Below are 55,867 nucleotides of genomic sequence, written 5' to 3' on the forward strand. Positions count from 1 at the left end.
ACTGATTAAAGTTTCACTTTATTTTACCACGCAATGTCATATATTTCTTTGCATATTCTAGTGATTTATGCCAAAATAGTTATAAGATTCTGATTTTTATTATTGGAGGGAATTTTCATGGGAGTATACGTTCTAACAGTCTTTGAAAAAGATGGTTCAAAAGCATTAGACGAATCATTCGAGGCGGCAACTGAAAAAGAAGCGAAAGCAAGAGGTGAATCTATTTTACAAGAAAAAGGTTTGTATGAAAAAACACATCGCTGCACATCTTCTGCAGGTAAGCTCGTTTTATTCCAGCGCTAAAAAAAAGAAGCGTCATCCGCTTCTTTTTCACTCTACTATATCTTCGTCACACCACGTAAACGCCACATCTAGAATGCGATTACCGATACGTACGCGTTTATTCCATTTACCTGTTTGGATCTGATGTTGCAATTCTGCTTTCATCTTTTCCGTCCAGTCGTGAATCGTTTCACTACCGTCGTACGGATATACGCTTGGAAACTCTTTCTGCAGTAGATGCAAGCTCTCTGCATCAAAATGAAAATGGAAGAAGTAGTTTGCTGTAAGCGATGGTTCTTGTAATCGTAAAAAATGATCATCAACTTGCTTTCTATTTCTATAGAAAGTAAAGATATTCACTTTACCGCTCGTAATTTGGTCAATTTGAATTTCGTGCTTCTCTATAATCACGTCTTGCCCACCTCGTTATATACTATCCTTAGTATATATGTCTTTTGCAACAAAGTTAACCATTTTCGCGCGAAATTCATTTCCTTCATTATATTACCTGTACCTCCAAGTACAATCAGAACAAATAAAAACAAAGTTGAAGGGGAGCGATCACATGTATTTCGGAAGCAAAGGTTGGTATGTAAAAGAACTTAAAAAATTAGGTATCCGTACTTATGAAGGTAAAAAACTAGAATCTTATCGTACACATATTTTATCTAGTTTACTTGAGAGAATGAAGAAAGCTTCGGCTTAATAGATGTAGGAAGCAACTACGGTTGCTTCCTTTTTATTTACTAAATAAAAAGAAAATCATCATACCTTAACTTTACCGTTATACTTCCTTGATAGAAACCACCCATTATCAACTGAATCTCTAGTACCAAATACTCTTCCAGATAATCATTTGTATATATTTTAAATTCTCCATACTTATTAACCCGTCCGCTTCCAACATACATATCACTACTTGTTATGACAATTGTTGAATGAGGTTCTGCACGGCCCAATATACGATTATTACTATAGTCCAAAGAATCCACATTTATTTTTTGATGAATATTATTAACTGAATCTCTACATTTATTTTCACACAAATTAACATTGCTTTCTTCTGCCCTCGAAAGCGCTCGATTCCTGCTAGTCTTTTCTGAAGAGAAAACAACATTCCCCAGACAACTAAACCTATCAAATGTAGTAATAGGTAGAAACATCTACGTTAACTCCCCCATTCCTCCACTACTTCCTTCTCATTTTTTATCAACTACAGTCTTTTAATGAATTTACAGCAATACGTTTTATGTTAGGATAAAAGAAAACAGCTTTGATTTTCCATTCAATTTCGCACTGTTAATTTGTACAGAACACATAGAATGCTGGTTTTCACCCCAGATGTAATGACAACACTACACAAAAGAAACCACGGTCCATTAAATGTAAATCCATCTTCAAATATATTAATAATAATTATGTTGCCAATTATTAAGAGAATCCATGAAATGGAATACTGTTTTCCATTTGTAATATATAAAGTTTCATCCTCATAACAGACTGTAATTCCCCCACCTTGCCAAACACCAATAGCGAAAGAAATAAGCGTAACTGCCAGTAACTCTGCTTGTAAATCCCTAGTCATTGGTTGCGGTGCTGTATAAGTAATAATCCCTATCATCATGAGAAAAGTTATAATATCTATCCAGTTTATTTTTCTTTGTTTGCTTTGCAGCCAAATAAAGAAAATTAATACAGGAATTAAAAGCAAAGTTTCCATTTAATTATTCTTCTTCCTTCCCTACATTAGAAACGTCTGTAATTGTAATGCAATTAGATTGTTCTTAAATCTCTCATACTTTCTGAAGCATAACATGAGAAAGAAATAAAAAAATCGTACAAAAGGGCAAGCCTATAATGTACGATTGGGCATATATAATGTTTTAAAAATGAATTAACTTCCTTTCAATAGATACAGCTACTGCTTCTGACCGTGAATTAACACCTAATTTATTGTATATATTTGTTAAATATGCTTTTACCGTTCGCTCAGCTATTCCCATATCAAATGCAATTTCTTTATTCTTATATCCGCGCGCAATAGCTTTCAGCACAAACAATTCTTTAACCGTTAAGTTATTTTCTGCAACCTTATCAGCATGTACTTCTTTCCTTTTATACTTCACTATCTTTTCCATAATATTTGGTTGTAGTAAAATCTCACCTCGAATAGCCGCTTCCAATGTTCGAAACAAATTCTCACGATCCGTATCTTTTAGCAAATATCCTTTTGCCCCTAACTCAATTCCTTTTAACATTAATTCATCTTCGTTATAAGTAGTTAATATAATAATCGGCGTATGGTTTTGTTTTTCATTCAAAGCCTCAATTGTTTCTAAACCACTCATTTTAGGCATATTCAAATCCATTAAAATGACATCAGGTTTCTTCTTTTCTATGAAAGAAAGGGCTTCTTCTCCGTTTGCAGCCTCACCTATAATTTGAAATGAATCACTCGTTTCTATTATTAATTTCAGACCTTCTCTTACAACGAAATGATCATCTACAATTAATACGTTATGCTTCATGGCTATCTCCTTCTTTATTTATAGGCACTTGAATATACACTTTCGTACCTTTCATTTTTTCACTCAATATATGTATTTCTCCCTTAATCAATCGAACACGCTCATTTAGACCAATTAAACCATAATGTCCAGGATTCTTACCAATATATCTAGTGTCAAAACCAATTCCATTATCTTCAACTTCAATAGTAAGTTTTTCAAGTTCATCGATATATTCAACATTTAAATTTACATCTGCTGCCTGTGAATGTTTTGCGATATTCGTTAAACATTCACTAATTACATATAAGCAGTGCTCTTTTACTACGCTTGAAATATACGGTGGACTTTGGATAGTAAATCTCACATGTATAGACGTAGCTTCAGAAAAACGTTGAACCTCTTCTTTTACTGCTCCATTAAATGAATTAGTAGTATGACGCAAATCATCAATAACCAACCTTGCATCCTGTAAAGTTTGTCTCGCTCTTATCATAGTTTGTTTCATAATCTCTTGAGATCGTCCTGTATTCCCTTTTTGCATATGGGCATCTATCGCTTCCAATTGCATAATTAAGCTTGCTAAACCTTGCGCTAACGTATCATGTAAATCTCTTGCCATACGCTGCCTTTCATTAGCTAATGTCAATTCTTCCACTCTCATATATGCAGACTCTAACTCTTGAATATAGCTCTGTATACGATTACGTGCATCAAATTGCTGCTTATTAATATAAGAAAAAGGAATAATAATTGCTAACACTAAAAGAAACATAGAGATAAGAATAGCTAATTTATTCATACCATAATTGATACTAATTGCAGCACAAAATATTGCATACATAAGAGTGAAAACTGCCATTACTTTAAATATATTGTTATAAACATATAAACTTTGAGCGATTAAAATAGGAGTTAATCCAACAAAAATCGCTATCGAAGCATTTGTTGCAATAAATGCAGCCAAAAACACAATGAAAAGTTGTACAAAAAAGAAGTACAACAATTGCCTATTCTTTAATGAACTCGCATACCAATGAAAAATAGTATGAATAACAATGACTATTGTAAAGAAAAAACTATCCACAGAGAAAATATTATTACGAAATTCTAAAAGCATTGAAGCTATATATACGAGTGTAATCCATAAAATAATAAACCTTCTTGGAATAAATACCACTTCCAATACATTTGTATCCAAATCTATATTTAAACTTATTTTTTTCATATCTGACCTCCACCATTATATTATACAAGATGCAACTTACATTTTGATAAAGTGAAGGCTTTTACATCCAGCCCGACTCCCACAAATAGCGGGGTAAGTTACTGATTCCTCTACATCCTCATTACCAAATACAAATATGAAATATTGTACATCGAAATGCATTAATGTTTATGTAAGATTATTATTCAGCAATCCATACAATGCTACATAACTAATGTATATTTTTAACATTTTCACAATCAAAATCTCCTCAAAGTATAAACGACGACTTTCTGTTCCCTTTTATTTAGTGCTAATGAAATAATCATTTAAACTGAAAATGCTATAATTAACCCAATCAAACTAAGGGGGAGCGTTTATCTTGCACGGAAAACACATTCAATTTCATGAGTTTGGTAACCCAAAAGATGTATTACAAGTTGAATATAAAAATATAGAACCATTAAAAGATAATGAAGTTTTAGTTCGTATGCTAGTTAGACCGATTAATCCATCTGACTTAATTCCAGTAACCGGAGCGTATGCACATAGAATCCCATTACCTAACATACCTGGTTATGAAGGTGTTGGGATTGTAGAAGATGTTGGCTCTTTCGTTTCTAGAGACCTTATCGGCAAACGTGTTTTGCCATTACGCGGAGAAGGTACTTGGCAAGAGTTTGTGAAGACATCAGCTGATTTTGTAGTCCCTATTCCTGATTCCATCGATGATTTTACAGCGGCACAAATGTATATAAATCCCCTTACAGCTTGGGTTACATGTACAGAAACGCTAAACTTAAAACAGAATGACGTTTTATTAATAAATGCTTGTGGATCCGCTATTGGTCATCTTTTTGCTCAGTTATCACAAATTTTAAACTTCCGATTAATTGCAGTGACAAGAAATGGTAAACATACAGAAGAGTTACTTCAGCTTGGTGCTGAATATGTAATTGATACTTCCACTGCCCCGCTTTATGAAACCGTTATGGAATTAACAAACGGGATTGGTGCAGATGCTGCGATTGATTCTATTGGCGGATCAGATGGAAATGAATTAGCATTTTGCTTACGTCCAAATGGACATTTTTTAACTATCGGTCTTCTATCAGGAATACAAGTAAACTGGGCAGAGATTGTCACGAAAGCAAAGGTGCACGCTAACATATTTCATTTACGACATTGGAATAACGAAGTATCACCATATAAATGGCAAGAAACGTTTCGTCACTTAATTTGCCTAGTGGAAAATAAGCAATTACGTTTCATGACAGTCCATTCTATGTATGACTTAGCAGATGTAAAAAGTGCAGTTGGTATCGTTCAATCTGCTGAAAAAACAAAAGGGAAAGTGTTTTTGACGAGTTATTAAATACAATTGAAGAAGTCTTTTTGATCGACCTTTTAAATAGATTAGATAATACGTTTAGGAGTATAGAATTGTAAGTATCTGGTATAATCCTTTTAAAAGGCGAAAGGAGATTCTACATGTGGTTAATTACGGTAATTGCGCCTGTTGTAATAGTCGGAGGAATTGTAGTATATGTGATTGGAAGGCTTAAACATAAATATAACAACGGTAACTTAGGTAAGAAAAAATCAAAAAACGCTCAAGTTTTATTAGATAGTTTAATACCAATGGGAATGCTTTTAGGGTGTTTAATCGGTATAATTGTCGACATATTTTTCCCGGATTATTCACTGTTTACAGTTGGTTTAGGAGCTGGAATAGGCTATTTATTCGGATTTTTTGCCTATGAAATTTATAGCAAGACAGGAAACGATTTTTCATAATCTAAAAACAAACACAATTGTAGAATAAGCGAGGCCAGTACATATTAGTCATATAAAATATGTACTGGCCTTTCATTTATTCATCAACGTTATCCCCTTCCGCTTCAACTACCTAAAAAATAACATTGTCAACAGAACTTAAATTGGTTATCATAAAAATGAATATAACAGGAGATGAGCAGATGAATATAAACGAAAAGAAATCTTTTTCAAAAGTTTCTCGACGGAAATTAGTCGATGAAGTGTTGGAACGTCTACAAGAGAAAATCTTTTCTGGCGAGTATGAAGTTGGTGATCGCCTCCCTACAGAGCCGCAATTAATGGAAGAGTTAGGTGTAGGGCGTTCGACGCTGCGAGAAAGCATAAAGATATTAGTACATGCCGGCATCTTAGAAGTTCGACAAGGACAAGGTACTCGTATTGTCTCACTAAATACAACACAAGATTCATTTGAAAAACGATTGCAAGCAGCTAATATTAATCATGTGTATGAAGCAAGAAATATGTTAGATAAAGAAGTAGCGATGTTAGCGGCACAGCGCCGAAGCGAAGAGGATCTTTTATATTTAAAAGGACATTTGAATAAAAGAAAAAATGCCCTTCAAGAAGGAAATTATGTAGCATACATAGATGCAGATATTCAGTTTCATCTAGCAATTGCAAAGGCGAGCAAAAACGAAGTTCTACTTGATTTGTATCAATCTTTCGTACCTGCCCTTCGCCACATTTTAAGCCAATTAATATTAAATACAGCGAACTATGAAGATAACTCTGACATTCATGAAAAATTATTCCAAGCTATTTTAAAACAAAATGCCGAAGAGGCACGAACATACGCCGTTCAAAATTTGGAGCTGAAATAAGCTCCTTATATATTACATTTAAACATCAGATGATATACTCAATAACATCTGATGTTTAAGAGAGGAGAAAATCAAATTGAAACATCAAGGACGAACTTATTTGTATATACTAGCACTATTTTTTGTTTCCATTAATTTACGTATCGGAATTACATCTATTTCACCTTTATTAGAAACAATCCGACAAGACTTAAATATAAGCAATTTTTCCGTTAGTTTTTTAACAGCTATTCCTGTTTTTTGTATGGGGACATTCGCCTTACTGACTGGGAAGGTCATTAAAAAATATGGGGCAGAAAAAGCAATTATGGCTTGTCTTATTTTAATTGGCTTTGCAACATGTATGAGGGCTTTTACCTCTTCCATTTCCACATTATTCGCGAGCTCTTTATTTATTGGCATTGGAATTGCACTTGCAGGTCCGTTACTATCAGGTTTTATTAAAGAGAAATTCCCTACGAAAATCGGCTTAATGATTGGAATATATTCAGTAGGCATGGGAACTGGCGCTTCTTTAAGTGCAGGATTAACGATTCCTTTACAACATGTATTAAAAGACGATTGGAATATGGCACTCGCTTTTTGGGGTGTACTTACTATTATCGCTATTATATTTTGGTATCCGGTTATGAAACGAAAACAGAATACGAGTACACAAAATAAAAAGAATAATAGTTTACCTTTAAGAAATAAGAAAGCATGGTTGTTCACAATCTTTTTCGGACTACAATCAGGAATCTTTTACTCCATTACGACTTGGCTTGCGCCCGCAAATCAAAGTATGGGTGTCAGCGGCGAGCAAGCTGGTACTCTTATAACTGTTTTTACAGTTGTTCAAATGATATGCAGCTTTTTAATTCCAACATTAGCCGATATTTATAAAAAACGATCACTTTGGTTATTAGGAAGTATATGCTTCGTACTCGTAGGTTTATCACTTATGATTTACCCACTAACTACACCATGGATCCCTTCTATTTTACTAGGTATCGGGCTCGGCGGCGTATTCCCACTCGCTCTCATGCTACCGCTATATGAAACAAAAACTTCAGAAGATGCAAGTGCATGGACCGCTATGATGCAGTCCGGAGGATACATTATGGGCGGATTTATTCCAGTCTTAGCAGGAATCGCTCGTGACTATTTTGATGGTTATACGCAAGTTTTTATTATAATGGCACTTTTAAGCTTAATTTTGTTCATGTTAACTTTAGTCATGAACAAAAAGAAAGTAGAAGCAAAAGATCTTATAGCTTAAATAAAAAGAATGAGCTTTTTCCTAAAGGATCAAGCTCATTCTTTTTACTTCTACTACTTGAAAACAAAAAAAGCCCCTCAAAGCATACGCTTCAAGGAGTGAGCCTGTTTTTTATTCTATTATATACGTACAGCTGTACCACTTACAGCAACCATTAACATTCCATCACGAACAACTTCATAATCTACGTCAATACCAACGATAGCGTTCGCACCTTTTTGTTTTGCAAGTTCTTTCATTTCATCCATCGCGATATCACGAGCTTCTTTTAGCTTGCTTTCATAAGAACCAGCACGGCCACCGACAACATCACGAACTGAAGCAAATAAATCACGAACAATATTTGCACCCATAATAGCTTCACCATTTACAATATCAATATACTCAATAATTTCTTTACCTTGGATTCCAGACGTTGTTGTTACAATCATGACTGACACTCTCCTAATAAGTTGTAGTTTTTAATGTGCTTTCTTATGTCTTTATTATGACATGGAAAAAGTATCTAATCTATTGAATTACCTTACATGAATGTGACAATTTTGTAAGGATGAAATATTATTATACCTTTTCCTTACAATAACTACCTAAATTAACAGAATATTGTTATAATTAAATTAGAGGAGGAGATACAATGAAAAAAATCACTTACATATGTGCTCTAAGTGTTCTATCTTTCACTTTAATAGGTTGTACAAGCACTTCTACTACAAATAATACTCCAAAAACTAAGCAAGAAAATACGAAAAATGCCATTCAATTAAACTCTGCAGACATTACAAATATTGAGTTATTTAGAACAACAAATAATACTACTTCCAAATCTCAAACAGACAATGAGGAAATGATACAATCCATCGCTTCAGCAGTCCAAAACGGAACACCGAAAACAATCACACTAGATCAAAAACAGAAACAATCTGTGCATTCTACTATAACCGTTACATATAAAGATGACGCAAAAGAAGAGTTTCTTGTGTGGGTTGATAATAAGGAACAAATTACGATTGCTAAAGATGAGAAGAAAGATAAAGTAGAAGCTGTGACGGTGAATATTAAAGGCGCTAAAATGATGAAGGATTTTTTTAAAAATGATAAAACGTAAAAGGATCCCCATCAACTTAAGGATTCAAAATTAGTACAAAATTTTGTTCAGAAACACTATAAAATTTCAGCCTAATAGTTCAGTGACGAGACCGTATATTATTAAACGTAAAATGTTTCAAATCGAAGGAAGACACCTTATAAGGTGTCTTTTCTTTATTTTCAAAAGGACCTGCTCCATTCATTCGTAAAAGTATAAAATAAATTGAATCCGTTAAAACACATGAGTGAACCTTTGTTTTCCCCCTCCTATCTAAAGGAGGAACTGTTATGGGCTTTGGTGGTAGTTGTGGCGGCTGTGGCTTCGCTGGAGGATTTGCTTTATTAGTTGTATTGTTTATTTTATTAATCATCGTTGGAGCTAGCTGCTTCTGCTAAAAAACTATCGGAAAAGACACTCATGTTAGTGTCTTTTCTTCATGAAAAAATCCCCATGCTAAACAAAAAATAAAATAAGCTGCCCATATGGACAGCTTATTTACATAATTATCGTTCTCGGAAGTAAAGTTTTAAAAGTAATTTATCCATAGTGATATTAAAATTACTACTAACAGGGGGAGCACCACATTGCCATCAACCTAAGCTTTTGAGATACCCCCCATAACGAAATTTTCACCTTTTTACAGTTATTTATGAGAATTCAGCTCATTTTTTCGTTTTGGGGAACAATCAATTTCTTAAGTTGATGGGTATGTGATAATGCTTCCATTTGAACAAATTTTCCTTTTCCATACCGATCACACACCTTTTGTAGAGTAATAGTATCAGCATATCCCAGTTTAAGAGGTTACTTACAAAATATTTAGAATTTTTTTGCGAGAATCCTCCGAAATGTAATACGGACTTTAAATATTTTCATTTATAATTCTCTATTTGTCTATACTTTTCATACCGCTGTTGTATAAGCTCTTCCGAGGATAATAGTATCAATTTTTTTAGAGATGATTCGATTACAGATTCAATCACTTTTGCCTGTGATTTTATATCATTTTGTGCTCCACCTTTAATTTCAGGAATGATTTCATCAATAATTCCTAAATGTTTTAAATCTTTTGCTGAAATTTTCATATGTTCAGCAGCTTCTGGAGCATACTTAGCGTCCTTCCATAGGATAGATGCTGCTCCTTCTGGCGAAATTACCGAGTACCATGAATACTCTAACATATGGATATGGTTACCGACACTAATGCCAAGAGCTCCACCACTTGATGCCTCTCCAATTACAATACAAACAATTGGCACTTTAAGTGTAGCCATTTCAAATAGATTTCGAGCTATCGCTTCAGAAATTCCACGTTCTTCAGACCCTTTCCCTGGATAGGCGCCTATTGTATCAATAAATGTAATAATAGGGCGATTAAATTTATCAGCTTGTTTCATAAGTCTTAGCGCTTTTCTATAACCTTCTGGATGTGCCATTCCAAAATTTCTTTCTATATTTTCCTTTGTATTTCTACCTCTTTGATGACCAATAACCGTAACGGGCATCCCTTTAAATTTTGCAATACCACCTATCATTGCTTTATCATCACCATATAATCGATCACCATGAAGTTCGAGAAAGTTTGTAAACAATAAAGGTATATAGTCCAATGTCGTGGGCCGGTTACGTAGCCTTGCAATTTGAACTCGTTGAAAAGGTGTAATATTAGAATAAATTTTATCTTGCATTTTATTTAAACGTTTTTCTAATTCATGAATTTCTGACGATAAATCTACATTATTTTCTTTCATAATTTTCTTTAATTCATCAAATTTCTCTTTTAATTCAATAATAGGACGTTCAAAATGCAAACTCATTTTATCCTCCAAATGTTATGACTTACCTCACTCTAATCAAAAGGCTTAGAAATTGAATCAATAAATAATTCAAAACCATCCACAACTATTTTTTGTTCTGATTCTGATAAATTATTGAGAATACTTTGATAAAATGTAATGGATTGCTCTCTTAAGCAATTAACAGTTATGTGACCTTTTTCTGTGAGGTGCAGAAAAAGTTCTCTTCTATTTTTTTCATTTACTTCACGATAAATAAGCCCCTTTTTTACTAACTTATCTACCAATCTACTTACAGTTGAAGTCTCTAATCTAAGTTTATTGGATAGTTGCCAAACAGTTAATTTTTCCACCTCTAGTTCCTCTAACGCCATCATTTGAGAAGTTGGTAAAGGTTTTTCAAATGGTCCATTGGGCAAATTTTGAGATTCAAAAACCCCAGTTATTATAATCATTTTCTTAATATCTGTTCTTAGTTTTAAGGCATCTTCTCTTTTCAAAAAGGTCACCCTCCTACAACTAATGTATCATACATCAATTGTATTATACATGAATATGTTTTTTTCACAAGCTTAACGTAAGCCAATATTACAACATGGACGAGATATTTCTTCTTGTTAAAATGGTATAAGTGGATTGTTTTCTACAAATGGCAGAACATCAATTATGTATCAGGGGCCTTTATGGGGTACCGCTCATCGCAATCAAGCTAAGAAAATAAAACTACCCAAAAAACGAAAATTTTGTGATAACTTGTAACAAAAAACTCATAATTTTTTGGGGGAGTTCTAAATTCTTAAGTTGATGGGCATGGGGGAGCACCAACAAAACGCGAATTTCGTACGCTAAGAGATCATCGGTTTCTTACTGTTTAGTTGTTTCTAGTGGTTGTAGAGAGTCTACTGGTGCACTTTCTCTTTTGCTAAATCGGTATTCTCCTAGAAAGTTAATGTGTTCCCACCTTACTGGAGAACTATGTTTTAATAATTCTTCATCAAATTGTTCTTTTTTCTTCAAAGCTTTTATTGCTTCACTTAAATAAATAATATTCCACATACTAATTGCATTAATTAAGAGGTTTAGTGCACTACTTCTTTGAAGTTGATCTTGTAGCACTCTTTCTCATAATTCACTATGTTTTTCAAAGAAAATAGCGAAAGGCAAGACGATGAATACATTTACAAAGTGACAAAACTGTAAGAATGCACGAATGTTTGTAAGAAAGTTCGATGTTTTCCTTTTTCATTTTTTATTATAGTGAAAAAGAAGAACGAAATATTCTCTTATGTAGGAAAGGAAGATAATAATGATTGATTTATTAAATAAATGGATGTTAGAAAGTACAGGCAATTTCAATATCGTTGTAGGACTTACAGCACTTCTATTTTTGGGTTCAGTAATTGCACTTCTTATTATTTACAAAAAAATTGGTAAACCAGATGAAAGAACAAATGCTATTTATTTAAAAATTACTTCTCGTATGTTTACTACTCAAATTCTAATGAATGCTATATTTATTTCTTTAGTTGGTAAAGATATTGAGAATTTCCGTCAAATCTTTATATTATTTGAAGCTTTTGTATTCTTTATTGGAGCTATTTATTCGTTTAAATTATATAGACAGGAATATAAATAATTTACTTATAAGAAACAATAAAAAACAGTAGTGATTTTATACACTACTGTTTTTTATTGTTCATTTTCAAATGTAAACTTTTTATTTTTAGTTAACTGTTTCATTTGAAAAATATTTTAGACTGAAAAGGTGCTAATCTTTTTGATTAAATAAAAAATACTTTTGTTTTTCTTTTATTTACTTTAATATCAATAAGGGCACCAAAAAAATAGATAGAGGTGCTAAAATGTACGGAATTATTAATTATGAAGTGTTTTTACTAACAGGGATTTCATTAAATTTAATTCCTGGTGCGGACACCATGTATATTGTGGGAAGAAGTATTTCGCAAGGCAGAAAAGCAGGTGTGTATTCTGTTGTTGGTATTATTACTGGCTCTTTAGTTCATACGTTATTTGTTGCTTTTGGTTTATCTATTATACTTACAAAATCCGTTGTATTATTTAACATCATTAAGATTATTGGTGTTATCTATCTCGTATATCTAGGGATTAAAATGGTACTTGATAAGACGAATGTAGATTTCCAAGCTTCATCCAATAAATTAAACATTAGAAAGATATATATACAAGGGCTTTTAACAAGTCTTACGAATCCAAAAGTCTCTTTATTCTTTATTGCGTTTCTTCCGCAATTTATAGATACAAAGGCTTCAGGTCCTATTCCCTTTATCATTTTAGGACTTACTTTTACAGCCACTGGATTATTGTGGTGTTTATTTGTTGCTTATTTCTCTTCATATGTTACAAAAAAACTAAGAGGAAACCAAAAGGTAGGAATGATTCTAAATAAGGTAACAGGAATGATCTTTATTGGTATGGGGTTAAAGTTGCTTCAAACGAAAGCTCCTCAATAAACCTGAATAACATAACAATGCCCCCTTCTAAGAAATGTTATATCGGGTTTAAACCAATTCCTATATACTAAAAAGTCCCTTCAGAATTTGAAGGGGCTTTTTGCTTATTATTTTGGTTTATCTAAAAAGTTATTTCACTTGTTTCTTTCATAGTTCATAATCTAGTCTAATACTTTATTTTAATCAATTGTCATGTATCTTCGTGACCTCTAGTGGAAAGTCTAAATCTTTTCTTTATTACATTTATAAAATAAGAATAGGAAAGTCTATTTACACCAATCAATTAGAGTCTAAAACATTTTTTAAATGAAACATTAACTGTATATTCTATACATATTCAGTTAACATAACGCATCATTGTTGGTAGCAAGAATAAGGAGGAACCCTAATCTCACAAGTAAATCACCTTTTTTTGTTCTATGAATCTATGCATTTTTTTATACATTCCTATCCTGGCATGGTTTTTAGGTTACTGGATTAGCAGAAAAACTGGATAAAATCTTGCATGCTCTTAGCGGGGTACCGCCAACAAAACGCAATTTCGTACGCTAAGAAAAAAGCTTTGCTACATAGGTAATGTAGCAAAGCTTTTTTAAGTTGTTTAATTCTCGCTCCACGATCGGCTTTGTTAACTAACACTTTAATTATTTTAACAGCCTTTTGTTTAATTCCCACAAAGCCGTTTTGTTACTATCCCATTTTAAAAGCGTTACGGCTTCCTCAAAGCACAGCCATTTATAATTGAAGTGTTCTTTAGATAATTTAATATTTTTTGTAGGAACTTTAACTCCAAAAGAAAATTCTTTTATTACATAAACATCTTCGCCCCAAAGAAATTCACCAACTACATCCTCTACTGGTAGTGAAGACACAGAATCCAGTTTTATATATGGACTTTCTCTTGTAATACCAGCCTCTTCAAACGCTTCTCGTTTTGCTGATTCAATAGGAGTCTCACCATCTTCTCCACCACCAGCTATTCCTTGCCAATAACCATAATCACTTCGATTAAAAATGGCATATTGAATGGAATCATCAGTTTTTATATAAGGAAATATCAATACTTGATACGGTGCTCTCATTGCTTAACCTCCTCTCGAAAAAATATGAACAATTTATTCAATAACTTGCTATTTTAGTAAATAAAGTATTTGCATTTAAACTTTATAAAACTCAAATGTATTTTTTTCTAAACATATTGTTTCATTGGAATTTTTGATAATAATATCGAAACGTTGACTATACGGATGCATAAACACTTCATACTGAATCCGACGTTCTTCATGAGACTTCCTTAAGTAATTAATATCGGCTCCTCTTTCAATAATATCACGGCTAGACCTTCTCATTAATTCTGTTTCTCCATCTGTATAGAAGTAAATTTTCAAATCAAATAAATTTGGATTAATAAATGCGACACTCATTCCTTCTACAATCGTCACCTTATTTTTCGAAGAAATTAACTCACTTTTCATATAATGTGTATCCATTGTATAAAAATCTAAACCAGCTCTTACCATTTGAACATCTCTTTCTAACGCAGACAAATGATGGGCTGATGGATGACAAGCTGTCATTTTATCATAATGATTTTCATTCTGATATGTATAGTGGATATTTGTATACTTTCGTACATTTGAACTAATAATGTATGGATCTGTATTAATATAACTCACTTTATTTTGATTTAATTGGTTTATGAGCTTATTGGCAAACGTTGTTTTTCCGGCAGCACCGTGTCCTGAAATGCCAATAACAATCTGTTCATCGGTCATACTGATCCAATTTATAATTTCTTGTAATAACTTTTTCATTATTCTCCCCCTGTTACTAATATATCCCCTTATTTACATAATCTTAATATGGAGGTATCCTACTGTAAAATCATACACGAAGTGAAAAAATGGTATGATTATCCATCATATCATCTCTATTTTTAAAAAACTATATTAATTTTCGTAGGATTTTATTGTTATTTTGGGTAGTACCACATGTCCATCAAGCTAATATTTTGAAGTGTCCCCAAAACGAAAATTTTATTATTTTACAGTTGTTTATAAGGATTCAGCTTATTTTCTTCGTTTTGGAGAACTACCAATTTCTTAAGTTGATGAATATGTAAGGCTGCCTCACAAAGAACAATGTAAAAGTAACATCCATAATTTTGCACTCACCCTATTTTACGTTTACTCTGATTCTTTCATTTCATCCATATGAATCTGTTTTCCTGTGAATAGTTTGTAAAACAGATGTGTGCGAATATCTAACAATTTATGTAGCACATGCCATTGGCTCCAATGGTGTGCGTTTTGATTATATATATTTTTGGAGTGCCGGTGGTACTTTTTCTTTATATCCTAATCCCAAAAACGTAGGCTCACGCATACCGATATTCATCTCCTACCTAAAATTGGTATTTCAAACCTTCACATTTTTGAGGAATGAGTCTTTTGTCGGAAAACAATAAAATTTTACTAATTTTTATAATTAGTAGAATTTTTATAGAAATAATCTTCTTAATCTATTAAAATTATATCGAATGATGTCAGATTATATCGTATGATGTCAGATTGTAATAAGGGGAGAGAAAATTTTATGTTAAAAAAAATCATTCCAGTTGCTTTAGCATTAAGTACAGTTACTTTTTCAAGTGTATTTGCTGCGCCTCCAGCTCAAGCAACTACAGAACCAAACCGCTACATAGATGTACAAATGCTCGGTATTAACGATTTTCATGGGCAACTAGACACTGTAAAGAAAATTAACAATAAAGATGCAGGGGGAATCGAGTACTTAGCGGCTTATTTACGTGATCATGAAAAACAAAATCCGAATACATTAAAGGTTCATGCTGGCGATGTTGTTGGAGCAAGTCCTCCTGTTTCAGCATTATTACAAGACGAACCCACGATTGAATTTCTAAATGATTTAAAATTTGATGTTGGAACCATAGGAAATCATGAATTTGATGAGGGTATTGAAGAAATGCACCGCCTTATTTATGGTGGATACCATGAAAAAACAGGGAATTTTAAAGGAGCAAAATTCCCATATGTTGCCGCAAATTTCTATAATAAATCCACCGGTCGTCTATTTTTACCACCATTTACTATAAAAAAGGTACAAGGAGTTCCTGTTGGCTTTATCGGAGTCGTAACAACAGATGTTCCTAACCTTGTTATGCCTACTATGCTAAAGAATGTAGAAATTACAGATGAAGTTGCAGCCATTAACAAATCCGTAAAGAAATTGAAAGAACTTGGCGTTAAATCTATCGTTGTTCTTGCACATAACGGAGGTACAACAGATGAGAACGGCGTAACAAATGGTGATCTCGTCCGACTAGCAAATGAGACTGATCCAGAAGTCGATGTTATTTTTGGGGGGCATAGCCACACCTATGTAAATGGAACTGTTAATAATAAACTTGTCGTACAAGCAAATTCTTATGGAATGGCTTTTGCTGATGTTGATGTAAAGATTGATCGTAAGACAAAAGATATTGTTGAGAAAAAAGCAGAAATTATTACAACCTACCATGAAGGCATAGAGCCTGATAAAAAAATAAAGAAAAAGATGGAGAAATATCAAGAAAAAATCGCACCTCTTGTCAATGAGGTTGTTGGTAAATCTACAGCTCCACTAGATCGAAAACAAAATACGGCTGGTGAATCTACTCTCGGCAACTTAATCGCTGATACTCAGCGTGCAACAATGCAATCCCAAATTGCTCTTATGAACCCTGGTGGTATTCGTAATGACTTAGATGCTGGTGATATTACATGGGGAGAGGTATATGGCATTCAGCCATTCGGAAATCAATTAATAAAAGTTAATTTAACGGGTCAAGACATTCGTGACATTTTAAATCAACAATGGCAAAAAGACATAACAAGAATGCTCCAAATTTCAGGGATCCAATACACTTGGGATGCGAACAAGCCAAATGGAGAAAAAGTCACAAGTATTCGCTTAACAAATGGAGAAGAAATTATTCTTTCTAAAACTTACAGCGTCGTTGCGAACGCATTTCTAGCTTCAGGTGGAGATGGATTTGTGTCCTTTAAAAATGGGAAAGATGCTGAAACAGGACCAACTGATTTTGAAGCATTAGTAGATTATATAAAACAAGCAAAAGAACCAATTCAGCCTATTATTGATGGAAGAATTCAAAAAACAAATTAGTTTTTCATTAATCTCAAAATACCTAGATTACCTGTTCGCTATACTTTTTAGTGTGCAGGTAATCTAATTTTTCTTGTTTGGGTTTGAAATAAAGTCCTACCGTGGTCAACGGATTTCCCATCGATATGCAAATTACCGAAAAAAAGTAAAGCCAACAAAAAATAACCCCAAAATCAACTTTTATTGTTTATTTTGGGGTTATTTGACGTTTACATTAATTTGAACTGATTTGAATTATCTAGATATATTTTCCGCATACAATACTATATAACTCTCACATGTTCAGAAAAATGGCTTTTTCTTTTAAAAACTTTGCTTAGCGTACGAAATTCGCGTTTTGTTGGTGGTACCCCATCGCTATCAAGTTAAGGTTTTGAAGTACCCCCTAAACGAAAATTTTGTGTTTTTATAGCACCGAAGTTCATTTTTATCGTTTTTGGGGTGAATCGTTGCCGTACCTCTTAGACGGTTAACTAACCCCGATTTTTTCCATTTTGACGACATGCTCAATGCCGCAGAAAAATAAGTTTATTTTCTGTTCCTGAAAGCAGCCTTTTTATATTTTCCATATGCCTGAAAATAACCATAAACGCCATTAGGAATGCAAATATATAAAAATATAAGGTATTCCCAAAAACAGGAATAAATGAAATGACCGCAACAAGCAATGTAGCACATATTGTACCTAAAGAGACATAACGGGTTAAAGCTACTATTATCACAAAAAAGCCAAGGCATAAAAGGGCCATACCCCAGTCAATCATAAACAGCACAGCCACTGCTGTAAGTGCTCCCTTGCCCCCTTTAAACCCAAAATATATCGGCCAGTTATGCCCTATAACCGCCCCTGCGCCTGCCGCTAAAAGGCTTACGCAATCTTTAGCCTCTCCCGAATAAAAGTAAACGCTAAGGAACAAGCCTATATAACAAGCAATTATCCCTTTTAATATATCTCCCGCAAGAACAAACACCGCAGCAGATTTCCCAAGTACTCTCAGAGTATTGGTAAGCCCGGCGCTTTTGCTTCCATGGCTTCTTATGTCCTTTCCGTATATTCTCCCTACAATCACCGCTGTATTAAGGCTGCCTAAAAGGTAGCCCAAAGCTAAGGCCGCAAAAATCTTTAAAATATCAATCATCACTCTTCTCCCTTTAAATTATTCTAAATTTCTTTTATTTCTCCATTAATGCAGGGTTTTAGCATTGTCCCTCTCCAGAAAACTTTTCAATAAACTCCTACTTTTTTTATTCATGTTAAAAGGGCATCTACAATAAGGATACTAATAACGACTGAATAATCAGAAAAAATACTAGTAAAAAATACTTCATTAGTCACAATATTTTTGAGCCAAACTGCACGCTTTCCTTCTTCTACTTCAATGATCCAATCACTTAATAAAAAGGGGTAACGATGGGGAATAATTTCTTTAATTTGTTGAATATTGAACATGAATTTCTCTCCTTTATACCATAGATAGATATTTTAGTTAGTTTAATTTCCTAAAATTTCATGTTCGAATATTGACAATATTTAGAACCTGGTACTATTATTTGATTGTATAACTAAGTATAAAGATAGTAAAGGGGGATAAATGTATGCAATCAAAAGCACGAATTACAGCTATTGGTACCTATGTACCTGAAAAAAAGCTGACCAATGATGATTTAGAAAAACTAGTAGATACAAATGATGCATGGATTGTACAAAGAACTGGGATGAAGGAAAAAAGAATTGTTGGTGATAACGAATATGCCTCCACGTCAGCTTTTAATGCTATTGAAAACTTAGTGGAACGTTATCATAAAAGTCTTGTCGACGTGGATTGTATTCTCGTTTCAACAACTACGCCTGACTACACTTTTCCAAGTGTAGCCTGCCAAAAGAAGTAAAGAAGTTAATTCAGTTCTCTTTTAACCCTAGATAAACAGCAATATACGTTCTAATTTCCTTAAATGTTGCAAAGAGGTGGTGAAATTATGAATAAAAAAACTTGGTTTATATTTACTTTTTCAGCTATTTTAGTAGCTGGTTATGCTGTTTTCCAATATTTTATTATGGATGGATTTCAAGCAGGGTTTGTTCAAATGAAGCTTATGTTTCTATCTAAAATGAGTGCATTTTGGTATATTATGTTATTTATACATATTGCAACTAGTGTAGTAGCATTAGTAATTGGTCCTTTTACATTATCCACAAAATTTAGAGAAAAGAATATCAGTCGCCATCGAATGATTGGAAAAATCTATATGATTGGTGTATTATTTGGCGGCGTTTCAGGACTTTATTTATCCTTTTACGCTACGGGAGGATTAGTAGGAAAGCTTGGTTTCGGCTTGTTATCCGTATTTTGGCTAACATCGGCATATCAAGCATTAAACAGAGCTAAGAATAAAGAAATTCAAGACCATCGGAATTGGATGATCAGAAATTATTCCTTAACCTTTGCGGCAGTTACATTACGAATTTGGCTACCTTTATTTGTATTGCTATTTGGACTGAAGCATTTCGAACTTAGTTATGCTGTTATTGCTTGGTTAGCGTGGGTGCCAAATTTAATCATTGCAGAATTATTTATAAGACAAAGTCTTAATAAAGGACAACAACAGAAAAATGCTGATTTACATTTTTGATGCAATTTATACGTAACTCGGCTGAATCCCTTGATGGCAACCCGAAAGGAAGGCCGATGTCTTCCCGCCCTACATAAGAAGATCACCTTAGAGTGTCTTTTTTTATTTTCAAAAGGACCTGCTCAATTCATGCGTAAAAACATAAAGTAAATTGAATCCGTTAAAATACATGAGTGACCCCTTGTTTTCCCCTCTTATCTAAAGGAGGAAGAACTATTATGGGCTTTGGTGGTAGTTGTAGTAGTTGTGGCGGCGGCTTTGCTTTATTAGTTGTATTATTTATTTTATTAATCATAGTTGGAGCTAGCTGCTTCTGCTAAACAAACTATTAGAAAAGACACTCATATATGGGTGTCTTTTCTTTATGAGGTAGCGTCAGAAAAATGCTGATTTACAACGTTAAGGAAATTTCAATATTAAAAAGCCTAATTTCTCAATTAAATGTGAAGAAATTAGGCTTTTTTCATTTAGTGATGAAACCCATTATCACATTTCGTATCATGTGGCATAGGCCCGTCCAGGGAATCCAGAAAGGCAACGGTCTGTTTGAGGTTCCTCAAAAATAAATGCGCGAGATCCATGGAAAATCCATTTCGAACCACAACGCGCATAATCGTCACCGCTTCCATATCTGGAGGCAATGGATAGGCGGGTACTTGCCAGCCAAACACACGCAATTGTCGAGATAAATCATAAAGATTCCAGTTTAATGTGTAACCATCTTTCAGTCGCCAAGCGAAAACCGGGATATCCGAACCATCGGACAAAAGTTCGAACGGTTCCATATTCTGAATCGCCTTGCTAAGAAAAAGAGCGACTTTCTGAGAAGCTCTTTGGACATCATAGTACCCACTTTTCCCCAAACGCAGGTAATTGTAATATTGCAGGAGCACTTGTGCGCCAGGACGAGAGAAATTCAGGGCAAAAGTCGGCATGTTCCCGCCCAAATAGGAGACGCGGAAGATTAGATCCTCAGGGAGATCTTCAGCTTCCCGCCAAATTATCCAACCCAACCCAGGGTAGACTAATCCATATTTATGTCCGGATACATTGATGGACTTCACCCTCGGTAATTGAAAATCCCAGACTAAATCTGGTTGAAGAAACGGTGCTATAAATCCCCCCGAAGCCGCATCCACATGCATAGGAATGTCGAGGCCCGTCCTCTCCTGCAAATCGTCCAACGCTTTCGCAATAGCGGCAACCGGTTCGTAAATCCCGGTATAAGTCTCACCGAGAATCGGTACCACACCAATCGTATTTTCATCCACGGCAGCGAGGACCCCTTGAGGATCCAATCGGGGATGCTCTGGGCTAACCTTCACATAGCGTGGTTCAACCTCCCAATAGTTCGCGAATTTTTCCCACACGACTTGAACAGCAGAACTAAACACAATATTGGGCCGATCCACCGGCTTCCCTTCGCTTTTGCGTGCATTTTGCCAGCGTCTCTTTAACGCAAGCCCCCCGAGCATACATGCTTCCGACGATCCAGTTGTTGAAACGCCCATAGTCGTAAGGGGAGTGGGCGAATGCCAGAGGTTTGCTAAAATGCGGACACACCGCTCCTCAATTTCGGCTGTCTGTGGATATTCATCCTTGTCAATCATGTTCTTGTCGAATGATTTGGCATATAAGTGCTCTGCAGCAGGCTCCATCCATGTGCTAACGAATGTTGCAAGATTCAAGCGGGCATTGCCATCAAGAGCAATTTCATCATGGACGATTTGATACGCTGTTTCTGGTAACATACCTTCATCAGGCATGTGAAAGCGTGGAACGACTGATTCTCCTTCGCGGGCAAACAGAGGATTTACAGAAAACTCGCGAGGCAGCTCCATTTGCACGTGACGCGGTAGATATTGTGGATTATCTGGCATGATCTCTTTTCCTTCGTATGCATCGTTTTGAACTTCTGCTTTTCGATCTTGTTGCATACAAGCCCCCCTTAATTAATTGTTTAACAAACATATTATTTACAAAAAAGCATTTGTTACACCAAGGGGACAATTCTAATAAAAGGTGCTGCCACTATTCGAATTAAAGGAGAAGCCATGAATGGACTTGCAAGAGCTATTTTCTTCGGAAAACAAGGTGAGCTTAGGGAACAAACCATACAGCATCAATTGCAAAGGGCCAGTGCCTTAAACATAATTATCAATGCCATCAGTATCTGGAATACTTTACTTCTAACAAAAGCAGTTAAATACCAAAGACGGATAGGTAGTTTTAATGAGGACTTATTGCATCATATGTCATCTTTAGGTTGGGAACATATCAATTTACTAGGAGAATACCATTTCAATTCAGAAAAAGTGGTCTCATTAGATTCTCTAAGACCATTGAAACTTTCTTAGTGTTGTAAATCCACATTTTCCTGACTCTACCCGATGCCCATCAAGCTAACCAAGTACACCATTTACAAATTCAAAAGACCCCCCCTCAAAGCATCGGCTTTAAGGGGATCCTCTTAGTATTTTCTCTCTTCATACAATCGATTTGCTTTATATGAGAAAAAGAAAAACATACCAATCGCAGCTGGGATAAACAACCATGAAATGCCCCTCATTAATGCAAATGGCGTTTCAAATAAGAATGATCCTACAAATGCTGCGCCGTGCATATCCCATAATCCTGGTGTATAGTATAGGTCTTTCGGATTTACAATCGCTCCTAGATCAATTGTATTATTAAACATAAATAGGATTAACAGCGGTAAATAACATATCGCCACTTCTAAAAATGTCTTAGATAGACGCTTGTACTTCCCTGCTCGTGACATTTGATCTGAAAAAATGTCATCTTCACTTTCCTCATCTACCTTTTTAAAATATTGCGTGCCTGACCACCAATTACCGGCCATATGCTTCCAGCCACTATCTTCAAATAATGTACAGTAATTAATAAAATCCTTTCTTCTATTAAATATTCTATGATCTATTTTAATTGTCGCATCTTCCGGTTCTGCGATTCTAAATTTATAACCGAATGTATTACTTTTTAGTTGATAGCCTTTCCAAGCCATCCCTTCTAACCATTTTTCCTCTTTCTCAAAATCTAAAAAGAATTTCAATCTCCACATCATCGTTTCCCCCTAACTATACGTGTAATAAACTTTTTGTAACCTCAATAATGTGCTGCATTCTCATAAAGTCTAAATGCAATACTTCTTTCCCACGTTCAGTAATGACATACACTTTTCTTCGCTTATCTTCACTTTTTACCGATTCTATTAATTGTTGCTTTAATAAATTTTCAACCGCACCATACAATGTACCCGCTGCAATTTTCACTTGATGATTACTCAGTTCTTCCACCTTTTGCATGATTAAATATCCATGAGCTGGCTCTAATAAAGCTAAAAGAACGTAATACGTTGTTTCCGTTAATGGTAAATTTTTATCTCTATTCATAAAGACCTCCAGTGTAAAGATAAATATATAGTCAAACTATATAGTTCAACTGTATAGTTTTATTTTATACAGTCTAACTGTATATGTCAAATTAAGGTATAAAAAAATAACCTAGATCCCTTAAATGGATCTAGGTTATTTTTAATACGTAAACGTAATCGTCACCAAAGAATATCCTTCTTTTGCATTATACGGCTCCGCTTTATAAGAAACACGGTTTGATCCTTTTGGATAACCGATTTCTCCAATTGCTTTTTTCACATCTTGCAGTGAACCGTCCATTGATTGCTTATAAAGAACTTCAATCTTCTCTGGCTTTGCACTATAGCGCTGCTGCATTTTACTTTTTAATTCATTATAGCTATTTGCGATGTATTCATTTCCTAAATAATTTAACTTTGTATCTTTCAAAATTTGTTGGTATGCAGGGATTTTCGTACCACCTGCCGCAATTTTATTTGTTAATGTACTATAATAGTTTGTTGTAGCTTGCGGATAATCACTTCTGTTCCACACGTGATTTCTTGCAATTTGCTCATCTGATAAGTTGAAATATGAATACGTTACGCGGCCTTGTACATCTGGCACTGGATCATCAAATGTTGTATCGAGATGGTACCACTTGTTATCGATTTTCACTAAATTCCAAGCATGAGGCTGACCATCTCCAGTTCCTACTACAAAATGATTCTCAATTCCAGCTTCTTTTAATAATTGATAGGTTAATAGTGTGTAACCTTGGCAAACGGCAGAACGATTCGCGAGTGCCTCATATGCTGTGTAAGCCTTATAAGACGTATCGTAAGAAACATGCTTTACTACATAATCATGAATCGCCTTCACTTTTTCGTGATCATCCATTCCAACTTGAGTAATAGAAGAAACGATTGCCTTTGCTTGCTTCATTACATATTCCGTTTGTTCTTTCGTTTCACGATATGTAATCTTTAACGTAAACGTATAATTTCCAGATGACCCAGAAATTCCATATGAAACATTCGATCTATTATAATTTGTATACTCATTTTTACTTGCAACTTCTTTATAGGCGTTAAAAAGTGTCTTCATTACTTCTTCCTGATTACTATTTTTCGTTTTATATGGAAGTGTAATATTCGTTTCGTACGCATTAATACGCTTTTGCACTTCATCTTTAAATGCTGCTAATAATGCCGCATCTCCTGTATCTTGCACCGCAACCTCAGGCTTTTTATATTTCAAGGCATTATATAAAAACTGTGCATACTGTTCACGCGTTACCGTTTTAGCTGGTTCAAATTTCCCGTCCCCTGTACCAGATGCAATCCCGTTTGACTGCACCGCACTAATCGCGTTTTCTGCCCAAAATCCATTTGGAACATCATTAAATGTATGTTTTTGTTTAGCTGAAACTTGGAACGCATTTTTAATAATTTGCGCCATTTCTGCGCGGCTAACAGAATCTTTCGGTCTAAAACCGCCATTTCCATCACCTTTAAAAATCCCCAATTTCGTTAACGTTAAAACCTCTTCCGGAAACATTGTAGAACCTGAGCGAATATCTCCATACGGATTATTTAAAGTAGACCCATCTTGTAATACATAACGAGCACCATCATTACTAAACGTACCGCCTTGCTTATTCGGTACTAACACACGATAAATTAAAGCTGCAACTTGCTCCCTCGTCGCAACATCACCAAAACCAAACTTTCCATTTCCATAACCAGAAATAATATTTTTACCCGCTAAATCTTTAATCGCCGGATAGGACCAGTGCGATGTTGGTACATCAGAAAAAACGCCCGCTTCAGCAGCTTTCACATCACTGCCATTTGTATATAATAAAGCACCACCAATAAGTGATAATGATGTAATTGATTTTAATAGTTTTGTGTACATAATGCATTCTCCCAATACGTTCTCTATTTGTGTTATTTTTTGTCGAAAAATCTAAAATAATATGACAAAACACATTATACAATTAAAACTTTTCGGAGGATATATTAAATTTAAAAATATGCAAAAACTCATATTACTATAGTAATTCGTACGAATATTATGTTGCAAATATATAAAGTGAAACTTTAATCAGTTGGGGGTTACGGGCTGCCCACAAATAGCGGGATAAATAAAAAGAAAAACACTAATGTAACATTATTAATATACATATCTCTTTTTGAGCTTTTATTTCGCTAAAATGCACAATGCTATCTCCATTAAAATCGCAATAGAATCCTGAGAACATACCTTTTAACATGATTCATTATACGATTGCAAATTTCATGTCTTTTATTTAAAACAGTTGTTACTAATTGTAATTATTTGCATCCACTTCATACCTCCATGCAATATTCTTTGGAACTTTTGGATACATTAAATATGCATAGCATTGTAGTTTACATATATTTCACTTTTGTATTTTTGGACCAAGTATTAGGAGGGTATTTATGATGAAAAGCTGTACAGCATTCCTTATTATTGATGTACAGGTAGGTTCATTTGAAGAGAAAAAAGTCCTATATAATAGAACGGAATTATTAAAAGTTATTCAATTATTGATTTCTAAAGCCCGTTCTGCTTCAGCCCCTATTTTTTATATGAAGTTTAACGGGAAGTCCGGTTCCTTGCTTAGTCAAGGGACACCTGGATGGGAAATTCATAAATCAATTGCTCCAGCAACAGGAGATATCGTTCTTGAAAAGAATCATCCGGATTCTTTTCATAAAACGAGTCTTCAACAAGAGCTGGAAATGAGAAATATAAAACGAGTTGTTATAGCAGGAATCCAATCTGAAATTTGTATAGATGCAACATGCCGGCGTGCATACAGCTTAGGGTATGACGTTACTCTTGTAAAGAATGGGCATAGTACATATAATTCTACAATATTATCGGCGTCTCAAATTATTAAGCATCATAACGAGATAATCGGTCAATGGTTTGCCTGTGTAAAAAGTTCCGAAAGTATAGATTTTTAATTCCATTTCCATATTTGATAGTCTATATATTTTTTACGATAGTCTCTTGCACTTTCAAAGAATTATTTTCCAATGAACTGGTTCCTAGACTGCCTATTTCTACAACAAGAAGAGAGCTGCCCATAGGTCAGTTTCACCGACTTATGAGGCAGCTCCCTCTTAGTTTCACCTTATTTTATCGATGAATCCAAACTGCACCTGCAGACTTGTCTTCAGCTTGACCTACTACTTCAAACTTTAATCCTAGTTTCGGCAACTTACGTCCTGCATCTGGAATCGCGCTGTTGATGTACTGCTTAGAATCATCAAATTTTGCAACCCCTGGTAATCCTTTATAGTCAAAGATACCGCGAGTTGGCGAATCCACTCTCCATGCTGGCGCTTGATCAAATGAGAATGCCGCATCGGCAATTTGATAACGCGTACTGCTCTTCACAGTCGGTTGTCCGTTTAATGTACCTACGATTGCCTCTGGATGAGAATCTACTACTCCTAAGAATCCTTCACCTGGATGAACACCTACCCAGTTATCTGTAAAGCTTTGATCCGCATACCATACAACCATTCCTGTATTAAAGACTGGACCACGCGCATGTTGTAACGCCGTGTCAGAACCAGCGTAATTTCTCCACTCTACATAGTAGTTATTTTTTTTCTGTTCCAATCCGTTAGATACAGTAAATCCTTTTAACGTCATTGCTGGTTGACCTTCTGCATCATCTGAGAAAACAACTTTGCCATCTACAGTTAATGCAGCATTATCTAACGCAAATCCTTTATAAGCTACTGCAATATCTGTTAAATACTCAAATTGCAGTTTTACTTTTTTCCCTTTAAATTGGCTTAAATCGTATGATTTATCAACCCACTTACCATCAGTTGTATCCACGCCGTCTTTTACATCTTTTTCGCCCATTCTATCAATACGTACCTTCGTTCCATCTTCTGCAATCGCATATACGTCAAGGAAATCATACTTCGCTTCAAGTTCGTAGAATGCCTTATAATCGAACTTAGCATCCTTTGCATTTGTTAAGTCAAATACTGGTGTCTCAAGTGTTGTATGAATGTCATTTCCTTTTGTGCTGTAATAAAACTTCTTACCAAATGCTGACTCGATATTTTTAATATCTTTGTCTGGCAAGTTAACACGAACGATTCCTGGTCGCTTTGATTTTGTAACACTTTGATCTAAATATGTTGCAACACCGACTCCCGTGCGAAGTTTATCATAATCTACCTCAACGATATTCGCCCAGTTGCCATTCATATTCTTTTGGAAAAACTCTTTATTTTGTGGTGAGAAACTTGTTGGCTCTGTTCCTGCAATTTTTCCAGCCCAGCTACCACCACTCATAATAGACCATGACTCAATAGGTTCACCTTGTCCTGAGTACTTCGTATCGTACTCATCTGGTAAGCCTAAATCATGACCATACTCATGCGCAAACACACCAACCGCTCCATCTTCAGGCTCGATTGTATAATCGTATGCAGCCATCTTTCCGCCCCAATTCGAAACAGAAGATTTTGTGCCATCAATCGCATATGGTTTTGATCCAAGTTTTGAACGATGAGACCAAATTGCATCATCTTTCAATTTACCGCCGCCAGCTTCTTGACCCACGCCAGCATGTACAACCATTAAATGATCAATAATGCCATCTGGTTCGTTTTTATTTCCATCACCATTTTGATCGTATTGATCATATTGGTCATAATCAGCTAAGTTAATTCCTTTTGCTACCGCTGCTTTTAATGCTTCTTTCACAAGATCACGCGGCCCTAAAGGACCCTTATTATCATGACCAGTGCCCGCATCCGCACCATAATCTGAAGCTTTCCCTGGAACAGTAAGCCATTCCGTTACAGTTCCATCAACTGTGTAGCTACCGCCAGATTGTTCTTCATAATATTGTTTAAATGTATTAATCTTCGATCCATCAAATAACGTAAATGGTTCATCACCAAATAACATTTTTTGATAATGTTCACGATTAAAGTCCTTAGAATACATGTATCCTGGCTCTTGATCAATATTGTTATGCTTAAAATCGCTAAATTCTACGAGTAAAACAAGCACTTTATCTTTTCGAACAGCACCGTTGTACTCTTCTTGCTTCGCTGGTGCAGTAGGGACTTTGCCATTTAATTTACTAGAATTCAATCCTGCACCTGGTCCAGCTACTGGCCCTACTGTTGGCTGTTGCGCCTTTTCATTTTCCTTCATTTTTGCATCTTTTACTTTTTTCATAAAATCAGAAGCTTCTTGCGTAAGACTATCTCCTGTCAAGATTTCTTTACCAGGGTTTTCCCCTTTCTTTTTCTCAACATATTTCTCAACAGCCTTTGACGTCTCAGCTTGTGATGCAGATTGATCAATTACGCCCCGTTGTTTTAGCGCTTCTGCCAAACGCTCATCCGGTATTAAATGCTCATCTATTGGTAGAGATGGTGTTGGTGTTTCAGCATACGCCGCATGACTTCCAAAAGCAAAACTACTACTTAGTACTGCCGCTGTTGCTAAAACTGATAATGGTTTTAACTTCTTATTCTTTTTCAATGCATTTCCTCCCCAGTGTCTGCGAATTATCGTTTTTTTTGCCGATAGCAACATAATATTCTTTATAATAAGAATATTCAATATTTTTCAACAGATAAAATGTTGAGAAATATTTTTTGGGGCAGGGTGGGATAAGAAAATACAAAACTTCTACTAGTTTATGTTTTGCACATAACCATACAATGGAATTACTCGTTCTTTTATCTTGATGCGATGGAGTAGTGCTAGGAAAGGAAAGGAAAGGAAAGAAAATACAACATACAAACAGCCCAAGTTCCTTATTCGAACTTGGGCTGTTTTTTAATATAAATTGATACTTTTCTTTCTGGTGCAAAAACTCTAAAAACCTTGTAAGTACGCTCTTAAACTTGGACATACTGATACTATTAATTTAGCAAAGGTTTGCACCAGAACCTTATTTTTTAATCAACATTATTTAACTGACTCTACTTGTTTTTCTAATTCTATTCCAAGGAATTTAGCAAGCTCAAGCATACCAAATTGATTCGCTACAGACTCTGCGTCAGAATTATAGTTTGTGTTTGTATTAATATCATACGTATAAATTGTTCCATCCGAACTGCGAATAAATTCAATACCAGCGACAGTAATTTCGTTTTCTTTCAAAAATTCTTTGTATTGTTCAATAATTGGCTCTTGAAAATCCGATATAATTTCAAATTTTGTTGACAACTCTTTCTTACTCTCTTCTCCTACTGGGCAAAAAGCATCGTGAATAGAGCACGCATCTGCCGGACAAAGCTCAAATCCTTCTGATGTATCTACTTTAACTGCATATACAAACTGACCGCCTACAAACTCACAACGTGTAATATATGGTTCTGGCGCTTCAATATACTGCTGGATTAAAGTAATTCCATCAATGGGCTCTTCAAACGTCGGACCATCCAAATATTGTTCTAAAGTATCAATGGAATGAAACAGTTGAACACCAAGGCCTTTACCTGCACGGTTATGCTTTGTAATGAACGGTACTTCCCCTAACTCCCTTGCTGCTTTTACTATATTATCACGGCCAACAGCACCGATTGTTTTCGGCACTTTTATCCCAAATTTTCTTAATGCTGCATATTGATTCAATTTACTTACTTCAAGACGTAATGCTCGAGACCCATTAAATACTGTTCGTCCGTATCCCTCTAGCCAAGCAAGAACTCCTTCAGTCAACTCAGGTGCATATCGATGCCCTCTCGTATGTGAAGAAGCACTCATACGGCTATAAAAAACACCTTGGGGAGGTTCTTGTTCTAACGAAAGTGTTCCTTCATTTAAAAACCATTCCTCATACGGTAACTCCAGTTCTACCAATCTTTTCACCAAATGATCCGTCCATTCCTTATTTTCATGTAATATGTAAATTTTACTCATTTGTAATCAATTCCTTTCTTTTTGCTTCAACTAATGGCATCACTTTTTCAGAAAATCGTTTCATCTCTTCAAGCTGTGGAGAAAATTGTAAAAGTAATAACGTAACACCCACTTTTTCAAAAGCAAGTATCCTTTCTGCAATTTGTTCTGGTGTTCCGATTAAATTAGGGCGTAACCCGCGATTAGATACGGAATAATCATTGAGCTTCACTTGCTGTTCCAAATGCGACTTACTAATAAAATCTTGGTAACCCGCGTAACCTAAAGCATCGTCTTTCACATCCGTTATGCGTCTCCATTCTTCTAATGCCTCTTCTTCTGTATCACGACAAATGACGTAAGCCGCGAGCCCGAATGACTGCAATGGCTCTTCTGTGACTTTCTTTCTACGATTCTTCATATCTTCTATTTTCACAGATACTTCTTCCACTGTTCCCCCGTGCATTACATATGCATCCGCGTGATTTACAATGACCTCTTTCCCTCGCTCACTCTCACCACCTGCATAGATCTTAATGCCTTGTTTCTGCACAGGTTTTGGACTTAAATGTGTATGATGAAGCTCATAAAAATTCCCTTTATAAGAAAACACTTCTTCTTTCCAAACCTCCTTCAAAACTGTTACAAATTCCTCTGTGCGATCATATCTTTCATCATGTGCGGTAAATACTCCGCCGTACTGTCTCGCTTCTTCTTCCCACCATGCTGAAACTACATTCAATGTAAAACGACCATTACTTAATTGATCGATATTCGCTGCCATTTTCGCTGTAACTGCTGGATTGTGGAAGCCAGGTCTTACAGCTGTCATAATCTCTAATTTATCCGTCACTGCAGCAAGTGCTGCCGCAGTTGTCCACGCTTCTAAACTTGGTGCTGAAACACCTTTTATATCATTTAAGTTTAATTCTGCAATAAGAGTTGTTGAAAAACCTAATTGTTCTGCCGCTTGCGCTGTTTGTTTTGCATACTCAAAAGTAGGCGGCATAGATTCATCATCTACATTTCGAAGCCATCCCCCAAAAATCGGTAACCAAAAACCATACTCCACTACCTATTCCCCCTTTATCTTTTAGCCATAAAAAAAAGCTACTCTTATCGAAATAAGAGTAGCCTTCTTGACTAAGTGAACCGCTCTTATCTTTCAGGTGTTTTTTCACCTGCAGGATTTGGCACCTTTCGTCTAAAACGAGGTTGCCGAAGTTTCATAGGGCCCGTCCCTCCACTTCTCAACATAAGAATTGTTTGATTTTCATTTATTATAATCATCAGAATAATAAAAATCAATCGTTTAATACTTATTTTTCCGATATACATTAAATGATATGTAAAAAACCATGTTGTTATAGAGATTTATAAGGGTATTATGTTGTTTTACTTGCGGATATATAAAGGGGTATGTTGTATCATGTCGAAAACATCATTTATAACCAAGTTACTTTACTTCTATCGTAAAGGAGATAGAGAATACGCCAAAATAAATATCAACCTAAAGAGGTGTTAGTAACATGAAAAATAAACGATGCGAGAATTGTGGTTCTACTACATTTAAAGAAGGAAGAGTTGGCTCTGCTTATCATGCATATGTTTGTGAGGATGATTCTAGTAGGCTCTTTTCAGTGGGGAAACGTTCCAAACTATTAACTACATTTTGTTTAGAATGTGGTGAGGTGAAATCATTTAGAGTTGAAAAACCGGAGATATTTAAGGAATAAAATAATACTAATTACATATTATGAAGATGTTTATTAATGATACAGTAGGAATGATAACAACGGACGATTGCGCTACAACTAGAGTAAATACACCAATCATATCAATAAAAAACAAGAATAAGGTGTCTAAAATACCACCTATTTCGATCCAATAATGAGACATTATGTTAATCTTAATAGAATCGCTTTATAATATGTATAGTTGCACAAAATTGAGAAACTTAAGGAGACAGATACATTTTATGAGGAAATTATCCATATTACTTACTTTAATTCTAGTATTAGTAAGTGTTACGGCTGCTTGCACACAAGATAAAAAAGATAGTGCTGTTGAAAATGGTCCAATAGAAGAACCAACCGTAAAAAATGAAAATGAAAAATCAATAAATTTTGAAGAAGAAGAATATATGAGACGCTTGGAACAAGGTATTTTATTAGTTGGTGAGAGTGCAAAGGGAGGCTATTACTTGACCGCCGTTCAAAGTGCATATTCAAATGATAGCAACGATTCTATCGTTGTTAATGTCTCTGTAAAAAATGTACGAGGCCAAATGATTGGTCTATCAGAATTAAAATATAGCTTAAAAGATGAAAAAGACGGAAAGACCTATGAAGGAAAGGTGCTTGATCAAAACCCTTCTGATATACAAGTTAAACCAAATGAAACGGTAGAATTGAAAATAGCTTTTGAAGTACCAGGTACCGCAGATGAATATATGTTTTATATTGAAAGCTCTTTAGACTCTCTAGAAGCACACTGGAAAATTGATAAGCTGCAATCACAAAAAAACTAAGTCTAAAATACAATTTAATTGAAGAAATCTCTCAAATAAGCAAAAAGCACTGAAAGAAGTCTTCTACATATAATCAACTAACTATATAAAAGTCCCTCCACCTTAAGGCAGAGGGACTTTCCAATTCCTATTTCAAACTACCCGCAATCTCCGTAAAGATAACCCCAAGCGCATGCGCACCTGCATCAGGATAGCCTAAACTTCTTTCACCAACTGTACCGGCGCGGCCCATGCGAGCTACGATTTCTTTCGTATACTCTGCGCCTTTAACCGCTGCTTCTGCTCCTTTTTCAAAGGCAGTTTTCACGTCTACTTCGTTCGAAGCGCTATTTAACCAAGAATCTACACATGGAGCTAGTGCGTCAACAAGTGTTTTGTCACCAACTACCGCTCCTCTACCGAATGATCTTTCACCGATAGATTGTATGCCTTGCAGTGCTGCTTGCAACATTTCAGCGAATTCTTTCACTGTTAGCTCACGTTTTTCGCCTGCCGCTTTACTAGCTGCGCGGAATGCACCGCCCCAAATTGGACCAGATGCGCCGCCGCAATGTTCCATAATAATCATCGAACAACCGTCAAGGAATGATCCGATCGTTACATTTTCTTGTTCTACAATAGAATGCCACTCACGTTTTAATTGCTTAAATCCTTTTGCCACACTCATTCCGAAGTCGCCGTCACCTGCATGTGTATCTAACTCACAGAACGGTACTTCGTTTTTAATAATGATGTCGCTCATTTTATCAACGAGATAAATCATGTTGTTTAATGTAATGACATTATCTTTAATCACAGCGTGCTCTTCCGCCGTTTCTATTTCAAAGGAAACTTCCTTCTCTTCTGCTCCTTCAAGCACATTCACATACTCTACACTTTCAACTGGACCATCTACTTTAAACGCTGGTGTATTACATTCTTTCGATAGTAATGTTTTTAGCTCATCATCTAATTTCATTACTGTTAAAGACATACCAGCCATATCGATACTCGTCATATAATTGCCGACGAATACTCTATTAATTTTAATGTTTCTAGCAGCTAATTCTCGTGTAACTGCGTTGTTAAATAAGTAAAGTTCTTGCAGTGGTGTTCCGCCAAAACCGTTAACTAGAAGCGCGATTTCTTCGCCATCTTTTACTCCTAAATCTTTTACAAGATCGTTTGTCATACGGTTCGCTAATGCATCTGCCGACAGCATTTTTTCACGTTTAATTCCTGGTTCACCGTGAATACCTACGCCATATTCCATTTCATCTTCCGCAAGTGTGAAAGTAGGTGATCCGCTTGCTGGAACTGTACAAGAAGTTAACGCTAAACCGATTGTACGCACGTTAGCCGCTGCTTTTTCTGCGATAGCTTTCACCGCTCCTAAATCCATTCCTGCTTCCGCAGCTGCACCGGCAATTTTATGAACTAAAATAACTCCGGCAACGCCGCGGCGTCCTACTGTATACAAACTATCTTCTACCGCAATATCATCGTCCACTTTTACGTAGTCGACTTCAATTCCATCTTCTGCCGCTAAATGCGCACCGTTTTTGAAATTCATAATATCGCCGCTGTAATTTTTAATAATTAATAACGTACCTTTTTTACTAGCTGTTTCTTTAATTGCTTGATACACCTGAATTTGTGAAGGAGAAGCAAACACATCTCCGCACACTGCCGCATCTAACATTCCTTTTCCGACTAGGCCTGCATGCGCTGGCTCATGACCACTACCGCCGCCACTAATTAACGTTACTTTATTTTCGTTCATTTCTTTCTTCTTAATCACTTTATATTTTTTCAAAAGCTCAAGCTCTGGATGGGCCATCACCATTCCGTTGCACATTTCCATTACTAATGTTTCTGGTTTGTTTATAATCTTTTTCATTGTGATTCTCCCTCAATTCCTTTAATATATTGTGATATATTTGAAATCTTCTTCTTACTACTCATGTTAAAATGAAAGCGTTTTATAGTAAACGGACAAAATGGACAATCTGTCTAAAGACACCGCTCTCAATTATGGGTAGGATTTTCATATTAATAACATTCTAGGGATGATTCAGATGACCTCTTCTATAATTTCTAAAAAGATAATCGCGAATTCATTGAAGTATTTAATGGAAACAGAGTCGTTTCATAAAATATCAGTGAGCGATATTATGTTACACTGTCAAATGCGTAGGCAAACTTTTTATTATCATTTTAAAGATAAATTTGAACTATTAAGCTGGATTTATAGAGAAGAAACGAAGGAAAACATTATCGACTTTCTCGACTATGAAACATGGGAAAACATTTTCGATTTATTATTTGATTACTTTTATGAAAATCAAAAATTTTACCGAAATGCATTTAAAGTCATTGAGCAAAACTCGTTTAATCACTATTTATTTGAGCATACGAAAAACTTATATATGAAGATTATTGATGAATTATCTATGAGCTGTGGATTCAGCCTTTCTGATGAAACAAAAAATACGATTGCCTCTTTCTATAGTCACGGCTTCGTTGGGACGATAAAAGATTGGATTGAAAGTAAATGTGAAGTAGATCCGTCCATTATGTCTTCTCTCATGAAAAATATGATAAACAATCAATTACTACTTTTACTCGAGCAATCAGCAAAGTAATTAAAGGGTGGCAAAAGCAATGAAAAAGATTATGAATGATGTAGAAAATATTGTTCAAGATATGCTACATGGCTTTTATTTTGAACATAACGACAAAGTAAATTACGACGAAACACATAACATCATTTATGTAAAAGATATCGCAAAACTGAAGCAAAACGTTGTTATTATAAGCGGTGGTGGTAGCGGACACGAACCTGCTGATATTGGTTATGTAGGAAAAGGTATGCTTACAGCGGCAGTAAACGGAAGTATATTCACTCCGCCTACAGTGGAACAAATTGTGACGGCAACTCGCTTAATGCCAAAAGATAAGAGTATTTTATTCATCATTAAAAACTTTAAAGATGACGTAGCAAACTTTCTAGCTGCAGAACAAATCGCCAAAAAAGAAGGAAGACAAATTGACCACATCATCGTAAATGACGACGTTTCAATTGAAGATGATGCTTCCTTTAATAAAAGAAGACGCGGCGTCGCTGGTACTGTTTTCGTTCAAAAAATACTTGGTGCGGCCGCTTTTGAAGGCCATTCTTTAGAAGAACTAACAACACTTGGTCATTCTATCATCGACAACTTACACACATTAGGAGTCGCCCTTTCACCTGCAAATGATCCAGTACAAGGAAAAGCTTCATTCACATTAAACGACGATGAAGTCTTTTACGGAGTCGGCATTCACGGCGAAAAAGGTTACCGTAAAGAAGCACTATCCTCTTCTGAAATATTAGCGATCGAACTTATGAACAAACTAAAAAGCATTTATCGCTGGAGAAAAGGAGACGACTTCGCCATCCTTATTAACGGATTAGGCGCAACTCCGTTAATGGAACAATACATTTTCGCAAACGACATTCGCCGTTTATGTGAGCTGGAAGGCTTACGTGTAAAGTTCGTAAAGGTTGGTACACTGCTAACTTCTTTAGATATGAAGGGTGTTTCGCTCAGTTTGCTTAAGGTAGAAGATTTGGATTGGGTGAAGTGGTTGAAAACGGATGTTGGAGCGAGTGGTTGGTAACAATAAACGAAACATTATGATGATTGAACGTTTAGTAATCAAAAGTACTGACTTATATGAAGAATATATAAATCTTAGGTATCTGTAAATAAATCGAAGCATAAATACTATTTGCAAGTTATCCACCAGTTTCGAAATGCGGTTATCAAGTCGGAGAAAGGCACCTTAAGGTGTCTTTTCTTTATTTTAAAAGGACCTGCTCAATTATTGCGTAAAAAGCATAAAGTAAATTGAATCCGTTAAAATACATGAGTGACCCCTTGTTTTCCCCTCTTATTAAAGGAGGAACTATTATGGGATTTGGTGGTAGTTGTGGCGGCTGTGGATTTTCTGGCGGCTTTGCTTTATTAGTAGTATTGTTTATTTTATTAATCATAGTTGGAGCTTCTTGCTTCTGCTAAACAAACTATCGGAAAAGACACTCTTATATGAGTGTCTTTTCTTTGTAATAAAAAACTCTCCATGAAGGAAAGTTTTTAAGTTTATACATTCAAGTCATCCAAATTAGTTATTTATACAGCACCTTATCACTTTCGGTCTTTAGTGTGACATATAAATAATCCTTCCCCTACACAAAGTTGCTCAACTAACTTTAATTCCTTAGATTTAAAACTTATATAATGAAAACACCTATTCTTAAATCAGAAAATATTAATATAAGTTTATCAACTTCTCAACTTGGTAAAAACTTTAACACATCATCATTAAATTCATTTTCTTACATCAATAGTTAGCTCATCTGTAATCTGCTCAAGACGGAAAAATCTTTTTATATAACGGATATGTGACCAGTTTTCTTCTCCACCAATAATAAATAATTCTTGCGCATCATACATAAATGAAAAGCTTGGATAGAAACTGTCAGCCTTTAATCCAATCTCCCCAGTATTATTGCTGATAATTTTACAGTCTGCTGAATAACTTAATAACGTATAGAGGGAATCTTGTGCTGATTGGAGGAAATACTTCATAAGTGTATTTATATCGTCGCTATTAGTAATTAACACGTTAAAAAAGTTCGTATCCCTTTTCTTATTAGTAAAAATCAGCTCAAAATGAAATGTATTCTCTTCTAAAAAACTTTCAATAAGGTCTCTACACAAATAAGTTTCAAATAACATATACATAGGAAATTTGTTATTTGCACCTATAAATCCTTTAATGATTTCTTCAAATCCTTTATGCTGATTCCAATTCGTTCCCACACCCATCATAATAGGATTATTTAAATAGATAGGATACGGTGATAACCCTTCATCATTTAACATATACACTCGTTTTCCATCTGTATGAAGAGCAGGTTGAGACCCTTTTAGTAAGTATTGAGATAATTGAACATGTAACATATTTACACCTACCTATCATGTAATACATAAACTGTATCTATTAAGTTAGAAAAGCGGATGTACCATTCACATTTTACCGTGTTTGAGCTTGGAGAACTAGAATCATTTTATAAACGAGATCGCAACCATCTTATTGGAGGCTTAAAGATCTCCAGGATAATAAATTAACATCGCACCTACAAATGAACACACTAAACAAAAAATAGCCTCGTATTTTATAACTAGAGGAAAGTTGGTATCAAGCTTTTTTTCCTCTCTTTTACATATCATTTTAAATAAAGCTCTATATAATACATACCCAACAATCGCCCCAAGGGTATTCGTAAATAAATCATCAATATCTGTAATTCTATTATTTAGTAATTGATTTAACTCAATTGCCAATGAAAAAGAGAATCCCGCACATACGGTGTTTTTCATTTTTCTAAACTGTGACCAAATAGTCGGTAATAAAAAACCTAACGGCATAAACAGTACAATGTTCAAAAGATACGTAGTACTACCTGCCGTATCAAATAGAGTCAAGTTGATTTGACTTACACGAATCCACGTTTCATATCTACTTATATCCCATACAGTTGCGATCTGCGTCACCCCATACACTAACGAAAGGTAAAATAGAAAAACATATACCCATAGAAAATGCCCAATAGATATATTTCTTTTCGCTTTAAAATAAAATCCAATTTGAAACACAACACAAAAAATAATAGTAAAAAAATAAGTATACAAATAACCCATCAAAACTTCTGTATGCATGTAGAATCCCCTAACTTTACATTTTCATCTATGACTTTATCGTTTTTAGTCTCCTTCTTGATGTAACTCATTTATAGGATAGGAAAAACTTTTAAAATAAAAAATGGGGTAAACATAAAATTTTTCTTAAATTTTATATTGGGTTTTATTATTACTCTTCTTAGGAATCCGCCATTGATAGCTAGGCAACAACATGCTTAAACCTAACAATATTATCATTTTTGCACGTAATCCTCGTAGTACTTTAACCGATGAAGCATATATAAAATCATGTGAATCGTTTGTTCAGTTAACACATGAAATTAAGAAATATATGACATACTATAATCATTCTTGCCATCAATAGAATTTAAAGAAGATGACTCCTGTTTGCATACAGAAATCATCTTTTTTAGGTTGCCTAACTTTTTTTAGAATGTCCTTTACAAAGGGTACAGATCCAGAGCACCTTATTCCTATTCAAGGGGATCAAATATACCTTCTCCCCTTAAAATCATCAAAACCCATTTACAAATCTATAAAAGTAGATATAATATCCTTATGGAACCTTTATTGATTTATAAAGCATTGTCAAATGAAACAAGATGTCAAATTTTATCATGGTTGAAAAATCCAGAAAACCATTTCGATGAAAAACCTTATCTAGAGCAAGGCCTTAGCTTTCAAGTTGGAGTGTGCGTAGGAGATATCCAGCTTAAAACTGGCTTAGCCCAATCGGTTATTTCTAGTTATTTATTAACTATGAAAAAAGCAGGCTTACTACAATCTGACCGAATTGGAAAATGGACCTACTATCGCCGAAATGAAAAAACAATACGAGAGTTTTCTGAATACGTTCAAAACGAATTATAAAATGAAAGCTAATAATTAATTGATTATTAGCTTTCACACATTCTGCTTTTTTATAAAATTGCACTACCTATAAAAGCAAGAAACATAGAAAGGAGAAAATTTTTTAATATATCATATCTAGTTATTTAGATATCTGTTATTGTATTTCGAATTACATAATCCTGATAATATTGGCATCCAATCATGCTTGTAATAATGCTTATTTGTTAATGAATTTACTTTCAAAATACTGATACGAATGGAGAGGTTTATAAATGAAAAAAGTAAATCCTTTACTTATTCTGACACTCGCAATAGGTGTGTTCGGAATTATTACTACCGAGATGGGTATTGTCGGCGTATTACCACAAATCACTCAAAAATTCGGAATTTCAACTACACAAGCTGGATTTTTAGTAAGTATATTTGCACTAGTTGTTGCTATTTCTGGTCCGTTTTTAATTCTGCTCGTCTCTAGTATGAATCGCAAAATAATTTTATTATCAGCAATTTTCATATTTGTTATTTCAAATATAATCTACGCTTATACAACACAATTTGAAATCATGCTTATTTTTCGTATTTTACCGGCAGCACTTCACCCACTCTTCTTTTCAATCGCCCTTGTAACAGCTGCTAAACTTGTCCCTCCAGAAAAGAGCGGTCAAGCGGTTACAAAAGTTTTCATGGGAATTACTGTTGGCTTTGCTTTAGGTGTACCACTAACCTCTTACCTTGCAGATCAATTTTCACTCGAAATTGCTTTCTTATTCGGAGCGCTTGTTAACACTCTTGCATTCATTGGAATACTAATCTTACTTCCTTCTATGCCTGTTAAAGAAAAAATGTCTTTCGGCAAACAAATTCGTATACTCGGCAAACCAGGATTATGGTTAAATATTTTAACCGTCACATTCCTTTTTGCAGCCATGTTTTCCGTATACAGCTACTTCGCTGAATACCTTGCAAAGGTAACTTCCATGAATGGATCTCTCATCAGTATCATGCTATTCATATTTGGTATCGTTATGATTTTAGGTAATCATTTATTTGGTAGTCTCCTGCAAAAAAGTATAGTAAATACAGTAATATTATTCCCTATCCTATATTCTATTGTTTACATATTGGTTTATTATTTAGGTTCCTACCTTGTTCCAATGATTTTTATCGTATTCATTTGGGGAATCGTACATGCTGGTGGATTAATTGTTGGTCAAACATGGTTAATAAGCGAAGCAAAAGAAGCGCCTGAATTTGGTAATAGTCTATTCGTTTCATTCTCAAATCTCGGAATTACTCTAGGAACAACAATTGGAGGCTGGTTCATTTCAAACTTAGGTATTCACCAGCTTATTTGGAGCGGATTTATATTCACACTACTTTCATTTCTATTAATTATAATAAAACTAAAATTTTTCAATTCTAATAGCGAGGCTTCATTATCAAGCTAGTACACTTTCAGTTCCAAATTTGATAAAAAAAATTATAAATTCTTCTCTATATTAAATTTTATAAACTAAAAAGTATAATGCTCAAAGCCTTTAGCCATAATTACGACTAAAGGCTTTTTTGTATATAAAGTGGAACTTTAATCAGTGGGGGCTTTGTTCATCTCCCCACTGATTATTAGCCTTCACCAATCGGGCGTTTACGGGCAGTTAATGCGGAATAAAAATAAATCTAAAAGGAGGTAATTTTATGGAACATAATCAAAATGGAGTACTTGCTTTAATCGTTTTGTTTTTAGTATTAGTGTTTTTTGTTAGTGGCATGGTTTATCATTTATGGGGTTCTTTTTAATTTCAACTTTTAAACAAATAAATAATTCAAAAACTAAAACGTGTCTTGTAATTATCGATATGGCATATTTCCCAAAACAACAAAACATAGATTTGAATTTTATTTCTCAATGGACAAAATAACTTAACATGGTAAAATAATATTTGGACGGGAGTCCAATATTATTAAAATTAAGATGGTTCAAGTCGGAGGAAGGCACCTTAGGGTGTCTTTTCTTTTTTGTTAATTAATAGATTGTTCTCTTCTAGGTGACTCTTTAAAATATAAATTTTAATAAAAAAGACGCTCATGCAGGCGTCTTTTTTCAATAAGTCATAAATATGTTTTTTCTAAAACACTCGTTAATCGACCATAAAGCAAAGCTTCATCTATTAACACCGGTTATGTACTAAACTTTTTATTATTTCGGCATTCTAGACAATCTTATGAATACTCCTAAACCTGCAAAAAAAAAGCCTAAACAGAGCAAACTACCTGGACTTCCCCAAACTATTTCATTAATCACATTATATACCCCCTATAATTTATAAACACTGTACTATTTTACCATATAAATATAAATACAGATAATTGAATTTTCTTTTTAAAAACAATCATTAATCGACCATATAATGTCTCCTGATATTCATACAAATATCTAAACATCGCAAATATACATTTCACTGACAAGAATTAATAGACTGATTTTTCTGCTTTTACAGCAAGACTCTCCATGAAATTGCTAATTGAAGAAAATTGAAAAAAGACGCATTTAGATTGATGCGTCTTTTGGCGATGTCTCTTTTGTGAAATCATATAAAGCTATTGCACCTAAAATAACAAGTATGCTTTCAGGAGCATCTATCAAAATAGTTTTCCAAATTCCTGGTATTATCCATTTAATATCTGCTGCTGTTTCAAGATATGTTTGAAAATAACCGATTGTAAAATCAATTACAGATAAACATACAAATAATGTTAGACAAAATCGAATTAATTTCTTATTTTTAAACATGTAACACCTCTCAAAATTCATTGGATATTCCTACTTTTGGTTCGTTATATATTTACATCCTTATATTTGATTTTAACATACAAAAAATCCAAATAAATACAATATGCATATTTACATATCATATTGACAGTATTCAATTAAATAAGAATTTGCTTTTCCATTCAGTATCCTTTCTATCCTCTTCATTATAATCAAGAAGACACTCTTTCATTATTTTTGTATCTCTCGGTAACCTTTTTTCTAACTTTGACCATCCGTCGAAGATCATTTTGTTTGGCAAAGGACACACACATCCTGTAATACAATCCCAAAAAGCATCCCAGTTTTCCCCGTACAAATCAGGAAACTCAAGCTTCTCTTTAAGAAGTAAATGCAATTCTTTTGCATTATAAATGTTGCTTACATCTATGACAATAATTGATTCCTGTTCATTACTCAATTATATATAAATCACGCTTAGTTAAATTGGGTTGATTTTATAAGGAGTCAAAAACCTCTAAATGTTTATTTTATAATTATATAAATAATCCTAACATCTCCAAAAATTGATATAATGATACAGTTATTAATAGCAATCAGGGAGATATACAGCATGCACGATACACATATGCCAAAAGAAATAGGAATGACTAAGAGGACTCCATTCGCTTCGATACCGAAGAAATTCAACGGTATTGGTAAGATTGTTAAAAAACAAACAAAAGTGGAGCGCCCTACATTAACCCAAGACGAACAAGAAATTATTGAAAACAAGTTAATATGTTCATTTCTTTCTGAAGAGAAGATATTGATTACTTATTATAGAGATGGTCATTTGCTTACTAGATATGTGACTGTAACTGACATAAATCCGATAAAGAATTTAATAACTTGCACTGATGTATCTTATAACAGAGTTTTCCTTAAATTTATAGATATAATTGATTTGAGATAAAAAACATACAATTTTTCAAATATATCCGGGAATAAAAATGAAAGAATCTTGTATTCTAGGTTAAATACAGATAGAGAAAAAGTGTAAGTTCTTGTGAGAGTTAGCAAGATAAAGGCTGTTTGTTTATGTTTTGGACTGTCTGTTATGGTTATCGAATTTACAAATACAAAAGAGGAACAGAACACAATAGAGAAAGCTAAAGAAGCATTTAGATAATAGTTGAAGACGCCCGATTAAGGACGGCTTCAACTATTATTTAACTTTGATATATTCATACCACCATTTACCACCTGATCAAATATCCATCCACCAAGTAATCTTATCTAACTCTGTATTAGGTAGGACATCGGTTTGGATATAACATAGTCCAGAAAGTGAATCAGCATTAACGCTACCTTTTATTCCTCGTTCTGCCATAGCTTGAATAGCGTCATCTAAGGAGTTAGTACCGAATCCACCTGACTTAACGTATTGATATCCGCATTAGAACCGCCGTTTCCATCAAAATTCCCACAGTTTGTCCCGTTAGAGCGTATAGTCATACCCCCTCCTTATGGTAATTCCTTTTGTAAATCTTTTTATTTAAATGTATAATTGTATGAAAAGTTCTAAAACTTTGAATCGAGGTGAAAAGCATGAGAAGTTTTGGCTCATTAATGATCTCTACTATCTGCTCAATAATCCTTATAATTTGGAATGCCTATTCCTTCTATGATGGATTCACGATGGGACATACGTATTACTGGGTTAATGGCATCGCAGCTGTTATCTTCTTTCTATTCTTTATCGTAAACATGCGAGAGATCAGCAAGAAAAACTATAGAACCTCAGAACAATAGGAGTTGATACATATGTGGGAAAAAATTAAGAATTATAGATTGAGCTTAAAAGATTTAAAGTTCATGTTATGGCTGTTCGGTATTACATGCTTTATATACAGCTACAATTTCATTGTAGGACTTGCTTTTGTCCACAAATTCCAAGTTTATGATTTAGGTGGTGCTATAGCGACATTCGCTGCATTTATGGATACTAGAAATAGGATTAAAAATAAAAAATATAAAGCAGCTTAATATAAAAAGGAGCCTTTGCGGTTTCCTAGCCCCATTGTTATTCCTCGCTTTCTACTTGTAAATTTCTATTTCAATTGAATATGCAATATTTCATATTTCATTATTTTAATATTTCTTTATTAACTATCATTTTCTAGTTCATCATTAATATCCATTGATAAATCAACGTTTGGAATTTAATTCCTTATATTAAACCCCGACGAGATACTTTTAAACACTTTATTCAAATAATTATATTGGAATTTCTTGTTCTACACATCTATACGTATTTTGTGTATTATATAGCAGAAGAGTAAGGTAAGAGTTACTCTTTGCCATTTTAGAAAAGGTCCTGTTGGAGACGACAGGACCTTTTTTGTTCGAATTTCAATAAAATAATTCTTAAATTCCATCTCATTGGAAATAACTATATAATGAAACTGATTAAATATTAGGAGTGCTATTAATGTCTGATATAATCCGTCTCTTAATTATCATGATGATTGCAACCTTTTTATTTTCTTCCATAATAATGGAGTTTAAAAAACCTCAAAAAAGCATGTTTTGGTTCTCAATTGAAGTCTTGTCTCTCCTCGGAGTTTTACTGCTAATAAAGGAATTTTTTATCAATCATATAACATAGACCCCTGAATAAAATCCAATATTCCGTCAATACTGAAGACAACCGATTAAGTTACTTTCTCCTTGTTCCCCCTTGGAGAACCGAGCAGTTAGCTTTTGCTAGCTGCTATTTTTACAAATACTAATTAATTAACACAAGTACATTTCAGAAAAACTTCGTATAATGGTGTATTCCTTTCTTTGAGAAAACGAAACTCGTCACAAGGGCTCTTTTATGAAGGGCTCTTTTTGTGTTTCAAATACATACAAAATGAAATTTTTATTAAGTTCACTACCGTATAACTTTTCCAATCTTGTTTACACTATAACTGTAATCTAAAGTTACACATCATTACTTGTAGGGCCTAATTTCTTTTGTACAACAAGTAGTTAGTTAATTGAACTAGCTACTTTGTTGTGCCAAATGTAGTTTTTATTAGGTATTTGCACCTCAATGAATAACTCACATATATTATCATGTGTGCCACACTACTCTCTGAGGGCCCAACTTACTGAGAGCACTACTTGAAGGTGCTCTTTTTAGTTTTGTCTGAATAAATCCCCAATTTCTGTCCATACTTTGAATACGCCAATCTGTAACAATTGATTTTCCTCCAAAATGGGGCAGTTAGCTTTTGCTGACTGTTCTTTTGTTTGAAATTAAAATAGCGTTTTTGTTCCAAATGATGCCCTCATTTATTTGGACGCATTTACCAGTATTTTTACCAAAAAATTCATGATATCGTTAATTAGTCGAGTACGTCATTACTTGACGATTACCCTTAGGAGCCCCGCAGACAATCGGGGTTTCTTTTATTTAAATCCATTTTCTCTTTTAGGGTGATATAGTCCTTAAGATCTTGTTAAACCTGTGCAATTACGGTTGGAACTTCATTCTGTTTGACACATATCCCCAGGCTATCTGGACATGATAAAAGATGAGGTGACTGACATGAAGGATAAAATATTAGAATTAGTACCAGAATCGGTAAAAAAATTACTCCAGAAAAAAGTTAAAGATGGAAACCGATGCATCATTGATTTGGTTGTGGATGATGCAACTGCTTATGGATTTGAACCTGAGCAAGTAATCCCCTGTATCATGGCGGGTTATTATGTTTATGAATCTACCACCTATCCCAGTGAAATGGAGGAAGAATGGAAGCTGAACTTGGTTTTTCATGCGGCCAATCGCTCGGCAATGAAGCTTCTGTCTTATGGGAAGTATAAAGCGAAACAATCTGAAAGTGGATGGATGCGATATACAAATCCATAAGGTTTACTTAACATACACTAACTAGCTTGGTGAGCATGAGGCAACGTCACATGCCCATCGACTTGAGATCTTGAAATACCCCCAAGTATTTTGGTGAAAAAAAGCAACATTTAAGTTCCTCATGACATTTTTCTTATATAAGTTGTAACATTGCCTAAACAACAACTACCTTGTGGATTGTTTACTTCACAACCACATCGATTTTCTCTTATGTTTTCGCGAATATGCTCTACTGGATTAGGAGTAAGTCCATTTTCTACATATTGTTTGATTTTTTCTTTTGTCCAATCAAAACAATAACAAATTGGTGTAGTTGCTGAGTCATCTTTTTGATTTACAGCTACCTTTATGTCAAATACAAAGTATTTTTTATTATTCGTATCAAAATAGACTACATCACAATCTTCGTTTGAACAAAAATAGTGATTTTCTTTAGCATTTAATGTTTCTAATGCAGATGGTTTAAGCAATGATTTTAGTGTAATCAACTTTACATTCTTAGCTTTATTTTTACATGATGGACAATGACCATTATTTTCAATTTTTATTCCTTTAGGGTTACTACAACAATCTTCCATTATTCTTCCACCTTTACAATTTATTATTTTTATAAATATTCTTCTGCTTTCTTTTCTGAATCTATTAAAGTTTCGATAATAAGATATTGCATCTATTTCACCTCATATAAAGTATAAACCCTGTGCCATAGTACAGGGTTAAGGAAAGTATTATTTACTATATTATCGATTTACTTTCTTAAAATAAACTGTCATTATTCAATAAGCCTTTTTCAACAATTTGCTCCGATTGCAAAATTCTAAAACTACATTTAGAGCGATTAACCTTTATCACCACGTAACTCTTTACTACAACGTTTTACAAAAAACGCTGTTATTAAAATAATAATTCCTATACTCAAAACAAGTAATTGATCGAGTGCAATCACATCACGAAAAATCCAACGAGAAACAAAACCGAAGCTAGACATGCACACACATATAAACCCAAAATAATTTAACCATCTATGTACATTTTTCATTCATCCCCCTCCTTAAACTACATTTTATCATTCCCTCCTGTTTTTGGGTGTGAGTGCTGGCTAGTCGTGTCGTGATACCCCTATTTAGGGCTTTTTCTTTTTTCTCAATGACCAATATTACTTAACATGGTAAAATAATATGTGGATGGGAGTCCAATACATATTATTAAAATTAAGATGGTTCAAGTCGGAGGAAGGCACCTTAGGGTGTCTTTTTTTTATTTTCAAAAGGACCTGCTCCATTATTGCGTAAAAAACATAAAGTAATTTGAATCCGTTAAAATACATGAGTGACCCCTTGTTTTCCCCTCTTATTAAAGGAGGAACTATTATGGGATTTGGTGGTAGTTGTAGTAGTTGTGGCGGCGGCTTTGCTTTATTAGTTGTATTGTTTATTTTATTAATCATTGTTGGAGCTTCTTGCTTCTGCTAAAAAACTATTGGAAAAGACACTCTTATATGGGTGTCTTTTCTTTATAATAAAAAAGCTCTCCATAAAGGAAAGTTTTTAGGTTTATACATTCAAGTCATCCAAATTGGTTATTTACACAACACTTTATTTCTTCACATCTCTCATGCTGTAATATCCTAAATTAATAATAATCAAGAAATACCCACCCATAATTCCAGCAGCAAATGTCCAAATGAAATTATGGTGTTCAATTTCATACATAATAATCGCACCGAGTATCGCGGCTGCAAATCGATTCATCATTCCAAGCATCGGTGCTTTTTCTTTTTTTACAATGCTATCTCCGAACTTTTCAATACGCCTCCCTAAAATCCATACACAGTACATACTAACTAGAAGGCCAATGCTTATCCCTACAAAATGGGCTGAGAAAGGTGTCATAAACCACCCCAATAACATCACGCCTAGCAAACAATATATTTGTATGTTAAATGATTTTAGTGCCATACGAATCATGTTATACTCCTTATCTTTCTCATTATATTTACGTATCATCAATTATGTCTGCTACTATTCATCTTTTATCTCTCTCCCCAATAACACGGGGGAGTTTCTGAGAACCCTAACTTACAAGTAATCAGTTCCATGTTGTCAAAACTGTCTTGAATCATTTTAAAGTTAATTTTTCCAGTTAGAATCTTTTCGATCATTCAACGTCTTCTTATTCACGGATAATTCCTACACCTCTGCCGATAGTAATAAAAGTGAAGCACCATAAAAATGCACCAATCGCAGCGAACAATATATACGTTTTCAAATTCATTTTGCTAACGCCTGAAAGGTAACATGTTATATGTCTAGTGCCTGGAATGAAATACCCAAAAACAAGAGAATAGGGACCATATTTCTCCATCCATTTTGCAACTTTGTTCATTCTCTTTTCCTTCAAACCAATCCATTTTCCATACTTATCAATGAAAGGACGCCCTGCCTTTTTGCCGATCATGTAACTGATCACCGTACCCAACAACGCTCCTACAAAGCTGACTAAAATGGCAAGTTCATAATTTAAAACATTAATATTCGTAAAGTAACCTACTACTGTCATTATGACTTCATCAGGGATTGGTAATCCTACAATTCCAAGAAGAAGCATCAAAAAAATAGCGAGGTAACCATAGTCTGTTATAACCTGCTGTACTAATTCCATCTTTCAGACTCCAATTTTTCCGATATATCTTTTTTAAAATGTGGGAATTTGATTTTGCTCACCATTAAATAAGCGAGTATACACGTACCAAACGCCACAGAAACTGGATTATTCAAAAAGCATAAAATGAGAAGACACATTGCAGCAAATGGAATGGGCATGCCTATAAATGTCGGGAGTGTGCTTTGTTGCGTGTTAAATCTCGCAAGTCGAAGCATTCCACAAACACTGTAAGCAAGCGCACATAACATCCCGATAGACTGCAAATCTTTTAAAGCGACACTATATGCAAGAATAGACGGTGCTACACCAAAAGTAACTAAATCCGCAAATGAGTCTAACTCTCCACCTATTTCCGAAACAGCATCAAGTTTCCGAGCGACCATGCCATCAAAAAAATCAAATAACATTCCTGTAATAATAAAAACTGCTCCCAAATACATATCGTGAACGAAAACAGCATAAATAGCCAAAAGCCCACATACAAAATTTGCTATCGTAATCATATTTGGTATGTAACTCATAACATGCTTTTCCTCCTTTCTACTAATCCCTGCATATAGACTTTCTTACTCATTAGAATTAAGAGCCTTCTGTTTTTCTTCCAATATAACTTTATTTATTTTCGTTAACGTATCAGTCATTTGCTCTAAAGCTTCGATATCAATTTTCGAGAAATATTTCTCAATTAATACGTCATCTAACTCAGACAACCGCTCTATATACTTACTACCGTTTGGGCCGAGCGTAAGGAAATACTCCCGTTTATTTTTAGGGTTTACTTGTTTCGAAATCATCTTCTGTTTTTCCAATTTCGATAAGACTTGGCTCACAGCACTTTTCGATATATTAAAAGTACTCGCAATGTGATTTGCTGTCGTGTTTTCATTTAAATTGATATAAAATAGCATGCTCTCTTGCTGCCCTGTAAGACCGAACTCATCCTTTAACTCCTGAAATAGTAAAATGTAGAAGTCATTGTAGGCTCGATTCATTTCATTAATTACTTCTTTATACGATCTAGTCATAGCATTCTTCCTCCAGTCATGCTGTTATTTCGTTTCATTATATAGTTTAGTTAACTTAACTGAACTATATTATACCTTTATGTTCGTGTAAAGGGAAATATCGCTCCATACTTTTCTACACAATTTGTGTAAATTATGAAATAAGGTATGCTCATTTACCTTGTCTACTGCTTTTAATGGATCAAATCCCAACATAATATACAACATCTATCATTCCGAATAATCAAACGTATCCATTATTTAAATTCCATATAGACCCATTATTGGTTAGAATGTTATAATTAACTCAACCTACATAGTTACTCATGTTCAGGCTGAGAAACTAACGTCTTAATAAGCAATGCGCATAACTCAAATAAAAAAGACACTGCAAAGTGTCTTTTTTATTTGCAATAAGTTTCCTTTTTATCCCAAAACCAATATAATAAAATGTAACATTTAATACATATAAAGAAAAATATAGATTTATTAAATCATTATGGCACCCATGAAAGTGCTTTATTTTGGAGAGAAGGAACAAAATATGAACAAAAGGTTATTAACATCATTATTATGTAGCACATTCTTATTTGGATTATCAGCTTGCGGTTCACATGATACATCTAGCAGTAACACGAAAAACGAACAAGAGACTTCTAAAGAAACAAAGAATGATGAACTTAGCAACAAGGATCCTCAAAAAGAATTTCCCACCCATGGAAATTCTTCTGATGTATACATATCTATAAGCCATGCCGATTCATTAGATGTTATAGGTAATGGAGAAGTTAAAGCACAAGGTGTATTTAAAGTATTAGACGTCGTAGTTTATAATCGTCAAGAGGAACCCATTACACTGAATAGCAATAACTTTAAATTAATTGACGGAACCGGAAGAGAATATCACATTTCTAATGAATCTCAATTAGTACTTAAAGCTGCAAATACTGCTACATTTAAATTTGGTGTTCTTAATCCTAATGAAAATTCGGAAGGGAACATTGTATTCGATGTACCGAAAAATACACAGGGATTAACTTTAAAAGTGAGTGGCGATATGTTGGATAAAGGGATCGAGTTAAAAGTGGAATAGTCAAAGAAAATATAAAATAGATAAACCACTTTTACTAGCATAACAAAAAGTACAGCCTCTGTATTAACTACAGTAGACTGTACTTTTTTCATTTGTGATTTTATATAACCTACTATCACATGATCCCTTAATTCTTTTGAGAAGATGCTCTCCAATCACGAAACGATGTTGGGCGTCCAGAATAAGCTCTTTGCTTTGGAGCAGCTGGTTTTTCCTCAAGAATAGTTGATTTCTCTTCAGGAGTAGTTGGTTTTTCTTCAAGAATAGTCAAAGCTGTTTGCATTTTCTCCAGCTGTTCTCTTAAAGCTTGCTGTTCAATCTTTAAATCCGTAAGTAAGCGTAAAATCATCTCAGAATTAGCCATAAAGATCCTCCTTCCCCCAATACACAGAATAAAATAACATATGTAATAAGCGGAATACTCGTGACAAAAATACGCTCGTCAACTCTCTTAAAATACCGAGTACTTTTATTTTTCAAAGGGACCTGCTCAAGTTTATCCGTAAAAACATAAAGTGATATAAATCCATTAATATATGGACTTTATGGAAGGAGGAGTTAATATGGGCTATGGTGGTAGTTGTGGAGGCTATGGTGGTAGTTGCGGTGGCGGCTGTGGTTTTGGCGGTGGATTCGCCTTACTTGTTGTGCTCTTTATCTTATTAATCATCGTTGGAGCTAGCTGTTGGGGCGGCGGATTCGGCTGCTAATAAGAGGCACTCTTGAGAGTGTCTTTTTTTTATTTCTCAATATGCGACTAACCTATTTGTGTTACTATCAAAGTGCGAGATTCTCTAAGCGTAATATAGTAGTTTACCAACTATGAAAGCCACTGTCACAAGAAAACAGTAGGCTTTTATTTTGTTATTTAGAAAAATATGAACAGGGATCACCCTTTGCACGAATCAACATTTTAAAATTGACATAGCACTTCATGCACCATATACTGTTAACAACAGTATACTGTCATTAACAGTTTACATTCCAATTCATTCTAGGAGGTATGTTCATGAAACATACAGGAAGACATACAGGTGCATTTCTTTTGTTATTTTTAGCAGAAGGTGATAACTATGGCGGGCAACTACTTCAGAAATGTGAAGAAGAACTTCCGGTCAATCCAATCGATAGTGCCATTCTTTACCGCACGTTAAAGAAATTAGAAAACGAAGGTGCAATTGAGTCTTATGTAAGTACAGATCATCAAGACAAACCGAGAAAGATGTACAAAATTACGCCTGCTGGAAAGGAACAATTAGCAGATTTTCAAACAGATATTGAGGAAAAAATGAAAAACTTAACCTTTTTCCTAAACAAATATAAAGACTTAAAGGAATCTAATCATGATTAATGGCGCTATTCTTTACACTTTAGCCATCATTCTTACGGGGATTTCTTTTATGAAAGATCGGAATAAAACGAAAGCTGCCCTTTTAAAATCATGGAAAATATTTCGAAACCTCCTCCCTGCCATGCTCTCCATTATGCTGTTCGTTGGACTATCACTTTCTATCTTAACGCCGTCCTTTATCTCTTCCATCATTGGAGAACAATCCGGATTGTTAGGTATTGTTTATTCTGCAATAATCGGATCCGTTGCACTCATTCCAAGCTTTGTCGTATTTCCTCTTGGTAATACGTTAGTCCAACACGGCGCAGGTCTTCCTCAAGTTGCGGCACTTATGTCTACACTCATGTCAGTAGGAATTACAACCTTGCCGATGGAACAAAAGATATTCGGACGAAGCTTTGCTTACGCACGTAATGCATCCGCATTACTCATGTCACTCCTATTCTCATATATCATTTGGGTGGTGATGGTATGAAAGAACTAAAAAGATATCGCTTCTTTTTCATATTACTGCTTGGGCTTCTCTTATTAACTTTTATAAACCAATCTTTAGGATGGAGCGCGTTACAACTAACAGGGAATAGTATTTTAGATATGCTATTTCTACTCCCCCCTGTCCTAATATTTGTAGGGTTACTCGATCAGTGGGTGAAGAAAGAGACGCTAATGAAATACATGGGAGAAAAGTCCGGCATATATGGAATCTTATTCTCTCTATTATTAGGCGGAATTGCAGCTGGTCCCCTCTATGTTGCCTTTCCGATTGCAGCACTACTATTAAAAAAAGGCGCAAGCATTAGGTACATCGTATTTTTCTTAGGCGTTTGGACAACTGCGAAATTACCAATTATGGTGTATGAATTTTCTTCATTTGGAGCTACATTTACACTCATTCACATTTGCTTCGGACTATTGTTCTTCTACGTAATGGGTATTATTTTCGAAAAATTTTATGATCAAAGGCAATTGCTGCAGTATGATATTACGAAAGAAATGTAAAAAGACATCTTTATTTTGTAAAGATGTCTTTTTAATATGAAGCTTAATTCTCATTCTGTAAAACCTGCGTTGCCTTTACTTCCTCTTTCTCTTCTTTTAAGAACAACGATACGATAAAAGCAATAACGATAAAGATTAGCCCTAATGTAAATGCACCTTGGAATCCTGATGTTAAACCGTTTAACTTCTCTACTGGATCCATTGGATTTGCTGAGCTTTCCATATACTTAGTTGTTCCTGAAGACATTTTCGAAATAAAGATAGCTGTACCAATTGCGCCGGCTACTTGCTGTAACGTATTAAACAGCGCTGTTCCGTGCGGATATAGATCCGGTGTTAATTGATTTAAACCATATGTTTGTGCTGTCATGACAAACATGAGTCCAACCATTAATACGCTATGCATGACAATAATTTGTAGCATTGATGTATCAGGAGTAATGCCTTTAAATAAGAACATTGCAATCCCTACTAACACAATACCGGGAACGATAACAACTTTCGGACTAAATTTATCAAATAGTTTACCTGCGATTGGTCCCATTATGGCGCTAATAATACTTCCTGGAAGCATTATTAGTCCTGATTTAAAGGCTGTAACGAGTAAAACTGTTTGCAGGAACATCGGTAATAAAGTCATCGTTGAAAATAACGACATCATCACAATAACGATTAATCCAACTGATATTGTAAACATCGGAACTTTAAATGCGCGTAATTCTAAAATTGGGTTATCGATTTTTAATTGTCGAACGACAAAAATACATAGTGATATAAGCCCAACAATTAAAGCACCGTACACTTTCGCATCGGACCATCCTAAATCACCTGATGCACTAAAGCTATACACAACCCCGCCAAATCCTAATGTTGATAAAAGGATTGATGGATAATCTACTTTTGGCCTTGTTAACTCTGAAACATTTTGGATGTACTTCATTCCAATCATAATTGAAATGATCACGATAGGAATAACAATGTAGAATAACCAGCGCCAATTTAGTGAATCAACGATTACTCCAGATAATGTAGGGCCAATTGCTGGAGCTGACATCATAACGAGTGCGATTAATCCCATTGTGGCACCACGCTTTTCAGGTGGACAAATAATTAAAATCGTATTCATTAATAACGGTGAAATTAACCCCGTTGCTACTGCTTGGACGATACGGCCGACTAATAAAATTGAAAATGTCGGTGCAAATCCCGCAATTAATGTACCGACTAAAAACGTTACCATAGCGATCAAGAACATTTGTCTCGTTGTGAGCCATTGCTGAAGTAACGCCGTAATTGGTACTAAAACCCCAACTACTAACATGTAAGCTGTAGAAAGCCATTGAATAGTTGAAGCTGTTACGTCAAATTCTTTCATTAATACTGTTAACGCATTACCAAGTAACGTTTCATTTAATAATGCAACCATTGCCCCTAAAAGTAATGCAATTAAAATAGGGGTATGTTTCATATTAGAAGTATCAACTTTGCCACTTGTAGGGCTCTTAGTTGTCATATTCATTTACAGATTCTCCTCCTGTTTCTTACTTAAAAAACTTTAAATACACCGGAACACATGTAATATAATATACATATGTAGATTAAAAAGGGAGAATCAATTTTCAGCCACTGTATATTTAATCTACAAAAAAGGAGAATTGTAGATGAACGATAGTGAAAAACAACTTGATTTACGTATTAGACGTACACATAAATTATTGTGGGATTCCTTATTTGAATTAATGACGCAATCAAAACAGAAATATAGTACCATCACAATTAACCAAATTTGTGATCTTGCGATGGTACACCGAACAACCTTTTATAAACACTTTGAAGATAAAGATGCTTTATTAGCATTTGGATTTAAACGATACAGCAAGATGATTGGTGAAATACCGGTTTCAGATCGATTAAGTAAACCATTTCAAGTGATGGAACAATTTCTACATCATGAAGAAATCGGTAAAATATTAGAGACGCAAATGTCTGATGCACAATTTATTAGCCGGACACAGTATTTAAGTCACGAAACAAGAAAACAAGAAATAGAAGCGTTAAATCAACTTTGCAAAAATCATACGATGCCAAATGATTTAATCATTGAATTTTATTCAGGGGCGATCACCTCATTAAGCGCATGGTGGTTTAAAAATGAAAGAAGCGTTTCTGCTGCTGAAATGGATAGGTATCTCCACCAACTTATTAACCGGGATATTTTTCAGTTTGGAAAAGAGTAATTTTATCGATAAAAAAGCCCATATGAAATGGGCTTTTTGCATACTATTTATTCTCTTTTAACTTCGCTAACTCCCGCTGCACTTCTTCTTGTAAATTTTGATCTAACACTTCTTGTTGATTCGGAGACTTCACATTGTAAAAGTAGTTGCTAGCAGCTGTTTCTGCTTCTAGTTTCTGTACGTAAGATTCAATACGTGCAAAACCTTTCGCTGTACTTTCTGTATGGAACGAATCAATCGCTCTGTTGCTTTCTTTTATCGCTTGCGCCGCATTTAACCTTGAAACAAGAACAAGTTCTTTATATTGCAATTCTCCATATTTCTT

At 34.6% G+C, this 55,867-nt stretch carries 64 protein-coding genes, 6 pseudogenes and 1 riboswitch (1 of these 71 running past the window's edge); of the genes and pseudogenes, 35 read left to right on the forward strand and 35 right to left on the reverse strand.

The window, feature by feature from the left end; genetic code table 11:
• Positions 1-117 precede the first annotated feature (117 nt).
• Positions 118-303 (forward strand): YhzD family protein, encoded by a 186-nt coding sequence (locus SJY24_RS25325; RefSeq protein ID WP_377866614.1) that lies wholly within the window; start codon positions 118-120, stop codon positions 301-303.
• A gap of 27 nt (positions 304-330) precedes the next feature.
• Here SJY24_RS25325 and SJY24_RS25330 read toward each other — a convergent pair whose 3' ends face one another.
• Positions 331-693 carry a hypothetical protein gene (locus SJY24_RS25330; protein ID WP_000582798.1) on the reverse strand — a complete coding sequence of 121 codons (363 nt, stop codon included), beginning with the start codon at positions 691-693 and terminating at the stop codon, positions 331-333.
• A 154-nt stretch (positions 694-847) separates the two neighbouring features.
• Here SJY24_RS25330 and SJY24_RS25335 point away from each other — a divergent pair, with 154 nt between their 5' ends.
• Positions 848-988 (forward strand): YflJ family protein, encoded by a 141-nt coding sequence (locus SJY24_RS25335; RefSeq protein ID WP_000273535.1) that lies wholly within the window; start codon positions 848-850, stop codon positions 986-988.
• A gap of 40 nt (positions 989-1,028) precedes the next feature.
• Here SJY24_RS25335 and SJY24_RS25340 read toward each other — a convergent pair whose 3' ends face one another.
• From SJY24_RS25340 to SJY24_RS25355, 4 genes are all read right to left on the reverse strand, one after another.
• A complete protein-coding gene (locus SJY24_RS25340; protein WP_377866615.1) occupies positions 1,029-1,445 on the reverse strand; it encodes a hypothetical protein in 417 nt (138 codons plus the stop codon).
• Between the two features lie 122 nt (positions 1,446-1,567).
• A complete protein-coding gene (locus tag SJY24_RS25345; protein WP_377866617.1) occupies positions 1,568-2,002 on the reverse strand; it encodes a hypothetical protein in 435 nt (144 codons plus the stop codon).
• A 163-nt stretch (positions 2,003-2,165) separates the two neighbouring features.
• A complete protein-coding gene (locus SJY24_RS25350) occupies positions 2,166-2,810 on the reverse strand; it encodes a response regulator (RefSeq protein ID WP_002087211.1) in 645 nt (214 codons plus the stop codon).
• Complete coding sequence (locus tag SJY24_RS25355) at positions 2,800-4,017, reverse strand: sensor histidine kinase (protein WP_377866618.1); 1,218 nt, start codon at positions 4,015-4,017, stop codon at positions 2,800-2,802. Before SJY24_RS25355 ends, SJY24_RS25350 begins: the two co-directional genes overlap by 11 nt.
• 361 nt (positions 4,018-4,378) lie before the next feature.
• Between SJY24_RS25355 and SJY24_RS25360 the strand changes: the two genes are divergently transcribed.
• The 4 genes from SJY24_RS25360 to SJY24_RS25375 all read left to right on the forward strand — a co-directional run bounded on the left by SJY24_RS25360 (position 4,379) and on the right by SJY24_RS25375 (position 7,914).
• Positions 4,379-5,371 (forward strand): zinc-dependent alcohol dehydrogenase family protein, encoded by a 993-nt coding sequence (locus SJY24_RS25360; protein ID WP_377866619.1) that lies wholly within the window; start codon positions 4,379-4,381, stop codon positions 5,369-5,371.
• A gap of 116 nt (positions 5,372-5,487) precedes the next feature.
• The gene (locus SJY24_RS25365; RefSeq protein WP_098271478.1) at positions 5,488-5,793 is read left to right on the forward strand and encodes a hypothetical protein; all 306 of its coding nucleotides are present in this window, start codon (positions 5,488-5,490) and stop codon (positions 5,791-5,793) included.
• A gap of 182 nt (positions 5,794-5,975) precedes the next feature.
• Positions 5,976-6,656, forward strand: coding sequence for a FadR/GntR family transcriptional regulator (locus tag SJY24_RS25370; RefSeq protein WP_219301471.1), 681 nt, complete (start codon positions 5,976-5,978; stop codon positions 6,654-6,656).
• A 70-nt stretch (positions 6,657-6,726) separates the two neighbouring features.
• Positions 6,727-7,914, forward strand: coding sequence for an MFS transporter (locus tag SJY24_RS25375; protein WP_377867310.1), 1,188 nt, complete (start codon positions 6,727-6,729; stop codon positions 7,912-7,914).
• Positions 7,915-8,033: 119 nt separating this feature from the next.
• Here the strand turns inward: SJY24_RS25375 and SJY24_RS25380 are convergent, their stop codons facing one another.
• Positions 8,034-8,345 (reverse strand): YbjQ family protein, encoded by a 312-nt coding sequence (locus SJY24_RS25380; protein ID WP_000637510.1) that lies wholly within the window; start codon positions 8,343-8,345, stop codon positions 8,034-8,036.
• Between the two features lie 203 nt (positions 8,346-8,548).
• Between SJY24_RS25380 and SJY24_RS25385 the strand changes: the two genes are divergently transcribed.
• Positions 8,549-9,019: a hypothetical protein gene (locus SJY24_RS25385; protein ID WP_377866620.1), complete on the forward strand. Its 471-nt coding sequence runs from the start codon at positions 8,549-8,551 to the stop codon at positions 9,017-9,019.
• Positions 9,020-9,288: 269 nt separating this feature from the next.
• Positions 9,289-9,396: a YjcZ family sporulation protein gene (locus SJY24_RS25390; protein ID WP_000505671.1), complete on the forward strand. Its 108-nt coding sequence runs from the start codon at positions 9,289-9,291 to the stop codon at positions 9,394-9,396.
• A gap of 477 nt (positions 9,397-9,873) precedes the next feature.
• On the opposite strand, the gene SJY24_RS25395 is transcribed toward SJY24_RS25390, so the two are convergent.
• The 3 genes and pseudogenes from SJY24_RS25395 to SJY24_RS25405 form a co-directional block, all read right to left on the reverse strand.
• Positions 9,874-10,818 carry an acetyl-CoA carboxylase carboxyltransferase subunit alpha gene (locus SJY24_RS25395; RefSeq protein ID WP_073515544.1) on the reverse strand — a complete coding sequence of 315 codons (945 nt, stop codon included), beginning with the start codon at positions 10,816-10,818 and terminating at the stop codon, positions 9,874-9,876.
• Positions 10,819-10,850: 32 nt separating this feature from the next.
• Positions 10,851-11,297 (reverse strand): MarR family winged helix-turn-helix transcriptional regulator, encoded by a 447-nt coding sequence (locus SJY24_RS25400; protein ID WP_000817662.1) that lies wholly within the window; start codon positions 11,295-11,297, stop codon positions 10,851-10,853.
• A 364-nt stretch (positions 11,298-11,661) separates the two neighbouring features.
• Positions 11,662-11,952 (reverse strand): annotated as a pseudogene (locus SJY24_RS25405) (Tn3 family transposase); the annotation flags it as partial.
• Between the two features lie 151 nt (positions 11,953-12,103).
• Between SJY24_RS25405 and SJY24_RS25410 the strand changes: the two are divergent.
• Together SJY24_RS25410 and SJY24_RS25415 are read left to right on the forward strand one after the other, a co-directional pair.
• A complete protein-coding gene (locus SJY24_RS25410) occupies positions 12,104-12,433 on the forward strand; it encodes a 6-aminohexanoate hydrolase (RefSeq protein WP_377866621.1) in 330 nt (109 codons plus the stop codon).
• Positions 12,434-12,659: 226 nt separating this feature from the next.
• The gene (locus tag SJY24_RS25415; RefSeq protein ID WP_377866622.1) at positions 12,660-13,289 is read left to right on the forward strand and encodes a LysE family translocator; all 630 of its coding nucleotides are present in this window, start codon (positions 12,660-12,662) and stop codon (positions 13,287-13,289) included.
• Between the two features lie 644 nt (positions 13,290-13,933).
• Here SJY24_RS25415 and SJY24_RS25420 read toward each other — a convergent pair.
• Complete coding sequence (locus SJY24_RS25420; RefSeq protein ID WP_001202613.1) at positions 13,934-14,371, reverse strand: NUDIX hydrolase; 438 nt, start codon at positions 14,369-14,371, stop codon at positions 13,934-13,936.
• 75 nt (positions 14,372-14,446) lie between these two features.
• Complete coding sequence (locus SJY24_RS25425) at positions 14,447-15,103, reverse strand: uridine kinase family protein (protein WP_044741056.1); 657 nt, start codon at positions 15,101-15,103, stop codon at positions 14,447-14,449.
• Between the two features lie 781 nt (positions 15,104-15,884).
• On the opposite strand from SJY24_RS25425, the gene SJY24_RS25430 reads away from it, so the two are divergent.
• Complete coding sequence (locus tag SJY24_RS25430) at positions 15,885-17,474, forward strand: bifunctional metallophosphatase/5'-nucleotidase (RefSeq protein ID WP_377866623.1); 1,590 nt, start codon at positions 15,885-15,887, stop codon at positions 17,472-17,474.
• 506 nt (positions 17,475-17,980) lie between these two features.
• Here SJY24_RS25430 and plsY read toward each other — a convergent pair.
• Both plsY and SJY24_RS25440 read right to left on the reverse strand, forming a co-directional pair.
• On the reverse strand, positions 17,981-18,613 hold the full coding sequence (gene plsY, locus SJY24_RS25435; protein ID WP_377866624.1) for a glycerol-3-phosphate 1-O-acyltransferase PlsY: 633 nt from the start codon (positions 18,611-18,613) through the stop codon (positions 17,981-17,983).
• A 119-nt stretch (positions 18,614-18,732) separates the two neighbouring features.
• Positions 18,733-18,924: pseudogene (locus tag SJY24_RS25440) on the reverse strand (hotdog family protein); the annotation flags it as partial.
• A gap of 146 nt (positions 18,925-19,070) precedes the next feature.
• Here SJY24_RS25440 and SJY24_RS25445 point away from each other — a divergent pair.
• The 3 genes and pseudogenes from SJY24_RS25445 to SJY24_RS25455 form a co-directional block, all read left to right on the forward strand.
• Positions 19,071-19,355 (forward strand): annotated as a pseudogene (locus SJY24_RS25445) (ketoacyl-ACP synthase III); the annotation flags it as partial.
• Positions 19,356-19,451: 96 nt separating this feature from the next.
• Positions 19,452-20,105: a DUF2306 domain-containing protein gene (locus SJY24_RS25450; RefSeq protein ID WP_377866625.1), complete on the forward strand. Its 654-nt coding sequence runs from the start codon at positions 19,452-19,454 to the stop codon at positions 20,103-20,105.
• 218 nt (positions 20,106-20,323) lie between these two features.
• On the forward strand, positions 20,324-20,425 hold the full coding sequence (locus tag SJY24_RS25455; protein WP_000505688.1) for a YjcZ family sporulation protein: 102 nt from the start codon (positions 20,324-20,326) through the stop codon (positions 20,423-20,425).
• A gap of 147 nt (positions 20,426-20,572) precedes the next feature.
• Here SJY24_RS25455 and gad read toward each other — a convergent pair whose 3' ends face one another.
• On the reverse strand, positions 20,573-22,042 hold the full coding sequence (gad, locus tag SJY24_RS25460; protein WP_377866626.1) for a glutamate decarboxylase: 1,470 nt from the start codon (positions 22,040-22,042) through the stop codon (positions 20,573-20,575).
• A 105-nt stretch (positions 22,043-22,147) separates the two neighbouring features.
• Between gad and SJY24_RS25465 the strand changes: the two are divergent.
• Positions 22,148-22,462 (forward strand): annotated as a pseudogene (locus SJY24_RS25465) (Tn3 family transposase); the annotation flags it as partial.
• A 113-nt stretch (positions 22,463-22,575) separates the two neighbouring features.
• Here the strand turns inward: SJY24_RS25465 and SJY24_RS25470 are convergent.
• The 3 genes from SJY24_RS25470 to SJY24_RS25480 form a co-directional block, all read right to left on the reverse strand.
• Positions 22,576-23,187 carry a DUF2812 domain-containing protein gene (locus SJY24_RS25470; RefSeq protein WP_377866627.1) on the reverse strand — a complete coding sequence of 204 codons (612 nt, stop codon included), beginning with the start codon at positions 23,185-23,187 and terminating at the stop codon, positions 22,576-22,578.
• Between the two features lie 16 nt (positions 23,188-23,203).
• The gene (locus tag SJY24_RS25475) at positions 23,204-23,518 is read right to left on the reverse strand and encodes a PadR family transcriptional regulator (RefSeq protein WP_377866628.1); all 315 of its coding nucleotides are present in this window, start codon (positions 23,516-23,518) and stop codon (positions 23,204-23,206) included.
• Positions 23,519-23,659: 141 nt separating this feature from the next.
• The gene (locus SJY24_RS25480) at positions 23,660-25,399 is read right to left on the reverse strand and encodes an S-layer homology domain-containing protein (RefSeq protein WP_377866629.1); all 1,740 of its coding nucleotides are present in this window, start codon (positions 25,397-25,399) and stop codon (positions 23,660-23,662) included.
• A 548-nt stretch (positions 25,400-25,947) separates the two neighbouring features.
• Here SJY24_RS25480 and SJY24_RS25485 point away from each other — a divergent pair.
• The gene (locus SJY24_RS25485) at positions 25,948-26,478 is read left to right on the forward strand and encodes a cysteine hydrolase family protein (protein WP_377866630.1); all 531 of its coding nucleotides are present in this window, start codon (positions 25,948-25,950) and stop codon (positions 26,476-26,478) included.
• A 175-nt stretch (positions 26,479-26,653) separates the two neighbouring features.
• Here the strand turns inward: SJY24_RS25485 and SJY24_RS25490 are convergent, their stop codons facing one another.
• The 3 genes from SJY24_RS25490 to SJY24_RS25500 form a co-directional block, all read right to left on the reverse strand.
• Complete coding sequence (locus tag SJY24_RS25490) at positions 26,654-29,041, reverse strand: immune inhibitor A domain-containing protein (RefSeq protein ID WP_377866631.1); 2,388 nt, start codon at positions 29,039-29,041, stop codon at positions 26,654-26,656.
• Positions 29,042-29,473: 432 nt separating this feature from the next.
• Complete coding sequence (locus SJY24_RS25495; RefSeq protein WP_377866632.1) at positions 29,474-30,430, reverse strand: ATP-grasp domain-containing protein; 957 nt, start codon at positions 30,428-30,430, stop codon at positions 29,474-29,476.
• Complete coding sequence (locus SJY24_RS25500; protein ID WP_377866633.1) at positions 30,423-31,481, reverse strand: LLM class flavin-dependent oxidoreductase; 1,059 nt, start codon at positions 31,479-31,481, stop codon at positions 30,423-30,425. Before SJY24_RS25500 ends, SJY24_RS25495 begins: the two co-directional genes overlap by 8 nt.
• A gap of 83 nt (positions 31,482-31,564) precedes the next feature.
• Positions 31,565-31,671: riboswitch (SAM riboswitch) on the reverse strand.
• A 267-nt stretch (positions 31,672-31,938) separates the two neighbouring features.
• On the opposite strand from SJY24_RS25500, the gene SJY24_RS25505 reads away from it, so the two are divergent.
• Both SJY24_RS25505 and SJY24_RS25510 read left to right on the forward strand, forming a co-directional pair.
• A complete protein-coding gene (locus SJY24_RS25505) occupies positions 31,939-32,145 on the forward strand; it encodes a hypothetical protein (RefSeq protein WP_000792084.1) in 207 nt (68 codons plus the stop codon).
• A gap of 242 nt (positions 32,146-32,387) precedes the next feature.
• Positions 32,388-32,939, forward strand: a complete 552-nt coding sequence (locus SJY24_RS25510) for a DUF4352 domain-containing protein (protein WP_377866634.1) — start codon at positions 32,388-32,390, stop codon at positions 32,937-32,939.
• Between the two features lie 127 nt (positions 32,940-33,066).
• Here SJY24_RS25510 and dhaK read toward each other — a convergent pair whose 3' ends face one another.
• The gene (gene dhaK / locus SJY24_RS25515; protein ID WP_377866635.1) at positions 33,067-34,818 is read right to left on the reverse strand and encodes a dihydroxyacetone kinase subunit DhaK; all 1,752 of its coding nucleotides are present in this window, start codon (positions 34,816-34,818) and stop codon (positions 33,067-33,069) included.
• A 178-nt stretch (positions 34,819-34,996) separates the two neighbouring features.
• Between dhaK and dhaS the strand changes: the two genes are divergently transcribed.
• From dhaS to SJY24_RS25530, 3 genes are all read left to right on the forward strand, one after another.
• Positions 34,997-35,563: a dihydroxyacetone kinase transcriptional activator DhaS gene (gene dhaS, locus SJY24_RS25520; RefSeq protein ID WP_000204216.1), complete on the forward strand. Its 567-nt coding sequence runs from the start codon at positions 34,997-34,999 to the stop codon at positions 35,561-35,563.
• Positions 35,564-35,582: 19 nt separating this feature from the next.
• Positions 35,583-36,581 (forward strand): DhaKLM operon coactivator DhaQ, encoded by a 999-nt coding sequence (gene dhaQ, locus SJY24_RS25525; RefSeq protein ID WP_377866636.1) that lies wholly within the window; start codon positions 35,583-35,585, stop codon positions 36,579-36,581.
• A gap of 293 nt (positions 36,582-36,874) precedes the next feature.
• The gene (locus SJY24_RS25530) at positions 36,875-36,982 is read left to right on the forward strand and encodes a YjcZ family sporulation protein (RefSeq protein WP_000505673.1); all 108 of its coding nucleotides are present in this window, start codon (positions 36,875-36,877) and stop codon (positions 36,980-36,982) included.
• A 309-nt stretch (positions 36,983-37,291) separates the two neighbouring features.
• On the opposite strand, the gene SJY24_RS25535 is transcribed toward SJY24_RS25530, so the two are convergent.
• Together SJY24_RS25535 and SJY24_RS25540 are read right to left on the reverse strand one after the other, a co-directional pair.
• Entirely contained in the window at positions 37,292-37,927 is a 636-nt protein-coding gene (locus tag SJY24_RS25535; RefSeq protein WP_377866637.1) for a hypothetical protein, read from the reverse strand.
• Between the two features lie 141 nt (positions 37,928-38,068).
• Positions 38,069-38,686, reverse strand: a complete 618-nt coding sequence (locus SJY24_RS25540; protein ID WP_377866638.1) for a VanZ family protein — start codon at positions 38,684-38,686, stop codon at positions 38,069-38,071.
• A 244-nt stretch (positions 38,687-38,930) separates the two neighbouring features.
• On the opposite strand from SJY24_RS25540, the pseudogene SJY24_RS25545 reads away from it, so the two are divergent.
• From SJY24_RS25545 to SJY24_RS25555, 3 genes and pseudogenes are all read left to right on the forward strand, one after another.
• Positions 38,931-39,032 (forward strand): annotated as a pseudogene (locus SJY24_RS25545) (TetR family transcriptional regulator); the annotation flags it as partial.
• 194 nt (positions 39,033-39,226) lie between these two features.
• Entirely contained in the window at positions 39,227-39,538 is a 312-nt protein-coding gene (locus tag SJY24_RS25550) for an ArsR/SmtB family transcription factor (protein ID WP_000433541.1), read from the forward strand.
• 254 nt (positions 39,539-39,792) lie between these two features.
• Positions 39,793-40,968, forward strand: a complete 1,176-nt coding sequence (locus SJY24_RS25555) for an MFS transporter (RefSeq protein ID WP_377866639.1) — start codon at positions 39,793-39,795, stop codon at positions 40,966-40,968.
• A gap of 1,100 nt (positions 40,969-42,068) precedes the next feature.
• Here the strand turns inward: SJY24_RS25555 and SJY24_RS25560 are convergent.
• Complete coding sequence (locus SJY24_RS25560) at positions 42,069-42,332, reverse strand: DUF3937 family protein (RefSeq protein WP_002087256.1); 264 nt, start codon at positions 42,330-42,332, stop codon at positions 42,069-42,071.
• Between the two features lie 112 nt (positions 42,333-42,444).
• Positions 42,445-42,750: a barstar family protein gene (locus tag SJY24_RS25565; RefSeq protein WP_377866640.1), complete on the reverse strand. Its 306-nt coding sequence runs from the start codon at positions 42,748-42,750 to the stop codon at positions 42,445-42,447.
• Between the two features lie 153 nt (positions 42,751-42,903).
• On the opposite strand from SJY24_RS25565, the gene SJY24_RS25570 reads away from it, so the two are divergent.
• Positions 42,904-43,245, forward strand: coding sequence for a YolD-like family protein (locus SJY24_RS25570; protein ID WP_377866641.1), 342 nt, complete (start codon positions 42,904-42,906; stop codon positions 43,243-43,245).
• Between the two features lie 294 nt (positions 43,246-43,539).
• On the opposite strand, the pseudogene SJY24_RS25575 reads toward SJY24_RS25570, so the two are convergent.
• Positions 43,540-43,783: pseudogene (locus SJY24_RS25575) on the reverse strand (N-acetylmuramoyl-L-alanine amidase C-terminal domain-containing protein); the annotation flags it as partial.
• 97 nt (positions 43,784-43,880) lie between these two features.
• Here SJY24_RS25575 and SJY24_RS25580 point away from each other — a divergent pair.
• The 3 genes from SJY24_RS25580 (at position 43,881) to SJY24_RS25590 (ending at position 46,194) form a co-directional block, all read left to right on the forward strand.
• Positions 43,881-44,084: a hypothetical protein gene (locus SJY24_RS25580; protein ID WP_377866643.1), complete on the forward strand. Its 204-nt coding sequence runs from the start codon at positions 43,881-43,883 to the stop codon at positions 44,082-44,084.
• Between the two features lie 12 nt (positions 44,085-44,096).
• A complete protein-coding gene (locus SJY24_RS25585; RefSeq protein ID WP_377866645.1) occupies positions 44,097-44,318 on the forward strand; it encodes a hypothetical protein in 222 nt (73 codons plus the stop codon).
• A 1,552-nt stretch (positions 44,319-45,870) separates the two neighbouring features.
• Complete coding sequence (locus SJY24_RS25590; protein WP_097906437.1) at positions 45,871-46,194, forward strand: hypothetical protein; 324 nt, start codon at positions 45,871-45,873, stop codon at positions 46,192-46,194.
• A 119-nt stretch (positions 46,195-46,313) separates the two neighbouring features.
• On the opposite strand, the gene SJY24_RS25595 is transcribed toward SJY24_RS25590, so the two are convergent.
• The gene (locus SJY24_RS25595; protein ID WP_377866646.1) at positions 46,314-46,772 is read right to left on the reverse strand and encodes a putative iron-sulfur cluster-binding metallochaperone; all 459 of its coding nucleotides are present in this window, start codon (positions 46,770-46,772) and stop codon (positions 46,314-46,316) included.
• Between the two features lie 260 nt (positions 46,773-47,032).
• Positions 47,033-47,233: a hypothetical protein gene (locus SJY24_RS25600; protein ID WP_002158997.1), complete on the reverse strand. Its 201-nt coding sequence runs from the start codon at positions 47,231-47,233 to the stop codon at positions 47,033-47,035.
• Positions 47,234-47,564: 331 nt separating this feature from the next.
• Between SJY24_RS25600 and SJY24_RS25605 the strand changes: the two genes are divergently transcribed.
• Positions 47,565-47,666, forward strand: a complete 102-nt coding sequence (locus tag SJY24_RS25605; RefSeq protein WP_000505688.1) for a YjcZ family sporulation protein — start codon at positions 47,565-47,567, stop codon at positions 47,664-47,666.
• 123 nt (positions 47,667-47,789) lie between these two features.
• Here the strand turns inward: SJY24_RS25605 and SJY24_RS25610 are convergent, their stop codons facing one another.
• The 4 genes from SJY24_RS25610 to SJY24_RS25625 all read right to left on the reverse strand — a co-directional run bounded on the left by SJY24_RS25610 (position 47,790) and on the right by SJY24_RS25625 (position 49,883).
• The gene (locus SJY24_RS25610) at positions 47,790-48,161 is read right to left on the reverse strand and encodes an ATP synthase subunit I (protein WP_377867311.1); all 372 of its coding nucleotides are present in this window, start codon (positions 48,159-48,161) and stop codon (positions 47,790-47,792) included.
• Between the two features lie 205 nt (positions 48,162-48,366).
• Entirely contained in the window at positions 48,367-48,855 is a 489-nt protein-coding gene (locus tag SJY24_RS25615) for a DedA family protein (RefSeq protein WP_377866647.1), read from the reverse strand.
• On the reverse strand, positions 48,846-49,379 hold the full coding sequence (gene pssA / locus SJY24_RS25620) for a CDP-diacylglycerol--serine O-phosphatidyltransferase (protein ID WP_377866648.1): 534 nt from the start codon (positions 49,377-49,379) through the stop codon (positions 48,846-48,848). The genes SJY24_RS25615 and pssA overlap by 10 nt, the downstream gene beginning before the upstream one ends.
• Positions 49,380-49,424: 45 nt before the next feature.
• Positions 49,425-49,883, reverse strand: a complete 459-nt coding sequence (locus SJY24_RS25625; RefSeq protein ID WP_377866649.1) for a MarR family winged helix-turn-helix transcriptional regulator — start codon at positions 49,881-49,883, stop codon at positions 49,425-49,427.
• Positions 49,884-50,406: 523 nt separating this feature from the next.
• Between SJY24_RS25625 and SJY24_RS25630 the strand changes: the two genes are divergently transcribed.
• Complete coding sequence (locus SJY24_RS25630) at positions 50,407-50,955, forward strand: DUF4352 domain-containing protein (protein WP_377866650.1); 549 nt, start codon at positions 50,407-50,409, stop codon at positions 50,953-50,955.
• A 127-nt stretch (positions 50,956-51,082) separates the two neighbouring features.
• On the opposite strand, the gene SJY24_RS25635 is transcribed toward SJY24_RS25630, so the two are convergent.
• On the reverse strand, positions 51,083-51,319 hold the full coding sequence (locus tag SJY24_RS25635) for a preprotein translocase (protein WP_377866651.1): 237 nt from the start codon (positions 51,317-51,319) through the stop codon (positions 51,083-51,085).
• Between the two features lie 199 nt (positions 51,320-51,518).
• On the opposite strand from SJY24_RS25635, the gene SJY24_RS25640 reads away from it, so the two are divergent.
• The 4 genes from SJY24_RS25640 (at position 51,519) to SJY24_RS25655 (ending at position 53,305) form a co-directional block, all read left to right on the forward strand.
• Positions 51,519-51,665 carry a YjcZ family sporulation protein gene (locus tag SJY24_RS25640; protein ID WP_000540380.1) on the forward strand — a complete coding sequence of 49 codons (147 nt, stop codon included), beginning with the start codon at positions 51,519-51,521 and terminating at the stop codon, positions 51,663-51,665.
• A gap of 299 nt (positions 51,666-51,964) precedes the next feature.
• Positions 51,965-52,306, forward strand: a complete 342-nt coding sequence (locus SJY24_RS25645) for a PadR family transcriptional regulator (protein WP_377866652.1) — start codon at positions 51,965-51,967, stop codon at positions 52,304-52,306.
• Positions 52,299-52,781, forward strand: coding sequence for a hypothetical protein (locus SJY24_RS25650; protein WP_377866653.1), 483 nt, complete (start codon positions 52,299-52,301; stop codon positions 52,779-52,781). The genes SJY24_RS25645 and SJY24_RS25650 overlap by 8 nt, the downstream gene beginning before the upstream one ends.
• Positions 52,778-53,305 carry a permease gene (locus SJY24_RS25655; protein ID WP_377866654.1) on the forward strand — a complete coding sequence of 176 codons (528 nt, stop codon included), beginning with the start codon at positions 52,778-52,780 and terminating at the stop codon, positions 53,303-53,305. Before SJY24_RS25650 ends, SJY24_RS25655 begins: the two co-directional genes overlap by 4 nt.
• A gap of 43 nt (positions 53,306-53,348) precedes the next feature.
• Here SJY24_RS25655 and SJY24_RS25660 read toward each other — a convergent pair whose 3' ends face one another.
• On the reverse strand, positions 53,349-54,824 hold the full coding sequence (locus SJY24_RS25660) for an MDR family MFS transporter (protein WP_377866655.1): 1,476 nt from the start codon (positions 54,822-54,824) through the stop codon (positions 53,349-53,351).
• A gap of 142 nt (positions 54,825-54,966) precedes the next feature.
• Between SJY24_RS25660 and SJY24_RS25665 the strand changes: the two genes are divergently transcribed.
• Positions 54,967-55,542: a TetR/AcrR family transcriptional regulator gene (locus tag SJY24_RS25665; RefSeq protein WP_377866656.1), complete on the forward strand. Its 576-nt coding sequence runs from the start codon at positions 54,967-54,969 to the stop codon at positions 55,540-55,542.
• Positions 55,543-55,585: 43 nt separating this feature from the next.
• Here the strand turns inward: SJY24_RS25665 and SJY24_RS25670 are convergent, their stop codons facing one another.
• Positions 55,586-55,867, reverse strand: the 3' portion of a protein-coding gene (locus tag SJY24_RS25670) for a PspA/IM30 family protein (RefSeq protein ID WP_377866657.1). 378 nt of this gene lie beyond the right edge of the window; only the last 282 of its 660 coding nucleotides appear in the window; its start codon lies off the right edge, out of view; it ends in the stop codon at positions 55,586-55,588.

The sequence above is a fragment of the Bacillus sp. R86525 genome (assembly GCF_042466195.1).
Taxonomy (GTDB): domain Bacteria; phylum Bacillota; class Bacilli; order Bacillales; family Bacillaceae_G; genus Bacillus_A; species Bacillus_A nitratireducens.

What these genes read in the sequence shown, in the direction of transcription:
- SJY24_RS25325 (WP_377866614.1), top strand. Translation starts at nt 118, where the DNA reads ATGGGAGTATACGTTCTAACAGTCTTTGAAAAAGATGGTTCAAAAGCA.
- SJY24_RS25335 (WP_000273535.1), top strand. Translation starts at nt 848, where the DNA reads ATGTATTTCGGAAGCAAAGGTTGGTATGTAAAAGAACTTAAAAAATTA.
- SJY24_RS25340 (WP_377866615.1), bottom strand. Translation starts at nt 1,445, where the DNA reads ATGTTTCTACCTATTACTACATTTGATAGGTTTAGTTGTCTGGGGAAT.
- SJY24_RS25345 (WP_377866617.1), bottom strand. Translation starts at nt 2,002, where the DNA reads ATGGAAACTTTGCTTTTAATTCCTGTATTAATTTTCTTTATTTGGCTG.
- SJY24_RS25350 (WP_002087211.1), bottom strand. Translation starts at nt 2,810, where the DNA reads ATGAAGCATAACGTATTAATTGTAGATGATCATTTCGTTGTAAGAGAA.
- SJY24_RS25355 (WP_377866618.1), bottom strand. Translation starts at nt 4,017, where the DNA reads ATGAAAAAAATAAGTTTAAATATAGATTTGGATACAAATGTATTGGAA.
- SJY24_RS25365 (WP_098271478.1), top strand. Translation starts at nt 5,488, where the DNA reads ATGTGGTTAATTACGGTAATTGCGCCTGTTGTAATAGTCGGAGGAATT.
- SJY24_RS25370 (WP_219301471.1), top strand. Translation starts at nt 5,976, where the DNA reads ATGAATATAAACGAAAAGAAATCTTTTTCAAAAGTTTCTCGACGGAAA.
- SJY24_RS25380 (WP_000637510.1), bottom strand. Translation starts at nt 8,345, where the DNA reads ATGATTGTAACAACAACGTCTGGAATCCAAGGTAAAGAAATTATTGAG.
- SJY24_RS25385 (WP_377866620.1), top strand. Translation starts at nt 8,549, where the DNA reads ATGAAAAAAATCACTTACATATGTGCTCTAAGTGTTCTATCTTTCACT.
- SJY24_RS25390 (WP_000505671.1), top strand. Translation starts at nt 9,289, where the DNA reads ATGGGCTTTGGTGGTAGTTGTGGCGGCTGTGGCTTCGCTGGAGGATTT.
- SJY24_RS25395 (WP_073515544.1), bottom strand. Translation starts at nt 10,818, where the DNA reads ATGAGTTTGCATTTTGAACGTCCTATTATTGAATTAAAAGAGAAATTT.
- SJY24_RS25410 (WP_377866621.1), top strand. Translation starts at nt 12,104, where the DNA reads ATGATTGATTTATTAAATAAATGGATGTTAGAAAGTACAGGCAATTTC.
- SJY24_RS25415 (WP_377866622.1), top strand. Translation starts at nt 12,660, where the DNA reads ATGTACGGAATTATTAATTATGAAGTGTTTTTACTAACAGGGATTTCA.
- SJY24_RS25420 (WP_001202613.1), bottom strand. Translation starts at nt 14,371, where the DNA reads ATGAGAGCACCGTATCAAGTATTGATATTTCCTTATATAAAAACTGAT.
- SJY24_RS25425 (WP_044741056.1), bottom strand. Translation starts at nt 15,103, where the DNA reads ATGAAAAAGTTATTACAAGAAATTATAAATTGGATCAGTATGACCGAT.
- SJY24_RS25430 (WP_377866623.1), top strand. Translation starts at nt 15,885, where the DNA reads ATGTTAAAAAAAATCATTCCAGTTGCTTTAGCATTAAGTACAGTTACT.
- plsY (WP_377866624.1), bottom strand. Translation starts at nt 18,613, where the DNA reads ATGATTGATATTTTAAAGATTTTTGCGGCCTTAGCTTTGGGCTACCTT.
- SJY24_RS25450 (WP_377866625.1), top strand. Translation starts at nt 19,452, where the DNA reads ATGAATAAAAAAACTTGGTTTATATTTACTTTTTCAGCTATTTTAGTA.
- SJY24_RS25455 (WP_000505688.1), top strand. Translation starts at nt 20,324, where the DNA reads ATGGGCTTTGGTGGTAGTTGTAGTAGTTGTGGCGGCGGCTTTGCTTTA.
- gad (WP_377866626.1), bottom strand. Translation starts at nt 22,042, where the DNA reads ATGCAACAAGATCGAAAAGCAGAAGTTCAAAACGATGCATACGAAGGA.
- SJY24_RS25470 (WP_377866627.1), bottom strand. Translation starts at nt 23,187, where the DNA reads ATGTGGAGATTGAAATTCTTTTTAGATTTTGAGAAAGAGGAAAAATGG.
- SJY24_RS25475 (WP_377866628.1), bottom strand. Translation starts at nt 23,518, where the DNA reads ATGAATAGAGATAAAAATTTACCATTAACGGAAACAACGTATTACGTT.
- SJY24_RS25480 (WP_377866629.1), bottom strand. Translation starts at nt 25,399, where the DNA reads ATGTACACAAAACTATTAAAATCAATTACATCATTATCACTTATTGGT.
- SJY24_RS25485 (WP_377866630.1), top strand. Translation starts at nt 25,948, where the DNA reads ATGATGAAAAGCTGTACAGCATTCCTTATTATTGATGTACAGGTAGGT.
- SJY24_RS25495 (WP_377866632.1), bottom strand. Translation starts at nt 30,430, where the DNA reads ATGAGTAAAATTTACATATTACATGAAAATAAGGAATGGACGGATCAT.
- SJY24_RS25505 (WP_000792084.1), top strand. Translation starts at nt 31,939, where the DNA reads ATGAAAAATAAACGATGCGAGAATTGTGGTTCTACTACATTTAAAGAA.
- SJY24_RS25510 (WP_377866634.1), top strand. Translation starts at nt 32,388, where the DNA reads ATGAGGAAATTATCCATATTACTTACTTTAATTCTAGTATTAGTAAGT.
- dhaK (WP_377866635.1), bottom strand. Translation starts at nt 34,818, where the DNA reads ATGAAAAAGATTATAAACAAACCAGAAACATTAGTAATGGAAATGTGC.
- dhaS (WP_000204216.1), top strand. Translation starts at nt 34,997, where the DNA reads ATGACCTCTTCTATAATTTCTAAAAAGATAATCGCGAATTCATTGAAG.
- dhaQ (WP_377866636.1), top strand. Translation starts at nt 35,583, where the DNA reads ATGAAAAAGATTATGAATGATGTAGAAAATATTGTTCAAGATATGCTA.
- SJY24_RS25530 (WP_000505673.1), top strand. Translation starts at nt 36,875, where the DNA reads ATGGGATTTGGTGGTAGTTGTGGCGGCTGTGGATTTTCTGGCGGCTTT.
- SJY24_RS25535 (WP_377866637.1), bottom strand. Translation starts at nt 37,927, where the DNA reads ATGTTACATGTTCAATTATCTCAATACTTACTAAAAGGGTCTCAACCT.
- SJY24_RS25540 (WP_377866638.1), bottom strand. Translation starts at nt 38,686, where the DNA reads ATGCATACAGAAGTTTTGATGGGTTATTTGTATACTTATTTTTTTACT.
- SJY24_RS25550 (WP_000433541.1), top strand. Translation starts at nt 39,227, where the DNA reads ATGGAACCTTTATTGATTTATAAAGCATTGTCAAATGAAACAAGATGT.
- SJY24_RS25555 (WP_377866639.1), top strand. Translation starts at nt 39,793, where the DNA reads ATGAAAAAAGTAAATCCTTTACTTATTCTGACACTCGCAATAGGTGTG.
- SJY24_RS25560 (WP_002087256.1), bottom strand. Translation starts at nt 42,332, where the DNA reads ATGAATTTTGAGAGGTGTTACATGTTTAAAAATAAGAAATTAATTCGA.
- SJY24_RS25570 (WP_377866641.1), top strand. Translation starts at nt 42,904, where the DNA reads ATGCACGATACACATATGCCAAAAGAAATAGGAATGACTAAGAGGACT.
- SJY24_RS25580 (WP_377866643.1), top strand. Translation starts at nt 43,881, where the DNA reads ATGAGAAGTTTTGGCTCATTAATGATCTCTACTATCTGCTCAATAATC.
- SJY24_RS25585 (WP_377866645.1), top strand. Translation starts at nt 44,097, where the DNA reads ATGTGGGAAAAAATTAAGAATTATAGATTGAGCTTAAAAGATTTAAAG.
- SJY24_RS25590 (WP_097906437.1), top strand. Translation starts at nt 45,871, where the DNA reads ATGAAGGATAAAATATTAGAATTAGTACCAGAATCGGTAAAAAAATTA.
- SJY24_RS25595 (WP_377866646.1), bottom strand. Translation starts at nt 46,772, where the DNA reads ATGGAAGATTGTTGTAGTAACCCTAAAGGAATAAAAATTGAAAATAAT.
- SJY24_RS25600 (WP_002158997.1), bottom strand. Translation starts at nt 47,233, where the DNA reads ATGAAAAATGTACATAGATGGTTAAATTATTTTGGGTTTATATGTGTG.
- SJY24_RS25605 (WP_000505688.1), top strand. Translation starts at nt 47,565, where the DNA reads ATGGGATTTGGTGGTAGTTGTAGTAGTTGTGGCGGCGGCTTTGCTTTA.
- SJY24_RS25610 (WP_377867311.1), bottom strand. Translation starts at nt 48,161, where the DNA reads ATGATTCGTATGGCACTAAAATCATTTAACATACAAATATATTGTTTG.
- SJY24_RS25615 (WP_377866647.1), bottom strand. Translation starts at nt 48,855, where the DNA reads ATGGAATTAGTACAGCAGGTTATAACAGACTATGGTTACCTCGCTATT.
- pssA (WP_377866648.1), bottom strand. Translation starts at nt 49,379, where the DNA reads ATGAGTTACATACCAAATATGATTACGATAGCAAATTTTGTATGTGGG.
- SJY24_RS25625 (WP_377866649.1), bottom strand. Translation starts at nt 49,883, where the DNA reads ATGACTAGATCGTATAAAGAAGTAATTAATGAAATGAATCGAGCCTAC.
- SJY24_RS25630 (WP_377866650.1), top strand. Translation starts at nt 50,407, where the DNA reads ATGAACAAAAGGTTATTAACATCATTATTATGTAGCACATTCTTATTT.
- SJY24_RS25635 (WP_377866651.1), bottom strand. Translation starts at nt 51,319, where the DNA reads ATGGCTAATTCTGAGATGATTTTACGCTTACTTACGGATTTAAAGATT.
- SJY24_RS25640 (WP_000540380.1), top strand. Translation starts at nt 51,519, where the DNA reads ATGGGCTATGGTGGTAGTTGTGGAGGCTATGGTGGTAGTTGCGGTGGC.
- SJY24_RS25645 (WP_377866652.1), top strand. Translation starts at nt 51,965, where the DNA reads ATGAAACATACAGGAAGACATACAGGTGCATTTCTTTTGTTATTTTTA.
- SJY24_RS25650 (WP_377866653.1), top strand. Translation starts at nt 52,299, where the DNA reads ATGATTAATGGCGCTATTCTTTACACTTTAGCCATCATTCTTACGGGG.
- SJY24_RS25655 (WP_377866654.1), top strand. Translation starts at nt 52,778, where the DNA reads ATGAAAGAACTAAAAAGATATCGCTTCTTTTTCATATTACTGCTTGGG.
- SJY24_RS25660 (WP_377866655.1), bottom strand. Translation starts at nt 54,824, where the DNA reads ATGAATATGACAACTAAGAGCCCTACAAGTGGCAAAGTTGATACTTCT.
- SJY24_RS25665 (WP_377866656.1), top strand. Translation starts at nt 54,967, where the DNA reads ATGAACGATAGTGAAAAACAACTTGATTTACGTATTAGACGTACACAT.